The sequence below is a fragment of the Chryseobacterium sp. C3 genome (genome assembly GCF_014218905.1).
Lineage (GTDB): Bacteria > Bacteroidota > Bacteroidia > Flavobacteriales > Weeksellaceae > Chryseobacterium > Chryseobacterium mucoviscidosis.
The window spans coordinates 230687-288357 of sequence record NZ_JACLCU010000006.1; the positions used below are offsets into that span (position 1 = coordinate 230687).

Genomic DNA, 57671 nt, shown 5'->3' on the forward strand with positions numbered 1-57671 from the left:
TGACAGAGGACGGTTTTAAGCCTTTTGAAGACTATATAAGAGTTGGGGTGAAAAGCGGAGGATGCTCTGGTTTAGAATATGTTCTTAAGTTTGACAACGAAAAAACAGATACCGACCAGATTTTTGAAGACAATGATATCAAAATTATTGTAGATAAAAAATCAATCCTCTATTTAGCAGGAACCATTCTTGAGTATTCGGGAGGTTTAAACGGAAAAGGATTTGTTTTTAACAATCCGAATGCATCCAGAACTTGCGGATGCGGTGAGAGTTTTTCTTTGTAAAAAAAGACATTGGATGCAGATTTCAGATTTAGAAAAAAAATCAGATCTGAAATCTGTCTTCTAAAATCTTAAAAAAAAATAATGAATAAATATACTGAAGACGATCTAAGAGTCGATCTGGAAAATAAAAAATACGAATTCGGCTGGGAAACAAAAATCGATTACGAAGATTTCCCAACGGGTTTAAATGAAGACATTGTCCGTGCAATTTCCGCTAAAAAGGAAGAGCCGGAATGGATGACGGAATGGCGTCTGGAATCGTTCAGAATCTGGCAGAAAATGACTGAACCGGACTGGGCAAATATTAAATATGAAAAGTCGGATTTTCAGGCAATTAAATATTATGCCGCGCCAAAAGTAAAACCTGAGCTGGAAAGTCTGGACGAAGTAGATCCTGAATTGCTAAAAACTTTCGAAAAATTAGGAATCAATATCGAAGAACAGAAAAGACTTTCAGGAGTTGCGGTAGACATCGTAATGGATTCCGTTTCTGTAAAAACAACGTTTCAGGATACGTTAATGGAAAAAGGAATTATTTTCTGCTCCATTTCCGAAGCAATAAAAAACCATCCTGATTTAGTAAGAAAATATCTTGGAAAAGTAGTTCCGAGAGGAGATAATTTCTATGCAGCTTTAAATTCCGCAGTATTTTCTGACGGAAGTTTCTGCTACATTCCGAAAGGCGTAAGATGTCCGATGGAATTGTCTACGTATTTCAGAATCAATCAGGCAGGAACAGGTCAGTTTGAAAGAACACTTGTGATTGCAGATGAAGGAAGTTATGTTTCTTATCTGGAAGGTTGTACAGCACCGTCAAGAGATGAAAACCAGCTTCACGCAGCGGTTGTTGAGCTGATTGCAATGGATGATGCTGAAATTAAATATTCCACTGTACAAAATTGGTATCCCGGAAATGAAGAAGGAAAAGGAGGGGTTTTCAATTTTGTAACGAAAAGAGGACTTTGCGAAAGAAATGCAAAAATCTCATGGACTCAGGTTGAAACCGGTTCTGCGGTAACGTGGAAATATCCTTCATGTATATTAAAAGGTGACGGATCCATCGGTGAGTTCTACTCTATCGCGGTAACGAACAATCACCAATATGCAGATACAGGAACCAAAATGATCCACATTGGCAAGAATACCAAATCTACCATTATTTCCAAAGGTATTTCCGCAGGAAAATCCAATAATTCATACAGAGGTCTGGTAAAAGTAATGCCTTCTGCAAAAGGAGCTAGAAATTTCTCTCAGTGCGATTCTTTACTGATGGGAAATGAATGTGGAGCTCATACTTTCCCGTATATTGAGATTAAAGATCCGACTGCACAACTGGAGCACGAAGCAACGACTTCAAAAATCGGGGAAGACCAGATTTTTTACTGTAACCAGAGAGGAATTGATACAGAAAGAGCTATTGCCTTGATTGTAAATGGTTTCAGCAAAGAAGTTTTAAATAAATTACCAATGGAATTTGCTATTGAAGCCCAGAAATTACTGGAGATTTCTCTGGAAGGTTCTGTGGGATAATTATTTTATCGCAAAGCTAAACTAAGCTTTTTTAGTCGCTTACTATTTATTCTCAAGATAAACAAAGGCGCTAACGCTTAGGAAAGTAATACAAAGTTTTTTAAATTGAGCTCCTACAATTAACTTGTGTATCTTTGCGAAAATTATACAAATGACAGAAAATGAAATTTCAAAAATTGTTTTTGAAAGTGGATTAAAAATTCACAGAAAATTAGGAATAGGCTTGTATGAAAGCATTTATGAAGAATGTTTATTTTATGAATTGAAAAAAGCCGGGATTAATGTGGAAAAGCAAAAATCTCTCAATATTCAATACGAAGAACTATTTTTAGAAAATGCTTTCAGAATGGATTTACTAGTTGAAAACAAAGTGGTTTTAGAGATAAAATCTGTTGAAAATTTAACCAATTTTCACGCTGCACAAATAAAAAATTATGTAAGACTTGGAAATTATAAGTTAGGAATGCTTATCAATTTCAATTCTCAACTTTTTAAAAACGGAGTTATGAGAATTGCAAATGGTCTTGATTAATTTCAGATATAAATGTAATTAAAGAAATAGTATTTCATTGATAAGCGTTAGCGCCTTTGTTTTTCTTATAAAAGCAAAGGGAGATTAAAAATCTTAGTCTAGCCTTGCGATAAATTTAAACGTATGTTAGAGATAAAAAACTTGCACGCCAAAATTGAAGACGGCGACAAAGAAATTTTAAAAGGAATTAATCTTGAAATAAAGCCGGGTGAAGTTCACGCCATTATGGGACCGAACGGAGCCGGAAAATCTACGCTTTCTTCTGTTATCGCAGGAAAAGAAGATTATGAAGTGACTGATGGAGAAATTATTTTCGGAGGTGAAAACATCATCGAAGATGCTCCTGAAGAAAGAGCCCACAAAGGAATTTTCCTTTCTTTCCAGTATCCGGTAGAAATTCCGGGCGTTTCTGTAACCAACTTCATCAAAGCAGCGATGAACGAAAACAGAAAAGCTAACGGGTTGGGAGAAATGCCGGCAAAAGAGATGTTGGCAATGATTCGTGAGAAATCTGAAAAATTAGGCATCAAAAAAGATTTCCTTTCAAGATCTTTAAACGAAGGGTTTTCCGGAGGTGAGAAGAAAAGAAACGAAATTTTCCAGATGATGATGCTGGATCCTAAACTGGCTATTTTGGATGAAACCGATTCCGGATTGGACATTGATGCGTTAAGAATTGTTGCAGACGGTGTAAATGCTTTCAAAAACGAAGGAAATGCAGTTCTTCTGATTACCCACTATCAGAGATTGCTGAACTATATTCAGCCTGATTTTGTTCACGTTTTAGCCAACGGAAAAATCATCAAAACCGGTGATAAATCTCTTGCGTTGGAGCTTGAAGAAAAAGGGTACGACTGGCTTTTAAATTAATTAAAAGATTAAAAAATTCAGAGATTTTATCTGATCTCTTAGTTTAACAATTTCAGCCAAACAAAAAAAGAAAAAATGGTGCAAACCACAGATATACCAGTAATGGCATTAAAAGAACAGATCATACAAAACCATAATGAATTTTTGGAGAGCCTTCGTCACAGATTTCTGGATGAAGATCGTAAAGCAGCTCTTCAGAGGTTCGAAAAAGCTGGTTTTCCTACAAAAAAGGACGAAGAATACAAATATACCAACCTAAAGGAAATTACCGAGAAAAACTACAACTTTTTCCCGAAAGAAAGTCATAACATCACCAAAGAGCAGTTGGATCAGCTTCATTTAGGTGAAGAGAATTTCGACTGGATTACTTTCGTGAACGGTAAACTTCATAAAGAATTATCTAAAGTTTCCATTGAAAATGTTGAGTTTCTTTCATTCAATTATGCATTGAATGATGAGAAACACAGAGATGTTTTCGAGAAATATTTCAATACGATTGCTGAAGATCAATCTGCTTTCACGAATTTAAATCAGGCATACTGCAAATACGGTTTCTTTCTTAAAGTTCCGAAAAATGTAGTGATTGAAAAACCGATTCATGTTTTTTACATTTCTCAGAATCAGGAAGAAAACACTTTCTACAATACGAGAAACCTTTTAATTGTAGAAGAGGGCGCTAAAGTGGAAATTATTGAAAGCCATCATAATTTTGACAGCACGTATGTGTTAACAAATTCTGTTACGGAAATTTTCACCTATCCGAACGCAAAAGCGGACTGGCATAAATTACAGAACGATAACGATACCTCTTATTTAATCGACAATACTTTTGCAAAACAGGAAAAAGACAGCTTAACGACTGTAAATACGTTCTCTTTCGGAGGTAAACTGGTAAGAAATAATCTGGATTTCATTCAAAACGGATCGAATATCAATTCATTTATGAACGGAATTACCATTATCGGGAAAGATCAGTTGGTGGATCATCACACGGCGGTTCACCACAATCAACCGAATTGCGAAAGTTACCAGAATTATAAAGGTATTTTCGACGGAAAATCTCACGGGGTTTTCAACGGGAAGGTTTTCGTAGATAAAATTGCCCAGAAAACGAATGCTTATCAGCAAAATAACAACGTTTTACTCAGCGAAGGAGCAACGATTGATACCAAACCTCAGCTTGAAATTTTTGCAGATGATGTAAAATGTTCTCACGGCTGTACAGTAGGACAATTGAATGAAGATGCATTATTTTATCTGAGAGCAAGAGGGATTTCTAAAAAGGAAGCTCAGGCGTTATTGTTATACGCTTTTGCGAACGATGCCATGCAGAACATTGACATCGAGCCATTAAAAGAAAAGATTTCAAAGCTTCTGGCAGAGAAGCTTCAGGTTGATATAGAGTTTTAACAATATATAATTGATCAATACGAAGGCTGTTTCACTTTTGGAACAGCTTTTATTTTTTTTACTCTTAAAAATTTACATCACATAAGTTATTTTTTTCAATGGATTGATAAATTCATAGAATATCTGCATCAGGAATGGATTATTTCAGTGAATCTCATTTTGTTTTTTAAATATTCAGGTAAATTCTTTTAAGAAAATCATTAATTAAAAAATTTTCTACATTTACGGCAAACACATATAAAATGCTGATTAAAGTCTATGGAAGTGCCATTCACGGAGTGTCTGCACAAACCATTACGATAGAAGTAAATGTAGATACAGGCCATTTTCCCGTACAAGGTTTAGAACAACTTGTTCTAAGAATTCTTTTGTAAGAGGTTTTCTTTGTAGGATTTCGTATCTAACATGAAATTTTAGAATGTGCAAATTTACAGACTCTCTGTCGTCATTATCAAAAAAACCGTCTCAAAAAAGAGACGGCTTAAACGTTAAAAACCTAAATCTTCGAAAGGCATTGCCGTACTTATGTACAATGGTTCGCCATTATCAAATAGTTTTTTTATAGAAAGATAATATCTATTGAATTCATATGGGATTCTTTCAGAAGGAAATCTCATTTGCAATACATAATATTCGCCTAAAATCTCGTGTACTTCATCATAAAAATGATCATCGGTATATTCCTTATCGGTAAATAGACTTCGGTGTACTTTTTCTTTATATTCCTCCAATCTATTGTAATATTCTTTAGGTACTTTGTGCTCTTTTTCTAAAAGTGTTCTTAATGTTTTTTCATAAGCCTCAATAATATTTCCATAAGAACCAGCCTCTAAAAAAAACTCTTTTTTACCTAAATCTTCTCCAAAAATAGATTTGAATATTTCGGTTTCTAAATGTCTTTGATCTTTTAACTTTGGTTTTAAAAATAACGTTCTACGATTTTTTCTTGCTACTTCCATCCCATCTGTTTTATAGTTTTTTATTGAGACTAAAACTATATAATCTATTTCTTTTTCCATAATTATATTATTTTTTAAAAATGAATACAATATCAGTTACTAATTCTATATCTCCTAATTCTTCTATTGCATCAAATTGATCGTCAGCATTATACAACTCTACTTTCCCATAGCCCTTGCTTTTTGCCCATTTTCCTGTAAAAGTTTTAAGGGCGGCTTGTTCTAAGAGTTCTTTTGTAAGAGGTTTACCTTGTAGCATTTCATACCCAACATGAAATTTTAGAGTGTGTAAATTTACGGATTCTCCGCCAGGATACTCTACATAACTGCTGTTTTTTTGCCACTGTCCAAAAATACCATCCAATTCTTTTCCAGCGTCTTTTGTTAAGTTAGCAAAGCCATCATTAATAATAGTTTCACCCAGGCTAAGATCAGTTAATCCTGTTATTTTATTGTTTTGTAGCGTCTGATTTAGACCGTAAGGTATGAAAATATCTCCATAAAAATATTTTTTATCTTCTATAAGCGGGAAAACATTAGGATCTGCAAATTTTACCCTACACCTAAACTTGTCTTTCAGTAACGGTTCACTTTCATCGAAAACTTTTTTTGTATCATATCGAAAATCATGAAGCTCATAATAATATTCTTTTTTTCCCTTTCTGAGTAATTTACCTACGTAAGTTTCCCCCGTTTGAGAATGTAGAAACCTTATCTCTTTGGAAGATTGCTTTGCAAAAAAGAAGTTTTCCATTGCAATTTGCCCTTCGTTTTTATATACTACTAACGCTTCATCCATAAATTCTTTTGCAGCGGTTCTTTCTCCTGAAAAAATCTCTGCTCCTTTAAAGAAAACAGTCACACTTTTTTGTGAATCTATTACTCTTTCTATATAAAACAGTAGCTTTCTTCCTCCTTGTCCCAATAAATAAGCAGGCAAAACGTGAGGTAAAATACCAAGAGCACCAATAGTAAGGGGTTTATAGGTTTTTTGCGTTCCTTTGATAATTTTTACACCATCTATTGTTGCTTCATAAGGTTCAAAAGCAATTTTTTTAGCTTTAATAGCGGTGTTCAGCTCTTCTGTTAATCCTTTTACATTAATGAAATCGGTAACCAAACGTGCCCACATCGCATAATGTATATATTTGGTAACGACCGGATGATTTTTTCCAAACTCCGGAATCATAGTAGCCCCAAAGGCAGCATCTATAGTTACACCCGCGGTGGCATATGCGACACCAATTGTACTTCCTGCCTCTATCGCAGCCATTATTTCTCCAACCCCTATCAAACAAAAAGCGAGTTGAACAGTAACTTCTGCGGCGAGTATAGCGGTTTCCCAAGTTTCTTCATTATATAAAAGATATACAAAGCAGGCAGGGAGTAAATAAATTTCTCCTTTTTTAAGATTATATTTTTCAATATTTTCAACAGGTGTAATGCTTATAATATCCAAAGGATTACAGGATACCTGCTTTTGCAGATCTTCAGCACTCATATCAGACAAAAAAGGAGCTGCAAGAGTAGCTTTTCCTATTTTTACAAATAGATTAAGGTCTGTGATAAACTTCAGTTTGTTATGTACCGTATCAAATTCCTCAATATTATGATTTCCAAAAGTTCTGTTGTCAAACAAAATCTGTCTCCCAAATTCAAGAGCATCAGCGTATTTTTTGCCCATTTCTCCTTTTTTAATGTAAGTCATATAAACACTGGTGATAATGGTACAAACCTGTGAGAACGCTTTAAATTTTAGATTATTAAGTAAATGAAAAAGTTTTCCTTCCTGTTCCAGACATATGATAATATCGAAAAGAGCCTGTTTATCCGAGCAGGTTTTAAACAGTGCAGCAACAATATCCCCGTCATTAAGACCTCCCGATATGCTAAATCTTGGAAAAGAAGATTCGTCTTTTTCACAATACATTTCAATATATTTTTTTCTCTGATCAGGATTTAAACTGAAAAAAGGAGTATCGATAAACCATTTGAACATGCTTCCTCCTGCAGTAAGGTTTTCTTCTACAAAAGAATTCATATCCTCAATACTTTTAATTCCACCGTCTTTCAGAATTCCCATTTTCTTTTTATAATTCTTCAACTGAGTAATTAATTGTTTTAAATCTTGAGAAGAAAAGTCTCTGCTGTTGTTGATGTGAATGCCAAAATAATTGTAGGGATCTGCTTTAGACATAATCCATTCATTATAAGCGTATTTTTCTTCAGCCCGCATTTTGGCAATAGTTCTGTTGACCTCCTGTAAAAGTTTTATAATTCCCTTTTCTTTTAAATTTACCCTGTATTTCAAAACCTGACTCGGTACCGTAAATCTAGATTCCTGTTTAGAGTTTTGTTCGCTGGTGACAAATTTATAATCTTCGATAGCATCATTAAAAGCAGATAAAATCTCTTCATACGTAAACAGAAATGCTTCTTTTTTGTCGGCTATAATATTAGTGATGACATATTCTTTAAACGTCATTTTACGATCATATCCTTCAAATTTATAAACATTTTGTGATGTTAATGCTTCCAGATAATATTGTGACCTATTGGTAATAGCCATATACAGCTCATTTTTGCTTCCTAACAGATAGAATATCAGTAAATCTGTATTACTCTGGTTCTTTAGAAATACAGGATCATTATATTCTTCAACCAGTTTATTGATATCCCCATAGGGTAAAAATGTATGGAAGTAAGTAGTCCCATTTTTTTCATCAAAATGACCATATTTGTTTTTAGGTGAAATTCCCAAAGCACTTATTCTGTCAATTTTGGGTATTTTAACCGAAGTGCCCTGATGAACTCCTAATGCTTTTATTGATTTCATCTTTTTAAGTTTAATTGTTGAAAATAGAAATGGTGGAAGTGCTCCCACCATTTCGTTAACCTTTTTTAATCTAAAGTACTTTCCGTTTTATCCGAATGACTTAATTGTACGTCCCTGTGATCAAAACTTGTTTCTGTTTCAAGTTCTGAAGGATTTTCACAATTATCCGTGTCGGTTTCAGGGAAGATCGGTAACGGCTGGTTAACCGGTAATCCCGTAGACTTGTCCTGAAGAATGGTAAGCGTAGTAGGGACTCTTGTAATCCAGTATTTACCTTGTGGTTTTCCTGTAGGCTCTCTCATTTCATCTACAATACTCATATACATCGGATCACCAATTACTGGTACTTCACCGCCATTCCAGATTTTTCCTGTCGTCATAAAGAACTGTACTGCGTCTTCAAAACCCGGTTTTACGGTCACCACTACTCTCGCCATACCTGCCTGTAAGAAACTTCTAAACAAAGGATCTACGGATTCGCTCACATACATTTCCTGCCACATTTTGCGGTTCGCCCAATAGTATGGGTAGAAAGTATAATCCATGATCTCCCATTCAAATGCCTGTTCCATAAACTTCGCAAGAGCAGTATATTTATCCAGATTCTCATTAAGGAAAACCTGGAAATTTTCCATTTTGTCTCCATCGGTAAAGTTTTGTCCTAACACATTCAGGTAATCCTGTAACAGATAAGCAATACAATTGTGCTTCAGCACATCATGCTCCATATATCGGTAGAAAGTCCCTTGCTTTTCTTTTGCAGCAGCTTCCTTTTCTTTCTGCTCGGCATCCAATCTTGCCTGTTCTTCCTGAAATTTCTTGTAAGCTTCTTCGTATGCTTTGATAATAGCATTAAAGTTTTCGGTTTGCCATTGTAGCATAAATGCATCAGAAAGTTTGCAGTAAAGAGTAACATTAAGAGTAACATCTTCAATATTTCTACCTCTGTACAAGAAATTGAAAGTTCCGGAAAGGTTTAACCCATTTTCCCAAACAGTATCCTGATTGATTCTGCCTCCAAAATTTAAATTTCTCTCTCCTCCTTTACCGTTGCTGCAATAAAACTCACTGTTATGCCATCTGGAATTTCGATCCATGTAATATTGGATCTTCATATCTTTGGCGGCATAATTTTGTGTGATATTGATTGATGTTCCTACTGCACCAAATGAGCCGGTTGAATTAGGTCGGCCGACAATTTCCTGGTACACTTCCACATTTTCTTTTGGAAGTTCGGTCAAAGTTACACCATAAATATCTACCCAATGCTGAAGTAATTCTCTGGTTGCTGCTTTTGGACTTGCCATGTTCCAAGGTTCCGGAGCTTTTCTCGGGTCGACAGGAGCTGTAAGAACCTGGCCTTTAGATACTGCTAAAGCCAATCTGTGAAGTTTTGCCGGTTCGGGAACCATAAATTCAAACATGGTACGCTTGCCATAGTTGTAAATCTGGTTTTTCATCTTTTTATCGATCCAACGATATACTCCTGTAATATGTTGTGGAGGAATATTGGTAGTAAGAGATTTTCCTCGGTTATCAAATTCATGGACATTGGTTTCCGTGTATTCTTTGATAATTTTCTGTACCCTTTCCTCATTAATTTTGGTCAGAACTCTTTCCATTGCTCTTTCCGTAATCTCCTGAGATTTCGCAACAGCTTGTCTCGTACTGTCATGTTGAGCCGTATTGTTTGCATAATCTGCACCAATATCCAGTTTATACCCAGGATTGTAACTGAAATGTGCATAAGCAGTAATACTTTGTTGCTTATCCAATTCTTTCGCTACTTCTGTCTGCATATCTGTTCTGGAAGTTTTGGAAGTATCAGAAACTTTCTCTGTTTCTACCGATTTAGATGTAGTATCCGTTATTTCAGAATAATCTCTGGCAACAGAAGATTTATGTCTCAGTTCGCTTGCCATCACATTCTCAATATTGGAGACTTCTCCAGGAACATAAGCATGAACGCTTTGTACTACTTTCAGATAGTCGGCAATTCCCAATCTTTTGATTCCGAAGTTCTTTCTTTTTGAGGGTTCAGCAGATTCTTCTTCTCTTGGATTAGCTTTTACCAGTTTTAAAGTTAGCATTCCGGTATGAATCTCTCCATTGGCAATTTTCTGGACATCACCATAAGCTTCTCTCCCGTTCGCGAAGGTAATTTCAACTCTGAAATTGTATATACTGCTAAACTTATTAACCAAACTTGCAGGTAAGGTAATCTTGTTATCCACCACTGAAATATTGCCGTAATTTTCTTCAATATGCCCCAGATTTGTATCTGCGATAATTTTAGCATTCGCAACTTCCCAGGATATATCTTCCACCTCAAATGAAAAACTTAAGAAACCACGGCTAGACATCAATGACAGTCCATAGGTATTGGCAATAAGAGAATATGCCATTGGAGTTCTTGCTGTGTTCTGGATCACCGGAATAGATGCCCCTCCAAGGTTGACATACTGTTGTTGCGGCAAAGATGTGTTTTCAAGAGCCGTCTGAGTGGAAACTGAAATCTCCTGCTGTACATTCGATATAGCTTCATTAAAGCTTTGTAAACCACTGTCAATTTGCAAAACTCTTTCCCCGATACGCATTTCTCTGCCAGAAATGATTTCTGCTTTTCCTTCAATGTTTTCTCTTGAGGCATTTTCTGTATCAGCATCTGAAAACAACTCAATAAATAAATCAAATGATTCAGGAGACAATTTAGACTGAAGCTCTGAAATATCAATTTCATTTTTATAAGAGAATTCAAAGGCAGGCACTTCCAATTCTTTTAGACGCTCATGAAGCTTTTGTAATTCTTCTTCAGGAGCTTTTGTTTCTTCAAGCTGAACTATTTCTTCAGACAGTTTTGCGTATTCTTCCAATTGCGGCTGATATTTTTTTTGATATTCAGCATAGGTAACCTGTTCCGTTTTGTACTTGGAAGTATAATAGGATTTCTGAAGTTTTTCTAATTCAGAATTTAAATTCTGTAATGCTCCTTTTCTGTGAAGAGCTTTCTGGGCTACCAAAGCGGACTCTGCTTCATTAGTCAATCTCTGACTGGTAATTTTATTTACTATTACTGTAGATGCGGTTCTTGAGGCTACAGAAGATCCTCCTGAAACTGATTCATCTTCTACAAATAATTCTTTTGGAAGTACGATCTTACCGTTTAGCGCGTTTTCAAGAGGTTTTTCTCCATTAGCTTTTAATACATCCGCATCAATAGTCATGTTTTGAGCAAATCCTAAATGGATTGCTTTTAAAATATGGGTAATTGCCTCTTTTACATAGAAATCTTTCTGGGAAACCACCTGATAGATTAAGTTGTTCCAAAGAAGATCAAAAATCTTAAGACCTTCTCCGTTCAACTCTTTATTGGAATCGATTAATGTCGCATAATAGCTTTTGGTATATGCTAAATCCTGATCATTTACTTTTTCTTTTTTAGAAATCTTCCTTCCTATAATCAATAACTGACTAAAGATTCCTGTTTCAAGTTCTTTCTCTGTTTTGAATGAAGTATTTGCAAAATTCCCTGATTTCACAGCATTCTCCATTGCATTGATCTTAGCTGTAGAAGCAGCTCTACCAGATACAGCAGTATCGAAAATACCCGCAATTCCTTTTGGTCTGTGGATGAAGCCAAGATTTCTTCTTTTGGTTTCTGTAAGCTGTGGGTTTCTTAAACTCACGAATCTGAAAAGCGTCTGAGACGCATTGCTGTTTGTTGACATTTTTTGTAAATTTGTTTTGGTTTTATAAAGGTTAAGATTTGAAGCCTCTTTTTAGTAGAGTTACTTCAGGTTTTAGCCTTATTTTTTTAGGTGGTCTTCAGGCTAAATTATATCCACCTTGAGTTTTAAAGTCTAATTTCATTTCTGTGTTGTTTCTATAATGCAAATATCCATCAGGGAAGCGACAAAACTTGACGTATTAAATTCATTTTCAGATGTTTTTGTTATTTTTTTACAGTTTTCTGATAATCAGTAAGAAAGATTTACAGAATGTTTTTTGGAAAGGTTGAGAAAGAATTTTTAAACTTTAAAGTAAGCTCTACTTGCTATATTTAGAGCATATAAGCTATCTATCTTCTGATTTTTTTATAGCTATTTATATTGATTATTAAAACTTTATTAGAAAACCTAAACAGTAAATCATTAATTTAATTGCTGGAAATCAGCCTTGGTTTTTTTTCATTCTTAAAAATTTTAATTACAAAAAATATTTTTTTCAGCTGATTGATCTATTGAAAGAAAAGTCTAATCAAAAACTGAACATTAAGGGAATTATATTTTTACTTTTAAATATTCAGGTAAATTCTTTTAAGAAAATCATTATTTAAAAATTTTTCTACATTTACGGCAAACACATAAAAAATGCTGATTAAAGTCTATGGAAGTGCCATTCATGGAGTGGCGGCACAAACCATTACGATAGAAGTAAATATAGATACAGGCGGAGTCGGCTACCATCTGGTCGGACTTCCGGATAACGCCATCAAAGAAAGCAGTTATAGAATTTCTGCCGCTCTAAAAAACGTCGGCTTTAAGATTCCCGGAAAGAAAATTACGATCAATATGGCTCCTGCAGATCTCAGAAAGGAAGGCGCTGCTTATGACCTGAGTATTGCCATCGGAATTCTTGCCGCTTCAGATCAGATTGTTGCCGAAAATATTCAGGAGTATGTGATTATGGGGGAACTTTCCCTTGACGGAACTTTACAGCCCATAAAAGGGGTTCTTCCCATTGCGATTCAGGCACGCGAAGAAGGTTTTAAAGGAATTATTCTGCCCAAACAGAACACCCGCGAAGCAGCAATTGTAAACAGTCTTGATGTTTTTGCCGCCGAAAATATTAAAGAAGTTATTGATTTTTTTAATGAAGGTAAACCACTCCCAAAAATCGAAGTGGATACCCGGAAAGAATTTCAGGAAAAGATTAACGATTTTCCATTTGATTTTTCTGAAGTGAAAGGACAGGAAGCAGCCAAAAGAGCCATGGAAGTTGCTGCAGCGGGAGGACACAACATCATCCTGATCGGACCTCCCGGAAGCGGAAAAACAATGCTTGCCAAAAGAGTTCCGAGTATTTTACCGCCTTTAACTTTAAAAGAAGCGCTGGAAACAACCAAGATTCATTCCGTAGCCGGAAAGATGGGTACGGAAACGTCACTCATGACGGTGCGTCCTTTTCGATCTCCCCATCACACGATATCAGATGTTATTGTATAGAATGTGGTACATTCGTATATTTGCATAAAAACAACTGTATGTTAGCTATTTATGCAAGATTATCAAGAGAAGATAAAGAATCAAAATCTATTGAAAATCAAATAAAATCAGGAAAGGAATTTGCTACTTCTTTAAATTTAGATTATAAAGTTTATAAAGATGATGGGATTTCAGGTACATCAAATATTGAAGATAGACCAGGTTTTGAAAAACTGATTGAAGATACAGTTAATGGATTTATAACTCATGTATTTGTTACCAATCAGGATAGATTAGAAAGAAGCCCAGAAGTATGGTTTGCAATTTCCAAAATTTTCAAAAAACAAAATGTTAAGCTTTTTTTTGAAGGAGGTAAACAATTTGATTTCGATGATGTTGATGCTATGTTTATGGGAAGCCTATCTTCTTTGATGAACAGACGATATGTTGAAATTATTACTAAAAAAAGTAAAGCAGTTATTGAAAGGAATGTAAAAGAAGGAAAAATACATGGTATGATTCCTTATGGCTTTGATAAAGACAAACATGGATATTTAATTATTGATAAAGAGGAAGCTGAAATTGTAAAAAGAATCTATGCTATGTCATTAGAAGGAAAGGGAACAGACAAAATAGCTGAAATACTTAACTATGAAGGAATTCCTACTACTTATCGCAAATTGGAAAAAGGAGGAGTTTACAAAATTAGAGATAGATATAACCCCAATATTGTAACAGAAAAGAAAAAAAGTGATGCCAAATGGAGAGGTAGAACCATTCAAGGAATCATTAAAAATACAATTTATAAGGGGCAGAGACTTTGGAGGGGAAATTACTATTCTGCACCATTAATCTTTGATGAGGTATATTGGCAAAAGGTTAATAGTAACTTACAAAATAACAGAAACAATACAGGGAAGAAAGTTGAGCATAAATACTTGTTAAAAGGTATAATTAAGTGTAATTGTGGTAGAAACATGTATGGAAGAAGTAGAATGAACAAGAGAGACCATACGTATATCTGTTCATCTCGAAGATATAAAGGTGAAAACTGTGGAAACAGAGCTATCAACATTGATAAGATTGAAAATCTAATTTGGGAGCATTTTTTCATAAGAAAAGAACTTTTAAATATGTTAAATCAAGCCCCGGATGAAAGAGATAAGCTACTTGAATCTCTTATAAAGGACAAAGAGATAATAGAAAATAAGATTAATGAAAGTCAAAGAGAAAAAACCAATTTAATCAGAAACGTAGCTAAGGGGAACCTTAAAGATGAAGATGTAAAAGATGAGGTTGAAAGAATTGAGAATGATATAAATAGACTAAACTTAGAAAAAATTCAGCATGATTCGAGGATAGCAGATGTCCAAAATTTTGAGAGTTTAATCGTTGAAACAAGAACAGATTTTGAAAAGTATTCAATAGATGTAGATTTTGATACAAAACGAACATTAATTCATAAATATATTGATAAGATTATCATTGCCTACAATAAGCAGTCAAGCACATCTAATCGAACGTACCATATTCAAATTGAATTTAAAAATAATATCATTAAGGAAAATTACATTTTCAATGTTAATAAAGGACTAATTATTTCACTAAGAGATAGGGAGTTTAAACTTTTATCTGATGAAGGAATTGTTTCTATAATGAACGCTGAAACACTTAACAATACTTCTTTTGTATATGGTAATTCTTATTTCCCAATGCCCTTTTTAGATAATGAAAATACTATTACCTCATTGAAAAATGTAATTTTTCCATACGGAAATGTTAAGAATTGGGATTTAAAAAAGGTTGTTGATTTTTATAAGAAAAATACTGCATGGCTATCAAACGATTCTGGAATTAATATTAATACAGAAGATAAGAAACATCAAAGTTATAAATGGCTGTCTGAAAATTATAAAGAATTTAAAGATAAGCCAATAGAAAACTGGATTACATTTCTGTATGATACCTTTAAATATTCAAAAAACTAAATTCAAATAATTTATAAAAGTAATGTTCATTCCTGAAATGAGATTTCCATATTCTGGATAAATCCAAATTTCCAAACATATATTATAAGAATAACTTTAAATAAGTTTTAATGTGACACGTTTTGTCGTTCCCTATATATAAATTTGGCTAAAATTAATTGATGAGGAAAAAGAATATAATTAAATGTCTGGATTTATGGGAATATCAAAAAAATCTTTAAGTTCAATTTTTAAAGCTGTACAAAGTATAATAGCTGTCTTAAAAGTTATGTTGGTTCTGCCATTTTCAATTCTGGAAATAGCTGTTTTCTCCAAATCACACAGGGAAGCCAAATCGGTCAAGGAATATCCTTTGGATTCCCTGATATTTTTGAGTCTTTCTCCCAGATTCTTTTGATATGATATAAATTTATTAGAGTCTATTGACATTGATGTCAATATCATCTTTTATATTTGCTTGAAGGGTAAATATTAATGTTTATACTAGCTTGTAATTTTCACAATCCATTGAAATTTTGTAAACTTGCAGACCCTTCATTCACACAAAAAATAGCCTTTATGATGAAAAAACTACAGGTTTTGCCTTTATTGTGTATCAGTATATGTGGATTGGGGCAAATTCCAAATTTCCCTACTTCCCAAGCCCCTACTCCAAGTAGTCTAGGGAACTTTTCAAATCCAAATTATGGAAGTCCAGCAAGGTCTGTTGTTCCCTCTGTTCCTCATGGTGGGTTGTACAATTCCAGAAGCTCACAAATTCAGCAACAGAATGCAAAAATGATGGAAGAAGACTTTAGGAAAGTGGCTCAGGAGCAGGAGCTCAGAAATAAACAGGAGAACTATTACAGACAACAAGCCTTAGAAGATTCTTATTATAATCTGCCTTCATTTTCAGGAAAAGCAGGTACACAATCCTATTATGATGCTTACAATCAATTAGCCTCACTCAATACTGACAATTACTCTATAAGTGAAGCCAATTTTATTGTGGAGAATGCTTTTTACGGGAATAAACAAAATTATAATCAGTTTAAATCTGGAATTCAGAAAACAGCAAAACAGCTCTTGCAGAAAATGAAAGAGAGAAAGCAGGATACTGAAAGCAATACAGATAAAAACCTGATGATTTTTGAATACCTATCTAAAGGAATGAAGCTGGGAGGAGTTCTGCACAAAGCTATTAAGTATGATTTTGAGGATTATATGGGAGCAAAGGATTGGAGCAAAATGTTTGTTTCCAAACTTCTTAGAACAGGCTCTGGGCAATGCCACTCCATGCCTTTGTATTATTTGATGCTGGCAGAGGAAATGAATGCAGAAGCTCATTTAGCCTTTGCTCCAAACCATACTTATGTCAAGTTTAAGGATGAAGAGGGAGAATGGCAGAATGCAGAGCTTACCAATGGAATATTTACTACAAGTTCTATTATTCTGGAATCAGGCTATATAAAATCAGAAGCCTTGCAGAATGATATTTATATGAAAGAGCAGAACAAAAAAGAGTTATTAGCCCAGTTCTATGCAGATTTAGCCAATGGTTATGCTCATAAATACGGAATGGATGAGTTTGTAGGAAAGACTTTAGACAAGGCACTGGAATACTCACCAAAAAATATATATGCAAACCTGCTGAAATCAACTTTTCAACAAGCTAAACTGGAATATGTAGCAGGGCAATTAGGTATTAAAAACCTTGAAAATCCTGAGGAACTACAAAATATCAGATTTTATCCGAGAGCATTGGCTTTATTACAGGAAACTAAAGCCCAGTTCAATAATATTGATAATTTGGGTTATGTCCCAATGCCTGAGGGTGCTTATGAAGAATGGTTAGGTAACATGAAAGGTGAAGCCAGTAGGCAGAAAAGTGAAGCTCTTGCTGAAAGAATGAGACAGATTAATGCTGAAAAGCAAAAGCAGAAACAACAGGAAGCTTTGAGGAAAACTCAGGAACAAAAGAAAAAAGAATCTCAGCAGTCTAACGAGAAAGCCCAGTATTTCCCAATAGACCCGAAACATTTATAACAATAATGAAAAAATATTTATCTCATAAAACTATATCTATCATATCCTTAGTGTTGCTATGGCTAAGTTCAGGGACGGTTAAAGCCCAGAATAACCAGTTTTACAATGATGCTTATCAGACTATTGATAATATGCTGAATGATAAGCAAAAATATAGCTTTAAAGATGCTGTATTTAGTGTAGAGAATGCTTATTTTCAAGGAAAGTTAGACACAATACAACTCAATAACGAAATCAGGTTTTTAACAAAATTTGCTAAAGCTATTATAGCTAACAGGGATTTAAATTACAAACAATCTGATAAAGATAAAGTAAGCAAATATGCAGCAATATACTCTATTATGTGCCAGACTTTGCCTATTGCTGTAAAAGACACCGTAATACAGTATAAGCCTTTTAATTACGATTTTAAGGATGTGTTTGGGCATAATGATATTACCAACTTATTTGTATCTAAATTATTGGCTACGAAGAAAGGGAATTGTAATTCTATGCCTTACCTCTACAAAATACTAGCAGAGGAATTAGGAGAAACAGCCAATTTAGCCTTAGCCCCTAACCATGTGTACATCAAACATCAAATTAAATCTGATGGATGGTATAACACTGAGCTTACCAGTGGGATGTTTCCTCAGGATTCATGGCTCATGGCTTCGGGGTATATCCATTTGGATGCTATTAAAAACGGTGTGTTTATGAAAGCCTTGAATGATAAGGAAAGTTTAGCATTGTGCTTATTTGATTTAGCGCAGGCTTATAACAGGAATTTCCCGGGCAATGATGGTGAGTTTGTTTTAAAAACAGTAAACAGAGCAATAGAAATTTATCCCAATTTTGCTAAAGCTCTTATCCTGAGAGCTGAAACTCATAAACAGCAGTTTGAAAAATTGATGGATAAACAAAATTTGAGTTCTACTAATCCTGAAAACATTAAAAAAGCCCAACAAGACCCAAAGGCTAAAGAACTCATGGAGCTTATGACAAAGGAATACGGGCATATTTATGACATTGGTTTCAGACAGATGCCAGAGGAAATGTATTTGAATTGGTTGGTTTCTCTGAGAACCGAGAGAGATAAATATGAGAATAAAAAATTAATGAATAACTTTACAAAATAACAAATGACTATGAAAAGAATTGTATTGACTGGTTTTGTTCTTCTCACTGGAATTACACAAGCTCAGGTCAAGAAACCCCAAGGTAAGCCAAAAGCTGAAAAGAAATGGGTAAATCCTGTAAAACTTACTAAAGAAGAGAGAAACAGACCTTATATGGATGAGGTTTTGAAAACCAGAGATTCCATTACTCCTGAAGAAGCTGAAAGAAGAAGAAAAAATATTGCTATTGGAAATCCTTTTAAAGACCGTGGTTATTATCCTAAGATTGCTACATTAAGTAAAGGAAAATACTTAGAATTTCACGATATGGATGCTGTAGTTAATATTGGTTCTGTAAAATACAACAGGAAAACCAAAGAAATTACAGAGTTCAGGGAAATAGATTTGAGTGACCCTGATGCACAACCTTATCTGGATACAGCAGGTAGATGGTTTTCACCAGACCCTTTAAGTGAAGAGTATTCGAGCTGGTCTCCTTATAACATGGTTATGAATAACCCAATAAAAAATATTGACCCTGATGGAAGAGGTGTTCTTGATAACTTCCAGTTACTTCAAAATGGACAGGTTAAGTTAATAGAAAAGACAAATGATAAAACTGATACATTATTTGCATCAGATAGTAAGGGTAATGTAGATAAAAGTAAAAGTGTTACTGTTCAAAAAGGAATAGTTGGGCAGTTACAGTATCTCCGAGATGGTAATACATCAGACATTTATCCAGCTTATCATCAGGCTATAAAAGAGCATACTTCATCTACTGAGAGTGATATGACAAGTCTATTTGATTTTTCAGCTAAGAATTCTAAAGTTGAATTTTCATTGACTGACTTTAATATAGGTGATAAAAGATTTATATCTCTCCAAACATACAATTCAGATGAAAAGTCACCAGGCATGAGCCAAATTGGTGTGGCAGAAGGAAGTGAAAGAAGGCTAATACATAATCATCCTAGCAAGGATACTTATGACAGTAGTTTTACAGAAATAAACTCAATGGGTTATAAATCACAAAATGGAAGAACAAAAATTTCTGGAGACTATTACAATGTAAGAGGAAATGGTACTGGTAAGGCAATCAATTACAAATATCAAACTTATTTCCCTAACTCAGGGAATCTTTACAACATTACTCCTCAAGGGATTAAACTAATCAGAAAAATTAATAATAGTAAAGATTTACAATAATGAGAATTACAATAATTTTAGCTTTTATTTATTTCTTGTTTACATCATGTGAAAAGAAAAAAAACAATACAGATTTAAATGATAATTTGTATAATATTTTAATAAATTATCAGAAAAAAAATCCATTTAAAGAAGCTCCTGAAAATTCAATTTATGTTTATGAGGTTTATTTTTATCAGGACAGCACTCTATCTGTTACTCTTAGTCCTATTGGAGTAAATCGTGAGGAGAAAAATCTCTATGGTATCTATAAGGATGAAACTTTAAAAGCTACCTACATTATAGATAATAGCAGAATTGGAAAAAACTTTGTAAAAAAATATTTTCAAAAAGACTTGGAAAAATTTACTCAAAAAGATTTTGTAATTAACGATGCTATGTATCCAGAATATATTTATAAAATCAAGGGTAAAAATCTAATATTTAAAGACTCTATAAGAGGTAATATTCATAAGTAAAATTGTATTATAATATATAATCACAGATAGTAGTCAATAAGAGATAATTAAATCTTCCTTTTTAGTTAAATAAAATACTGATAATTAATTGTTTAATATATTAAAAACGGAACATTTGGCTTTACGAATATAAGACCGTAAAAATTCCCTCTAAAATTGGAGGGAATTTCTCTTGTCTAAAACCTCGTAAGGTCTATGCCTTGTCTTTCGATTTATAAAGAATTTTGCTCGGTAACACTGATTTTATAGTTTGGAATAGTCTGAATCTCTTTAAAATATTTGTCATATCTACGATTTAAAGGAACCATTTTTACAAAGTCTTTCATTTCACCATTAGCCAACTCAGCAAAATGTTTTTCCAGAGTATTTCCCAGAGATTCACCAATTAATTCTTTTAGGTGAGGATTGATAAAGTAATTGATTGTGAACTGTCCTATTTCATTACAGTTTAATCCAATCTTACAAAAAGGTGTTATAAATTCCTCACATCTGAAGCAGTTTCCTAAGTTTGGAGTTTCAGTATGATTGCATTCAATTCTGGTTCTTAAATCATTAGTCTCTAAAAAGCCTTGAATTTCAATCAAAAGCCTCTTTAAGCTATCGTAACACCCCTTTGTTGTTTTATTCGATTTTTGGGTCTCTAAAGTGGCAAATTTGGCAAGCTTTGAATTGTGGTAGTTCTCTTCAAAAAAATGAGCAAACAATTCTGGATTCAAATCAGGTATTTCTTTCTTCGTTTCCAGAAAAACAAAAACTACAAGTTTCTCGATATATTTACCCGTTGAAAATCTACATTGTGCAAGTGCTGTTTTGTTTTCCAGAATTTGAGCACGGGTTGGATAAACTTTGTTAGTGGTTACATTTCCCTTTTTATCAATCCCGTTCCAAGCCAGATAATCTAATACAACCTTTTGAAAAGGTACAGAATTGAGGTAATTGTAACGAAGAATAGTCACCGTATCACTTCTGTTCTCATCAATTGGAAATAACCAACTATGGAGCTTGTAATAAAATCTATTCTCTATCATGGCTGTTATTTGTGTTTTTCTGGCTATTGGTAACTAATGCACCAATGATTCCAGCACCAACAATAAGAATAACTACAATTAAAACGGTATTATCATTACTGTTGTTGCTTGGTCTTTGATAGCCAGTATCTTTTTTAACGTAGCTTCCATCGGGTTGCTGGGTATAATAATCATCAACATTAACCCTTTCCCCTTTAAACGAAGGTGATTTATCCTCTGGGGAACTGAACGGGTCAACATCACTATTTTGATTGCTGGGCTGTACATTGCCAGATTGATTGTAGTTTCTGTTTTCAGAAGGTTGTGCAGGTTGGTAAACATCTTCAAACTTTGGTGTTTCCAGATTCTCTACCTTTTCCAAAGACTTTTCTAACTTTTGCCCGATTTTACTGGGTTTATTGTTTTTCAAAATCTCATCAGCAACCCTCACGCTTTCACTCTGGGTTTCTTTCATTCCAATTACAGGGTCTATACCAGAAGGATTGGAATTGTAGTAATCCTGTTGTGTCTGGGCTTTAACAAGGGCTGTAAAAAACAGTAAAGATAATAATAACTTTTTCATATTCAGTGATTTAATTGTTATTCCTTATCCAAAAACACTTGTGTAGTAGTGTTGTTTATCCATTGAATTCGAGTGGAACTTATTTTTTTGAACTTATACATTCCACCAGAATTTCCAGCTATGATTGTAAATTCATAGTACAAATCTGAAATATCTTCATTTACTTTTGCTAGCTGTCCCGTGCTGGCTGTTTGTTGCAATACACTTTTCCAGCTCGTATATGGAGTTACCAAAATGAAGTCATCTGAGGAAAATTTGAAGTATGCAGAATTACTCCCAGAGATTTTCCAGCTCCCCTGAATCCACGAAGGAGGGTGGAAATATACCGTTTGTACAGGGGTGTTTTGCTGTGGTGTTGAATCATCATCGTTGTTAGAACAGCTTACGATAGAAACAGCCATCAAGACTGCAATAAATAATTGTTTCATAAATTGAATTTTATTGTTCATAATTTTTAAGTTATAAACAACAAAAAAGTGAGGTACTTTACCATGTATAGTAATACGGGCTCAGCAAAAGCCTAGACACATATACAGGAAAGTCCTCACCATAAATTATGGCAAGGAGCTAAACTGTCTGCATTTTGTGTCTATATTTGAATTTGCTGATTCGTATTACAAAAGCAAAAGTTTTTCTCTTTTTCGTTGAATTTGAATTACAAAGATATTAATTCAAACTGAATGTTTAAAATCTATTTTTTGTAAAATAACCTTTTGTGTTGTTTCAGTATGATAGAACCCCTTTTTATGAGAATTCTTTAATCTGGAACTCAGCAAAGGCAATTCCTGAGAATTTGGCCACCCCTACTTAGGGGCAGTCACTAATTTTTGTATTTGTTTTTTTGCATTGAAAAATTGTTGAATGTCTTCTATTTCGCTTGCATACTCTTCCATTAAAATTATGGGTAAGTATTTGTTTATGGTAGTTGGTGAGACCTTGGTTTCTTCCAGAATATCTTTTATTTTAAATCTTCTACATTCACTCAATAAATCAGAAAAAGCATGGCTAACAATCTGTTTTGTTCGTTCCCCTCTACATTTATTCAGGTAGATTACAGACAGTCTTTGCCTTTCTCCTTTCTGGAACTTTTTTTGCGGGTCAAATAGAAATCTCCTAACTGCATTGTTATAAGGTATAAATTCATTTCTTTTACTCAGAACAGTACTGCAAATAGTTTGTATTTCATTATCCTGCATCGGAACTGTACAGCATGAGCTATTTATTTTACTAATAAATTTAATAAGCCTCTTATCTGTTAATTCTGGATTTAAAGCAATGATTTTAATAGCAATATTTGACAGAATATAATTTCTTTTTCCTTCCTTGATAGTTTTAGGAATAACAACACTTGAATAGTATAGTTTATCATCTTTTAAATCACAGACTCCATTTTCATCGTAAACCCTTTCCTTTTCTGATATCTTTTCCTGCAAATTATCATATCTGATTGGAATATTTTCTCCATTCCATTCATAACTATTAATTTTTATATCTTTAGTAATGGAATGGTGATTTTCCTCAACATCTCCATTATCAATACTGGAATAACAAGTACAATCAAATGTATGTGCATCGGGGTTATAATAAATATCTGGGTCATAAGATATGATATTTGCCCTAACAATATCACTTGCTTTATAATCAAAAGGAATATTCAATTGACCTGCAATATCTGTAAATACTTCTTTGAAGTTGCTTTTATCAACTCCTGAGACCTTTATCAAACAACCGTAGCCAGAACCACTCACACTTTTCCAATAGGCTGTAAAATAGTTTTTATTAAATTGAAAATCTAAGCTATTATCAATATCATAGTAAATATATCCTGTTGACTGAATGGCATTTTTAATCTTTCGTTCCCCATCGGTGGTAAAATTCCACAAAATAATAGGCAACTCCTTTTTTATTGAATCAAACTCTGGAGTACCTTTTTTTAAGGTTCTGAGTTCTTTAATTTTTTTTACTTCAGCTCTGGAACTATCTTTAATATAGTCAACTACTTGCTGAATTTTTTCAATGGTTTGTGTAGATTTTTTAGCAAAAAGATTTGTGAAAGTATTGAACATTGTTTTATTGGTATTAAACAACGAACCATAGAAAGGTTGAAGTTTGAACATTGCATGTCCCGAATCTGGATTTACTCCGTGTAGCACCGTGCCCGAAGATCGGTTGCTGTTACTTTAGTTAAACTAAAGCACTTCTATGGATTCGTGTTGGTTAAAAATTATTTATCTGAAAGTTTTGTTTACGGAATGTTGTTTTAGCATCCTTTGAATTTCTTTTCTAAATCATTTACTGAGACTGTACTCCCTTTTATCCACTCATCAAGTTCCTGTTTTGAATACAGTACTTTACCTTTTGTGGGGTTATAAAACGGGATTTTACCCTCTGAATTCATTTTATAGAGGGTAGAAACTTTGTAGCCCAAATATTTTGCAGCTTCCTGAATAGTTAGAAAAGTTTTTCTAATAGATTGAGAGTAATAGAGAGAACGTGAATTGTAATAGTCCATTTGTTGCATGTGCTCCATTTTGTTTTATCTTTTTATTGTTATTAATGGTGCAAAACAAAACAAAATTTAAATCCTTAAAAATGCCTATGTACTAAATAGGCAGAAAATAGGTATTAAATATTTAGTTCTATTACATGTTTTGGAGGCTTTTCCTCCCTGAAAAGAGTTTTTTGTATGGTATTGGCTGTAAAATCTTTTGCACTTCCGTTGTGCATATATTGAAAGTTTTCAATCAGCCAGTTTTGAACCGTAGTTTTTGAATTGGAAATAATAATTGACTTGTTATAGAGTGTTTTTAAAAAATAAATTAGACAGGCTGCTGTCTGATGAAATAAGATTTTGTTTCCAGAATGACTACTTTCGGAATACATCAAGTTTTTTAATACAGAATGTACATTTTCAGCAAAATAAGGCTTCAAAGAGGAAAATATTTTTTCTCTGAACTCTTCTTTAAAGCTGATTTTCAACTCCTGCAAAACTTCTTTTGTAAAATTTTCCTCTATCTTAAATGCAGTAGAAACAATATTTTCTGAATTAGATTCAGTTTTCTGAATTTCGTTTATATATGAGTAATAATTAAGGGTATTTTCATTTTTCAGGTTTTCCAGCCTTTTAAGCAAAGATTGGTTGGCTAATGTAAGTTTTTGTTTCAATACGGAATCAGAATCCTGTAAATTGAGGCTTCCAATATTCTGAAACTTAACCGTTCCTAACACTGAATAATAAAGGTATTTTATAAAAATTTCCTTTTCTATTTTTCTCAAATAATCCTCATATCTGGAAATCTTAAATTCAATACTATGTACAGGATACTTACTATTTAAGATTCTTTCAGAATAAAGTACCACTGGCAAAGAGAAAATTTCATCTTTGGCATTCCTGAAATTTAATTTTAGAAACAATAAAATGTTAATAACAGAAAATGTTATTTCTTTTTCCAGATTTTCCAGTGCTAAATTTACAGAATCATTATTAAAATGGGGAACTTTTGGAGTAAATGGAAAACTTAGTTTCCAGTTAAAATAACTCTTTAACCCCCATTTTGAAAGGTTTAAAAGTATTTCAAAAAGCCTTTGTTTCTTTGATTTCAGGAATAGACTATACAATTCCTGCTTAAGTCTTTCTGAAATATTATCCGTTTTGAAATTTTCAAAAAAATATATAAACTCTTTTTCAGTTCTTAATTTCGTTACTTCAAATGAAGCATTAAATATTCTATGTATATCACTTAGCATTTTACGAAATTACAGAATTCCCTTTATAATTTTTTGTGTTTATGAAGTTTGGGGGATTTATATATCTATTGGATATAGTGACTGTTTTCTTTAGGTCATTATTGTACATTATTTTAGTTATTTTTATTTAAAATTTGTTTTACCTTTTGAACGGTTCCTAAGCTAACATTACATAGCTTGGCAGTATCTCTCAAAGATTGCCCTTTCTTTAGATACTTTACAACCTCTTTATACTTATCTAAAACCTGTTCATCACTTTCAACAGAGCCTTTAACCCTGCCTTTATAAACACCTTTAGCTATGGCAAGTTTTATGCCCTCTTGTTGCCTTTCCAGTAAGGTTTCTCGTTCCATCTGGGCTATGTTTGCCATCACTGAAATGATTAGTCTAAAAGCTGAATTTATTTTACCATTAACTAAGCTTTCAATTCCAAGATTATCTACTTTCAAAACAATTTTCTTTTCATTCAGAAGTTCCAAGGTGCTCAGAATGTCAAATAGATTTCTTCCTAATCGGTCAATTGAATGTACAGTTATATAATCTATTAAGCCAGCTTCAATGTCTTCAAGCATCTTTTTTCCCTCTGGTCTTTGGCTGAATGGTGTAGCCCCACTAATGATGTCAATGTAAAGTTTTTCATTAGGGTGGCTTTTCTGTAATTGTCTTGCTGTGTTCTGGTTTCCAGTAGAAACTCTAATATATCTTGCTTTCATTTGATTATGGTATAAAGCACCCTGATGACAGGGTGCAGGGTTGTTATTAATTTCTGAAATAATGGCCATTTGAACATGAATAGTCAAACATGAAATTATATGCTGTTTTCTGCCAGTCTATGAAGATGTATGAGGGCAGATTTTCGGGAATGCTGCCATCTTGTTCTAACATTTCTTGTGCAAAGTCTTCATCTGAATTAAATTCACCAGAATAAGAATCCGAAACCTTATCTAAAAGCTCCTCTGTATCTTTACAATAACTACCAATGCAATCTACGTAGGCTTCAATGATTTCAAATTCTAAGCCTGAATCGTTTATTTTCTCTGCAATTTCGTAAATGTCCTCTGAAATGTGACATTCACTTATTAACCCTTGATTGATAAAGAATTTTGGGAACTCATAATCCTGAAACATAAATTCTGGGTCTTCTTCATCGTTGTGAAGTTCTTTCATAGCCTCGTAAAGCTCATTGTAATCTGAATAGTCAGAGAGATTTAACCACTCTCCAAAGATGCTTCCTTCGTTGTACTTTTTGTAGGTTCCCACATAGAGACTACAATTGTCAAGACAATTTTGTAAATTTGCCATGTTGATAAGTTTAATTTAGTAGTTGAACATTTATTAACATTGCCTTGTTGTGGTTCCAACACTTCAAGGCTTTTTTATTGATTCAAATGTACAACATTTTTTCAAGTGTACCAAATTTAGAATAGGTATTTTTAGTACATTTTTAAACTTTTATATCATCTTTTAAACAAATCTTTTTTGTATCACGTTTAGACTTTAATCTAAATTCAGCACATGGATTAAAATAAAAACTCCAAAAAAATATAATTTTTTTTTAACCTATGATTTTTTAAATTTTTAGAATTAACCGAAGTAGGGGGGTACAAAAAAACAAAATAAACAGGGGGGGACTGTTATGTATATGGTTATTCTTTTTATATATAAATTATAAAATTAAGTTAACCTATGAATAATTTGATTATATTTAAAAAAATAAACTATGAATTCAAAAAAAATATTTAATCCATTTGAAGATGAAAAGTTTAATCAATCTTCACTCTGCCTGCAAAATAAAATTGATAAACTACTAGAAAAATATCCACATATAGCAGAATATGAAATTGATTTAAATTTATGTTATTTACTCACGATGAACCCTATTAGTATTAAATTTACCGAAAATATACCAGGTGAAATAAAAGAATTAATAGGAAAGGCTTACGAAGAATGTTTTTCTTCATATACCAGAATAAGTTAAATAAATTCTTTTATTAATTTTCTTTTACTTTAAAAAACTGTCTCCATTCCTCTGGTAAAATTTCATTCTTATAATAACTATGTGCTAAGTATCGTATGCATGATAGACCAGTTTTGTCAGTTCTGTATTGAAATGGTGATATAACTTTACTGTACCTGTCTTTTTTAAATTCTTCGAAATCTTGAGGTAGTTTGTAAATAGAATCAACAAAATATTCTTCATGAAGGTGCTTTTCAAATAACAATTGTTCTACATCAAACTCATTAAAATTGATTGATGCTATTTGTAAATTTAAGTCTTCAGCTAAAAATTTATGAAATACTTGAAAAGATTCTTCGGAATTAAAAATTACCAATAGTTCTAAAATAACTGCAAGTAAAATAGAAGAACTATCAGTATACCCTTCAGGTTTTTTGTTTAAAGCAAAAAATTCAACAACCTTTTCCATATTATTGTATAGTTCTGGAAGTCTATTATACTTTCGTTTTTCATCAATAATATTTTCTAAGGACCTAAAAATAACATCTGTTATAAAGTTAACATCTTTTTGTCTTATTGCTTTTTCATCAGCAAAAAATAAAAAAAGCTGAATAATAGGTATAGAATGATTATCTAAAATAGGTCTATAAAAGCCACTGTTATTTTGTATTAATTCAATAATTAAATCTTTTTGTTTATTTAAGATAAATCTGTGATTTTTCTCTTTTGAAAATATGATACGAAGTCTTGAAAAATATATGATGTCATCTAAATAATCAAAGCATCTCAACGGATAGCCAACAGTTTCAAAAAAAGCACCTTTTTCAGAAAAAAGTCCATCAGGTAATTTTGCAATAGAAAAAGTTTTCCGAAAATAACAATTAAAAATTTCAAATTGTAGCTTTAATAATTTTTTAAATTCTTTAATTATGGATGGTTTATTTTCGAGATTATTCTTTAATATCCAAGACCACGTTTCTAATACTAAAAATTTTGAACATTCCTTTGCTGGAATAATGTTATTGTTTTCTTTACTATAATGAAAAACTAAAGTTTGTAAAATTCCTAAAGTAGCAAATAGCTTTGCCAAGGCTCTACCTTTAACTCTATCTATTTTATCAAATTGGATTACTATAAGTTTTTTAAATTCTTTATAATCGTAATCTGGAGTATCAAGAAATGCTAAAGTTTTTTTTAATAGCCTATTACTTTCATCATCGGATAATAGATATTCATTGAAAAGATATTTACTAAATAATTCTGTCAAATGATAAATATCCCATCTTTCAAATTCACCTTCTTTAAACTCTCTTTCTATTAAACCTTCAAAAGTAGGTTTAATATTAGGCTTTAAAGTACCATTATGTACTAAAACTATTTTAGTTGGTAATTCGTTAAACCCAGGAATTGATGTGTCATTAAAAGCAGTATCTTTTGCTTCAATAATAGACTCTCTTATTCCATCTCTCTTAAAATAATTTTTATCTGTTATATCTTTATCATCATAACCTTTCAATTCGAAATACCAACGATATTTTTGACCTGTTCTATCTTTACCAATAGCTACTATATCCTTACCATATTGAGATTGTCCCTTTGCTTCTTTAGCTGTTTGAACAACCCTAAACTTTAGCGATTGTAAAAGCAATGGAAATATATAATCTAGTTCTGAATCTTCTTTTAAAGAAGATAAATAATCTTGTACAATTAAAGTATTACTGCTCATGTGAAATCGAATCTGTTATTAATTTAAAATCTTCATCTTTCCAATCTGTATGAATTGCAATTCCATGTTCAATATCAAACCTATTTGGAAAAATTAAGTGATTGCGTGGCATAGCAAAGCTATGACCAATAGAGTGTAATTTACTAATATCTCTATTATCCCCTGTTTTCCAACCACCACCTTTTGCAAGCCTAATAGATTTGACTGTACTTAGAAAGTTACTTTTGTCATTAGTAGCATCTTGCATCATCTTGCTCATCTTTTTGTTAAATATTTTATGAAATAATTCAATATGTTTTCTTTGTGTAAAATAAGGGTCAAGTTCATTAATACCAGATTTCACTCTTACATGTTTATTATAGAATGTATTCATATATATGCTAACTCTTTCTAAAACTTTTTTGTGATTTTCATTTTTATCATTTAAATTTTCCTTTAATACCTCTGTAACATGACCTCCGTAATTTTCAGAATATTCTTCAAGTTTGCAAATAAATGCTTCTTTAATTGTACTTGAAGAAGAATTTAAAAGGGGCATTAGACAAGGTAAAGTATTTTTAGGTTCGTTGTAATTCTCCGTAATGGAAACAATTAATTTATATTGTTCTAAAGGTGCAAGTTTTAAAATGTCATAATCAAAATGATAAGAGTAATGAGAATTTAATTCATTAAAAAAACTAATTCCTAAATGCCTGTTCCGAGCTTTATTAGATGTTATGAATTTAATAAACATCTTATCTAATTCATTTCGGTTATAATCATCAAGATGATGAATAAATTCACTTGCAATATTTGAAAATGGTTTAGAATCAGAAAGAGTATTTAGGACTTTTTCTAAATAATTAACATCTTTGAGATACCAGAAAGTTTGAGCAATTAAACGGAGATACTTTTTGTTACTGTAAAAATCTTTTTTTATAATGGCACATATAATGTTAATCCTTTCATCATTATACTGTTTAAGAAAAGAAATCCTATCCAACACTAAATATACTGCATCTTCATCATTAATAATTTTAAGAAGATTATTAAAAATACAATCAACAAATCTTTTTTTATTTTTTAAATTTTCACAGTTAAGAATGCTAAAAAGAATGAAAATTAACGGTCTTTTATAAGTTTGGTTCTTTTCATAATATTCATCAAAATAATTTAAAAACTTCTCAGCCTCTGCTTCAGAAATATCATCTAATCTTGCCAAACCACTAAAAATACCATCTAATCTTTTCTCCTTTTGAATGTAATTTTCAATTAGATTTGTTGATTCAGTATTTTTTGAACTATAAAGCCCCTCTATTATACAAGATATTATATTTAAATCTATATTTTCAATCTCTATTGCAATTTTAATTAAATCCTGACCTTTTTGATGATTAGATTTTACAATAGTGCATAAAGTATTCAGTAGTGCATTATAATTGATATTTAAAATCCCAGCTTCACTTTCTTTATTTATATGATTGACTATATTAAGAACAGATTGAATTAATATATTGTTTTCTAAATCCAGATAAGGAAGCTGGGCATTATAAGCATTTAAAAAAACATAATTGTTGTGACTATTTTGAATTAAATAATCTGATATATTGATAAACAAAACATTGTGTAATTTATTAGAAATATAAATTGCATATTCCCAGAGAAAAGGAAGTATTTTTAAAAATCCACCTCCCTTAAAGTTCTTACTTATTTCTGATAAAAAATTAAATGTTGACAAAAAATCTGAGCTAAAGTCAAACTTCAAATTTTCCTTACATACATCAAAAAATGCTTTACTAAAGGCATAATGATTAAGAATTTTGACTTTATTGTCTTCAAGTGTAAGTATCTCATTGGCAATTAAGATTCCTTCAGGAGTAAATTCATCCGATTTAAATGAATATTTTTTATTCTGAAAGCACATATTTACAAATTCTTTCAGCTTTGTAAATAACTCAGGATTATTTTCTAACTCTAAATTTATTATTTCAATTTTATCCATCAAATACACTTTTTAGCAATTTAATAAATATTAATTGGAAATATATGAGTAATTGTAGTTTTGAGTTTACGGGTTCCAGTATTGCCAAAATGTTTTTAATGCTTAACTTGTTGAATTGCAAAATAAAATGTAATATTAGAATTTATTTCACATAAAAGTGTTTATAAACATAGATAGATGATTTCATATTTAATTGGTAGCGTAGTAATAGCTACAACAGTTGGGTTAATTAACAATGCTGTTAAAGAAAAAAAGAAAAAGAAATTACAAGCTCAGAGAGAAAAGGAAGAAAGAGATAAACTATGTAAAGAATTTAGAGTTTTCCTTATTAAAGTAAAGGTTGCAAATCAAGATTTTCAAAATTTAACCAATAATGAAAATGGTTATTTTTCCTACTACAAGCTAACTCAATGGAAAGGCAAGTATGATACCTTATTGAGAAACAATATAGTTCGTAAATCCTATAAAAATATTGGATTGTCATTTTCTGAAGAAAAAGAGATTGAATTTTTTGTTGGATTAATCAATAATGCTGAGAGTCATCGTGAAAATTTTAATGATGAATTTTTAGAATACGAACTTAAAGAAACTCAATCTTTATTAAGTAACATAGATGGAGGAAAGTCATTAGATAATCAACAGAGAGAAGCCATACTTCGTGATGAGGACAACAGTTTAGTTATTGCTGGGGCTGGTTGTGGTAAAACCACAACAATAATGGGTAAAGTTAATTATCTCAATAAGAGATTAAAGATTTCACCTGAAGAAATTCTCTTAATTTCTTTCACAAAAAAAAGTGCAGAAGACCTTGCAAATAAAGTAAATATAAAAGGTATTGATGCCAAAACCTTTCATAAATTGGGATTAGATATCATAAAAGATGTTGAAAAAGCTAAAACATCACTATATGACCAAGAGCCTTTATATTTTTTAAAAGATACATTTAAAAAGCTATCAACCAATGAGAAATACCTTAATGTTTTGACTAAATATTTTACTGATTTCATCAAGATAAGTAAGGATGATTTTGAGTTTAATAATCAGGCAGAACATATACAACATCTCAAAGACCAAAATTTTAGACCCTACAAAAAAATTGAAATAAATGTAAAAGATAAGGTAACGGTATTAAGAGAAATTGTAAAAAGTCAAGAAGAATGTAAAATTGCCAATTTCTTGTTGTTTAATGGACTTGACTACAGATATGAAGAGCCTTATGAAATAGCTACAAGAGATTTAAATTATAGGCAATATCAACCTGATTTTAGTTTATACCAAGAAGGTAAGAGAATTTATTTAGAGCACTATGCATTAGATAAAAATGGAAATGTTCCTCCTTTTTTTGCTAATGAAAATATCAGTTTAGCAGATGCTAAAATAAAATATCATGAAGGTATTCAATGGAAAAGAAAAGTACATGAAGAAAATGGCACAATCTGTATAGAAACTTTTAGTTATCAATTTAAAGATGGTAGTTTTGAAGAGAATCTAATAAAAACTATTAAATCTCAAGGCTTTTTGATTAAACCCTTAACAGAACGAGAAAAGTGGGAACTGATTCAGGAAAATGCTTCTGATGAGGTTGAATCGTTAATTGCTTTGTTTAATACTTTTCTCAGCCTTTATAAGTCAACTAATATCACATACGAAGAACTTCAAAATAAAATTAAGGTAAAGTCAGGTTTTGATAGACAGAGGTGTATTTATTTTGTTGCTTTATTTTATCCACTTTACCAAGCTTACGAAGCTATGCTGAAGAGGAAACAACAGATTGATTTCAGTGATATGATAAATCAGGCTGTACATTATATTGAAACTAAAAAATATGTACACCAATACAAATATCTTATTATCGATGAGTTTCAGGATATTTCCACTGGGAGGTATAAACTAATTAATGCTTTTAAAAAGCAAAGAGAAAATGTTAAATTATTTGCTGTTGGTGATGACTGGCAGTCAATTTATCGTTTTACAGGTAGTGATATTAGCTTATTTAACAATTTTGAAGAGTATTTTGGGTTTACCAATACATCAAAAATAGAGACAACTTACAGATTTGGATTACCAATGATAGAAATTTCTGGAAGATTTGTTATGAAAAATCCTGCTCAAATCGAAAAGCATCTTAAAAATAAATCAAATGTTCAATCTGACTTAGAGATATTCTATACTTTTTCTGATGAGAATGATGATTCCAAAGCCTTAGAAGAGGCTATTATCAAAGTTATTAAAACCCAAATTTTGAATTTAAATGCAGAACCAAGCGAAGAAGAAATAAAACAGATTTTATCACGAAAATATTATCTATTAGGTAGATATAATCATGATTTTAACCGAATCAAACCAGAACAAAATAATTTTAAAATTATACGAGAAAATACTATTGAATACAAATATAGTGACCGATTAAAAATTGAATTAGAATTTTTCACAGCTCACAGGTCAAAAGGATTAGAAGCTGAATATGTGTTTGTATTAAATTGTAATTCTGGAAGACTGGGGTTTCCATCTGAAATGTATGATGACCCAGTACTATTACTTCTTTTGGGAGAATCTGAATCCTACCCAAATAGTGAAGAAAGAAGGCTTTTTTATGTGGCACTTACGAGAGCAAAGCTAAAGACATCACTAATTGCAAATAAAAGATTTGCCTCAAAATTCATACAGGAATTGGAGAGAGCTCAAAACAGTCAATTAAAAAATGTTATGAAATGTCCAAGATGTGAATCAGGAGACTTAGAGCTTAAATCAGGGGAAAAAAACAATCGAAAGTGGGCTTTTTATGGCTGCTCGAACTTTGCAGTTTATGACTGTCAATATAGAAAATGGCTTAATGATGCTGAAATAGAATTATTACATAAAACTAATATACATGAATTTACAGGAAACTAAAAGAAACGTTCAAAAAGCAATAAGCTGTTTATTAGAGAACGATTTGCACTTATTACAACAAAACTTATCCGAGAGAAGTATTGCTCATAAATTAGCTTATTACCTGACTGACTTATTTGAAAATTATCATGTAGATTGTGAATATAATGGTGATTTAACTTGTGATGGTTTAAGAAAAATCCTTCAAATTCCTCAAGAAGTAATGGAAGAACTTGCTGTCAGAAGTATTAGGCAAAATGATACTTATAATATTTTTCCTGACATTATTGTACATGAAAGAAGAACAAATGAGCGAAATCACCTAATAATTGAGATGAAGAAAAAGAATACGAATCACAAAGAAAAAGAATATGATTTTATAAAGTTAAAAGAGTTTACTAAGCAATATCGTTACAACTTAGGAATTTATTTAGAGTTTCAAACAGGAGAGAACTCTCAAATTAATGAAGTTCGATATTTTCAAAAGGGGGAAGAAAAGATAGAAACACTACTTGAAGATTTTCAACTCTAATAATTATTTATAAAATTTAGATTAACCATTAAGCATCTATAATGTGAATTTGACAGAAAAATTTAAAAGGATAAAGCCAAGAGAAAATTCTGGTTCTGTGGCTTCAAATAGATTTGATTTTCAAAAAAATTGGGCTATCTGTAAGTTAATAGAACTAACAAATTCAAATGTTGATTTTTTATTGGCTTTTGAGTATCATGAAGACATCATTGTACTTGATTCTGTAAATAATCCTACCCAAATTGATTTTTATCAAATTAAAACAAAAGACAAAGGGAGCTATTCTTTAAAAAATATATTAACGAGAAAAAAGTTAAAAAATGGTGATGGTGGCTCAATACTAGGGAAACTGTATCAGAATAAACTACATTTTGAGGTTGAGACAAATAGTTTAAACATCGTTTCTAACACTAAGTTTAATATTAAATCCATCCAAGAAAATAAGTTAATAATATGTTGTAACGAACTTCATGAGGATGAAAAGGTCGAAATAGAAAATTGCCTTAAATCTGAACTATCAATAGAGTGGCTACAGGATTTTTTTAATATTATTTTCCTCCATACATCTGAACTAACAATAGAGCATCACAATGAAATAACCAAAGATAAGCTCAATAGATTAATTGAAACCCGTTATAATGCTCATGTTAAATATAACCCATCTTTAGCGTATAGAACCATTTTCGATGAAGTTAATAGAAGAAATAATTTAGAAAGAGAAATCCAAAGCTTTGATGAATTAATTAATTTTAAATCTATTTCTAAGGCAGACTTTGAAGCTATGCTTAAAATAGTTGTATCTGAACCAGATAAACTTGATTTACTAAAAAATAAATTATTTAACTTATTAGATGCTGAAAAAATTAATCTGTCACTAAGAAAAAAATATTTGGAAGCATGGAAGGATGTACAAATACAATATCTGAGCCTTAGCAACGATTTTTTTAATCAGTGTGTTGAGGTTATAAAAAAAGTAATTGAAGAAAATATAGAACAATTGGATGGTAACTTATTGGAATCTTTGGACAAGCTTTATAAGGCATTACTTAATCAGAAGATTATCCAAAAGCAACAGATATATTCGGAATACTTTCTAAAAATGGTTATTTTAAAAGAAATTTATCATGAAGAGTAACTTTCACAAATTAATAAGAAACTTAAGAACTAGTAAATATGAAAAGGTTAATTTTCGAGGAGATTCAGATATTGTCCTACAGAGAAAAAAAAGCAATAAAAATACAATTCAGCCCAAAAAAGACAATAATCAAGGGAGCTAATCAAGTTGGGAAATCAAGTTTGTTAAAAAGCATATACTATACCTTAGGTGCAACTCCAACAGTTTTAAATCGAAATTGGCTAAAAGCTGAACCAATTACATATCTAAAATTTAAAGTTGATGGACAAAGCTTCAACGTTTTGAGGTATGATAAGTCCCGTTATGCTGTTGTTAATGAATTAGATGAGGTAATACCTCATACATTTAAATCATTATCAATTTTCCTAAATGAGATTTTTAATTTTAATCTTTTGCTTTCTAACCGAAAAGGAGAAGGAGAAAATCCCCCAAGTCCATATCTTTTTTTGCCATTTTATATTGACCAAGATAAAAGCTGGAATGACAGCTGGAATACTTTCTCTGGTCTTGGGCAATATAGCAGTTGGAAAAAGCCTGTAACAGAGTACCATGCAGGAATAAAAGGTAATAAATTTTATCAAACAAAAACGGATTTGGATAGTACTAGAATTGAGTTAAGTGAAACCAAGAATGAAATTAATACCTTAAATAAAATCCTTGGAGGAATAAGAGAAAAATTAAATAATGAAAGTTTTAACGTTACTGCTGAGGATTTTAGTACAGAGGTATCAGAGTTATTGACAGAGTGTGAAACATTAAAAACAGAACAAAACAAATTAAAACTAAAGCTTACAGACTTATATAATCATAAATCAATTTTAGATTCAAGGATAGCAATTATTGAAAATGCAATCCACGAAGCAAAAGCTGACTATAAATATGCTCTTAACTATATTGATGAAGTTGTAGATTGTCCGATGTGTGGAGCTCATTATGAAAATAATTTTAATGAAAGATTTTCTATTGCAGAAGATGAAGAGAAGTTGCAGGAGCTATTAACGGAATTAAGAATTGAAGTTTTGAAGGTAAATGATGAAATTGCAAAACATGATAAGTCATTTGTAGAAACTAAAATTGATTTTGAAAAAATAGAACAGCTACTAAATTCTAAAAAGGAAGAAGTTAAGCTTATTGATTTAATTGAAAATGAGGGAAAGAGGAAGGTAAACGAAATTTTTAAAAATGAAAAAAACTTAATTTATCAGAAAATTGGAAATGCAAGAACACGTTTTGAATTGCTTGAAAAAGAACTTAAAGAGATTAATAAAGAGAATGAGAACAGAAAAAAAAGAATAATGTTGTTATATAGAACGAAGCTAAGGGATTTCTTAGAAGAGCTTAATGTAAATCCTGATAAAATTTCTGAAACCTTTTTTAATAGAATTGATAATAAGATTAATGAGCAAGGTAGCAATCTGCCAAGAGCCCTATTAGCTTATTACTTTGCTTTCCTACATGTAATGAATCTTTACTCCACATCAACATTTTGTCCTATTGTTATTGATTCACCTAAGCAACAAGAGCAAGATGAAGAAAATACAAAAGCAATTATGAACTTTATTAATAATAATCAACCAGATAATTCACAAGTTATTTTAGGATTAGTTGATGATATTGATACAGATGTATTAGAAGGATATACCATAGTGTTAGAAGATGACAAATATTCTCTTTTAAAAGAAAGTTATTTTGAGGAAGTTAATGATGAGTTATTTCCAATAATTGAGAAAGTTATTTTACATGAATAATAATTCGGGGGCTGTTTCAGAGCCCTCTTTTACATAGTAGCTTTTATTGTTCTGAAGAGTACTTTTAGTTATTTCTTATCGTAATTTTTTTTGCCCCCTCATTTAAGAAAGTAACAGATGTTGCATTAGTTGGTGGTGGTGGTTATCCGCAACCGGGTGAAATTTCACTGGCTCATAACGGTGTTTTATTTCTGGATGAAATGCCGGAATTTAAAAGAACGGTTCTTGAAGTGATGAGACAACCTTTGGAAGATCGTGAAGTTACTATTTCAAGAGCCCGATTTACGGTAAATTATCCTGCCAGTTTTATGCTTGTTGCTTCAATGAATCCGAGTCCGAGCGGATTTTTTCCGGATGATCCCAATAATACTTCTTCCACCTACGAAATGCAGCGGTATATGAGTAAGCTTTCCGGGCCGCTTCTTGACAGAATTGACATTCATATTGAAGTACAAAAAGTAGAATTTGAACAGTTGGCTGAACGCAGAAAAGGTGAAAAAAGCGAGGACATCCGAAAGCGGGTTCTTATTGCCCGCGAAACGCAGAGAGAACGTTATAAAGATTTAAAAATCAGCTACAATGCTCAAATAGGACCGAAAGAAATTGAAAAGTTCTGTGAACTGGATACCGTATCTTTCAACCTCATCAAAATGGCAATGGAAAAGCTTAATCTTTCCGCGCGAGCTTACGACAGGATTTTAAAAGTATCGAGAACCATTGCCGATCTTGAGGAATCTGAGAATATTCTTTCTCATCATGTTTCGGAAGCCATCCAATACAGGAGTTTAGACCGTGAATTCTGGAATGCCTGATCATAGAATATCTCTTTGTTTTAATTATAATTTTTTGTGGTTTCGGGGCAGCTTCGCTGCCCCGAAACTTTTATTGAAATAATTTTTAATACGACAAGTTTTGTCGTTATAAACATTCATGTTTGCAAAAAAGATCAGAATAAAACTCAAAATAGTAATGAAAACTGCTGTAGAAATTTCCGAAACAAACTCCAAAGAAAATCATTTCAAATCCATCGTTCTTCTTTCAAAAGATTTTGCGCCGCATGAAAGTTCGGTAGAAGAAATAGACACTGCCATTCTCAAAAATGATTTCGGAATCTTAATCATTAAAAACAGTAAGGATCAGACGGCAGAATTTTCATGGCAGAAAAATATTATTTCTTCCAATACGGAAAGTGGCTATTTTAAGGAAATAATGAATGATCTGGGAGTAACCGTTCATCATAATGAAGATTCTATTGCCATAATTAATGGTGGGGTTAAACAGTTTCTGACGATTCATTTTATGATTTAATTGTAAAAAATTAAGCTAAATAAAAAAGTCCGCCAAAATAATGAGCGGACTTTTTCATTTATGATAAGACCTTTTAAATGGATAACGGAACGTTTTAAATTCCTTTTTTTCCATCCAAAATCATCTGAATCATTTTCAGCTTTCTGTTTTCTCGTGTTTCTGGCTTTTTTGCTTCTTCAATCCAGCGGATATATTCCTTTCTGTGGGTATAGCTCATCTTGTCGAATAATACTTTCGCATCAGGATTTTCATTAAAAAGCAATACAATATCTTCCGCAATCTCCACTACTCTTTCTTCTTTGTCTTCAAGCAGATAAACAGAAACCTCATCACCGAAAGTTTTACCAAGTTTGTTTCTTATTTCCTGAGTTAAGCCTAAAATGTGACAGTCGGATTTCATTTTAGCGAGGCTTCCGCGATATTCCACCTTATCGTCAAAAGCAGCTTTTATTTTTACCTGATCTTTTTTACCAAATATCTCTTCCGTGGAAAAAGGAAATTCTACAAAAGCCGCATTCATTTCGCCGTTTTGCTTAATAACTGCTTTAAATTGTACAGAATCTGTTTTCATACATTTACATTTAGCACAATAACCACCACAGATTAAAATTATCCAGTTTTCCGTCTTTAAAATAGAACATAAAGGAATCTTCTATCTCCTTTCCTACCGGAATGCTGAAACGCTGAATATTCTTCTGATCGGTATTTTCGATTTTCAGTTTGGGAAATAGCTTTTGGAAATCTTCAACAGTGGTTTCCTGTGTAAGAATAATATGATGCGACTTGATCTCAAAACGGTTATTTCCGGATTTCGCACTGCTGAAAATAACCTTATGATTATTTGAAATAAATTCAGCATTGTTGGTATAGGAAGTGGTTATTTTACCATCAAAGTTTACAAGATCTTTTCCGTATGTTTTTTCCATCCACGTTTTATCAAGCCATTCAAAAGGGCTTCCGCAGTCCCATGGTTCCGTTTTAACAGAATCATTTTTTGGATGGAGTTTTTGGAATTGTTCCTGAGGTAAAACAATATCATTTCCATTCACCTGAACGTTTTCAATTTTCAGGAAATCATCTGTAAATACTTTAGGCAATTCTTTTTCTGATTGTTTTTCTTTAGGTAAACTGTCTTGTTTGATAATCGTTTGTAAAGAATCTTTTTCCTGTAAAGATTTTAAATTTTCCTTCTCTTTTTTCTGACAGCTCCATAATGCTAAAAACATCAGTAACCCTGTTAAGATTTTATCTTTCATCATTTAATAATATTTTTTGATCGGGTTAAAATAGTAAAATTTAAGCATAAAAAAACCGCGAAAGTAAACTTTCGCGGCTCCCATATCTGTTAAAAGATTATTTTTTCTTTCCTTTTGCAGGAGTTGCTTTTGGCATTTTTGTTTTGGTGTCTGCAGGAGTGTTCTCGTCTTTTACCAATTGTAATTCGTCGATAAGTCTTCTTGCACCCGCATATTTGTCGATCGTCCAAAGAACGAAACGAACGTCTACGTTAATGGTTTTCTGCCATTCCTGTTCGAAAACGATATCACCGCTTAATGCTTCACTGTTTCCGTCGAATGCAATACCTATTAAGTTTCCGTCTGCATCGATTACCGGAGAACCGGAGTTCCCTCCTGTAATATCATTGTTGGAAAGGAAGTTAACCGGCATATAACCTTTAGCATCTGCATACTGACCGAAATCTTTCAGGTTGTAAAGATCGATCACTCTCTGTGGAAGATCAAACTCTTCGTCCCCTTTCTTGTATTTTCCTACAAGACCTGTCATATCAGTATAATAGTTATCGGTAATCCCGAAGTAGTTTCTGTCTGATCGGATTGGCAATTTGTCTACCGTTCCGTACGTTAATCTCATGGTAGAGTTTGCATCCGGATAGAATTTTTTCTCAGGCATTGCCTTCATTAATCCTGCTAAGAACAATCTGTTGTTTTTAGCAAAATTATCATCAATTTTCACAAATCTTTCAGCGGAAGCTTTTTGATCTGCCATAATTCCGTTTGCAATTTTCCAAAGCGGATCTGCATCCAGTTTCAACGGATCAGGATTCAGCATAAAGTTTGTTGCAGAAGTTTTGTTTGCGAAGATGGAAGAATACGCTACATTCGAAAGATTTTTAGCATCCAGTCCCATAATGGTTTCAGAAGCTACATCTTTGTTTACTCTTGTCTGGTAAAGGTTTACCATAGAGTTCATCATTTCTCCTTCAAGCTTGATATTGATGTTTTCATAAGCAGATTTCAATGCTGCCTCTACTTTCGGCTTCATTGCCAGTCTTCCTGCCATATCCTGTTTTGCATATGCCTGAAGAACGCTTCCTACCTGTAATGCAAGTGTGAAATATTTAGAATTTCTGGAAAGCTGCGTCATGTACATTCTCTCCACGTTTCTGTCTGAAGTCTGCTTGTAATAAAGTCCGATATCTTCTAAAACCGTTTCGTACTCAACCACGTTTTCAGGCTGTACTGCCCAGGTTTTAAATCTTTCTTCGATTTTTTGCTTGTCTGTGATGGTTCCGTTTTTAATAACGGCATCAATAGTACCTTGTCTGTTTTTCCAGTAGTTCGCTACAGAAGCATATTGAGAAGCATAGTTCAGCTGAGTTCCTTTGTCTTTATCCATGTATTTTTTCATTACATCCATGGCTAATTTAGAAGCTTCAACCCAAGCCGGATAATCTTTGTTTACCATCTGCTGAATTCCGTAAGAAGTCAGGTAACGGTTGGTTCTTCCCGGATATCCTAAGATCATTGAGAAATCTCCGGGCTTTACTCCTTTCAGAGAAACCGGCAAGAAATGTTTTGGTTTTAAAGGAACGTTGCTTGGAGAAAATTCTGCTGGATTTCCCGCCGCATCAGCATACACTCTGAAAACAGTAAAGTCTGCGGTGTGTCTTGGCCACTCCCAGTTATCGGTATCACCTCCAAATTTTCCCAGTGCAGAAGGCGGAGCTCCTACCAATCTGATATCTTTATAATCCTGATAAACAAAATAGTAGAATTCGTTTCCGTTGAAGAAGTCTCTTACAACTACGGTATATTTTCCGTTTTCAGAGTTTTCAGACTGGATCGCTTTTGTTTCAGCGTCGATCACAGCTTTTCTCTCTGCAGCGGACATATTGTTGTTTAGTTTAGCGTTGATTCTTTGGGTAGCATCATCCATTCTTACCAAAAATCTTACGTAAAGATCTTTTGCATTGAACTCATCTTTCTGCTTCATTGCCCAGAATCCGTTCTTCAGATAATCTTTCTCCGGTGTAGAAGCGGCAGCTACAGCACCATATCCACAGTGGTGATTGGTAAAAATAAGACCCTGATTGGAAACAATTTCTCCTGTACAGAATCCTCCAAAGCTTACGATTGCATCTTTTAAGCTTGAATTATTAACAGAATAAATCTCTTCCGGTGTAAGATGCAATCCTTCTTTTTGCATATCTACCCCATTCAGTCTTTTCACGAGCATTAACAGCCACATTCCTTCATCTGCCCTCATCTGGACAAAACTTAAAAGGAAAGTGAATAGTAGTAATATTCTTTTCATTTTATAAAATAATTTTTGTGTCGCTAATTTACTAATTTTTTTACTGTCTGATGTCTGAGATGGTATGAAAATGGATTCCGATGAGTTATGAAAAAGAGATTCATTGCAATTTTAACATTTTTATGCCTGAGTTTTATTTTAAACTGTTCTTCTGTAGCCGTAAAAAATCCACAGATCCAGAGAGAATGGATGCTGGTTTCTTTTGCAGATTACTCCAAAGAAGAATTAATAAAGAACAATGCTAAAATTGATCTTACTTCTCCTATCGAAAACGGAAAAATCAAAACTTCAGCCTTTATAGGATGCAATAAACTGTCTTTTACATCTGAATTTAAAAAAGAGAATCAATTACACATTTCAGAAATTATTTCAACAGAAATGGCGTGCCCGAATATGAAACTGGAAAATGATTTTTCTCTGAATATCAAAACAATGAATCATTACAAAGTGGAAGGACATTTCCTGACTTTAAAAAATGATCAGGGAAACACTATGAAATTTATTGCAGCAGACTGGGATTGATTTCTTTGTTCTTACTTAATTTCTTCGTCTTCATTTTATCTTGCTAAAAATTTTTATCATTTTGCTTTACCCGCTTTTTTCGCTTAGCTGACTTAAAATTACCACAAAAATGTCCATTTTCCACCACCATAAAAAATTCTGACCGGTTTTGACTGCTTTTGACCGGTTTGAAAACCCATTTCTTCGGATCATGTTCGGGTCTTCTTCGGATCGGCTTCGGAAAAATGGGATTTTTTCCGAAGGAATACCGAACAACAGTCGAAGGATTTCGGGAGAATTTTGATTACTGTATTTCTTTAATTGTACGCTTCGGCTCCGCTCAGCGTACTTCAGTGCGACTTCATTGTAAACAGATTATTATAAACGAAATGTGTCACCGTACGCTGAGCGAAGCCGAAGCGCACATCATCGTAAATAATTATTCCTAAAGTTGTTTAAGGACGTAATATTTTTTAACACGCTCTATCTATTTAAGGCGCAAAGATTTTATCTCCGGTAAAATTTTAATGCAGATATTTTTAAAGTAACCGTACGCTTCGGCTCCGCTCAGCGTACTTTAGTGTGACTTCATTTTAAACAGATTATTATAAACCAAACCGCCACTGTACGCTGAGCGGAGCTGAAGCGTATATCTACCCCAAAAAATTCGTTTTGGATTTTTTCCTGAAAAATGGTATCTTGTAAATCTCACAAATACAGACAGAATTTAATGCTAGAAAAGAAAGAACATAATTACGAAAAGGCAGTTTTGGTAGGGGTTGTTACACAGCATCAGGATGAGGATAAACTTCAGGAATATATGGATGAGCTGGAGTTTTTAGCCTTTACAGCCGGAGCAACGGTAGATAAACGTTTTACACAGAAACTCACACAGCCCGATTCCAAAACCTTCATCGGAAGTGGTAAAGCTCAGGAAATTAAAGAATACGTAAAAGAAAACAACATAGGAACCGTCATTTTTGACGACGAATTATCTCCTTCACAGCTTAAAAACCTGGAAAGAGAAATGGAAGTCAAAATCTTAGACCGAACCAACCTTATCCTTGATATTTTTGCGCAGAGAGCAACAACCTCTTACGCAAGAACTCAGGTGGAGTTAGCTCAATATCAATATCTTTTACCCCGATTAACGAGAATGTGGACCCACCTTGAACGTCAGAAAGGGGGAATTGGGATGAGAGGTCCCGGTGAAACGGAAATTGAAACCGACAGACGTATCATCCGTGACAGAATTTCATTGTTAAAAGACAAGCTGAAAACCATCGATAAACAGATGGCAACCCAGAGAAACAACCGTGGAAAAGTAGTTCGTGCTGCTTTGGTAGGATACACCAACGTCGGGAAATCTACTTTGATGAATGCATTGTCCAAATCTGAAGTTTTCGCTGAAAATAAACTGTTTGCGACATTGGATACGACAGTAAGAAAAGTAGTGATCGGAAATTTACCATTCCTTTTAACGGATACGGTTGGATTCATCAGAAAACTACCTACCCAATTGGTTGAATCGTTTAAATCTACCTTGGATGAGGTTCGTGAAGCGGATCTGCTGATTCACGTAGTGGATATTTCTCATGAAAGTTTCGAAGATCATATTGATTCTGTGAATCAGATTTTAATGGAGATCAATGCCCATCAGAAACCGATGATTATGGTTTTCAATAAGATTGATGATTTCAGCTATGAGAAAAAAGACGAGGACGATTTAACGCCTTCCACAAAAAAGAATATTTCTCTGGAAGAATGGAAAAAAACATGGATGGCAAAATCCAAATATCCGACGGTTTTCATCTCTGCCATTACGAAAGAAAATTTCCCTGAAATGAAAAAGCTGATCTATGATGAAGTAATGAAAATCCATATTTCCAGATTCCCGTACAACGATTTCCTTTTCGAATATTTCGATAACGATGAGGAAGAAAGTGCAGAAAAAGATCATGAAGACCAATAATTCATGAACAGACTGTTTTCCAACAATACATTCTATTACTTTTTTCTGATCGTGGTAGGAATTAATTTTTTGGGAAGCATCGGAGGAATCAGCAAAGAAACGGATATTCTGATATTAAAGATTTTAGGAATGATAACAGTCGCAGTTTGCCTGTTGGCACTGTTATCATTCTTTACAGATCTTAAATTTAATCATCTTTTCTTTAAAATTTATCTCTACGGTAAAGGTCTGCTTTCTCCTTTTTGTTTATTGATTTATTTTCTTTACGAAAAAATAACCAACGACCGATATGTTTCGGGAACCTATTTTATGCCCGCTTTGTTCCGGCTGGTTTTAGGATTTGTCATGCTCGTTTTATACAACAAATACAAAATAGAAAAGAACCGATGAAATATTACTTTTTTTTCCTGTTTCTTCTGATTTCGCTTAGTGGTTTTGCTCAGAAATCAAAAATAGATTTCAAAGCGATAGAGAAAGATCTTCAAAGCGAAAAGTCTCAATACAACTACAACAAGCTGATTTTTAAATACAAAGCCTATCCGAAATCTTTAGATACGCTTGAAGCACAGCATCTTTACTACGGAAGAAATTTCAGGGAAGATCTGTTTTTTACAACAGATGAAGCATTTAAAAGTTTAGCCGATGCTTTCAAGAGCAATAATTTTCAGGACTGCATCAAACAGGGAAAAGCTTTGTATGATAAAGATCCTACCAATCTGGATATTCTGCTGATTCTTCTGAAAGCCTATGACAGCATTAAAGACAGTGAGAATTTTCTGTATCATCTCAGTCAGTTCCGCGCTTTAACCGACGGAATGAAGTCTTCCGGAGACGGAAAAACAGAAAAGACACCGTATCTCGTGAATTCAGTAGGCGACGAATACATTCTGCTGAACATCCTGAATCTCGGAAAAGAATATACAAGAGGATCAAAATCCGCAAAAGACGGAATTCTTGATATCTGGGAAAAAGACGGTAATAAAGTTTACATCAAAGTATTATATATCGATTATTAATCACAAAAAATTTTAAACACCAAATTAGTGGAATTATACTATTCATTTTCAGCCTTAATTGTTTTAGCATCCATATTTTCATACCTTAATTACAGATTTCTGAAACTTCCGAGTACCATCGGAATTATGGTGATCGCCATTGTGGTTTCCATATTTTTAGTTTCCTTCGGAGAAACGGTTTTGCCGATAACTTTCGGACATCTTCACAATTTAATGACGGGGATCGACTTTACAGAAGTTCTGATGGGAGCCATGCTAAATTTTCTTCTGTTTGCGGGAGGAATTCATATTAATATCGACGATCTCAAAGAGCAGTTTGTTCCTGTCGTGATTTTTTCAACGGCAGGAGTCGTGATTTCTACTTTTGTGGTGGGTTTCGGCATGTATTATCTGTTGCCGCTTGTCGGGATTTCCCTCCCTTTTATCTATTGTCTGCTTTTTGGCGCACTCATCTCTCCTACCGATCCTGTTGCTGTTCTCAGTATCTTAAAACAGGCAAATGTTTCAAAATCTCTGGAAACCAAAGTTGCCGGAGAATCGCTTTTTAATGATGGAATGGCGGTTGTAGTTTTCACGGTTGTTCTTCAGCTTGCGATCGGAAAAGAAGTAACACTGAATATGGAAAGCATAGGTTTGTTATTGCTGAAAGAAGCAGGTGGCGGACTTTTACTCGGTGTTGTCTTGGGCTGGATTACTTCCCGACTGATGCGTGAAGTGGACGATTATATTATTTCCGTACTGGTGACGCTTTCTGTAGTCATGGGAGGCTATCTTATTGCGAGACAGATGCATATTTCGGGACCTTTAACCATGGTTGCCGCCGGATTGTTCATGGGGAATTTTAATGTAAAATTCAAAATGAAATCTGTGACACAGGATTATCTGATCAAATTCTGGGAACTTATCGACGAAATCCTGAATGCAGTCCTATTCCTTTTTATCGGCTTTGAATTACTGATGATCAAAGACTTAAGTCATTATATGATTCCAGGATTAGTAGCGATTGCCGTAGTTTTACTGGCAAGGTTTATTTCAATTTGGGGACCCACTAAATTCATGTCTTTCAGAACAAGATTTAGTCCGCAAACGGTAAAAGTTTTGGTTTGGGGAGGAATTCGCGGCGGGGTTTCGATTGCTCTGGCTCTTTCCATTCCGAAAAATGAAAACAGCACGATTGTTTTGAGCATTACTTACTGTGTGGTTGTATTTTCGATTATTGTTCAGGGACTTACGATTGCCAAAGTTGCCAATCCGAAGAAGATTGCAAAAGAAGAAGAGGAACAGGAAGGTGGTGCTTTACCTAATGTTGACTAAATCGCTAATTATCAAATGAGTATAATTTTAAAAGAAATAAAAGAAGCTTTAAATGAGCTTTCAATTCCGGAAAAAGCAGATTCTTCTGCTAAATTTTTCAAAAACGGAAAAGGAGAATATGGAGAAGGCGATTTGTTTTTAGGAGTAAAAGTTCCGGATCAGCGTTCTGTTGCAAAAGAATTCTATGCCAGAATTTCGATGGAAGAACTCAGCAAATTACTGTCTTCCCAATATCATGAACACAGATTGACAGCTTTATTCATGTTAATTTCTAAATTTGAAAAAACAAAGGATAAAGCGGTAAAAGATGAAATTATTGAGTTTTATCTGAATCATTTACAGCACATAAACAACTGGGATCTGGTCGATTCAAGCTGTTATAAAATTATGGGACGCTATGCTTTTGAAAATCAGAAAGATGAATTACTGAAAACGCTTTCGGATTCTGAAGAAATGTGGCATAAAAGAATCGCTGTTGTGGGAACGATGCATTATGTAAAAAAAGGATCATTTGATCTTACCAAAGAATTCGTTACCAAAAATATGAAACACACCCACGATCTGATGCACAAAGCCAACGGCTGGCTGCTTCGTGAAATGGGAGAAAAAAACGAAGCGGAATTAATTAATTTCCTGAATAAACATTACAAAGAAATGCCGAGAACCAGTCTTCGGTACGCTATTGAAAAACTGGATGAGGCTCTGAGGCAGGATTATCTGAAAGGCAGAATTTAAATATCTGATCTGCCTAAAATTTTACTTAAATTTGAAAATTATTTAAAAACTCAAATATGAAAAACATTATGAAACAGTTGCTCTTACTATTGCCACTGTTGCTTCTTACAAGCTGTTTTGATATTTTAGACAAAATCAACGTAAAAGCAGACGGCAGCGGAGAATATTCGCTTATTCTGAACGCCAGTAAAAGCAAGACACGATTGGCTTCCATCTCGAAAATGGAAACAATTAATGGTAAAAAAGTTCCGAAAAGACCTGAAATTGAAGCTAAAATTAATGAAGCGGCAAGAATTTTCAAAGCAACTCCCGGAATTTCGAATGTGAAGACTTCAATGGATTTTGATAACTACATTATCAAATTAAGCTGTAATTTCAAAAAAATCGAAAACATCAATGCCGGACTCCAACAACTGAAAGCAAAAAACATCGTTGGAAAAATGGTTCCGGTAAAGCTTTACAGTCAGAGTCCGGAGAAAAAAACATTCACGAGAAATAAAGTGAGTAGTTTTAAAAACGATTACGACAGGATGAGCAAAGCAGATAAGGAAATCTTTAACAATGCGAAATATACTTCCGTAATGCAGTTTGAAAATACCATAAAATCCCAGACCAATAATGCTTACCTGCTTTCTCCGAACAAAAAAGCAGTAAAACTGGAAGCCAATATTCTGGATTTTATCCTTCAGAAAAAACAATTACAAAATACCATTCTCTTTCAATAATTTCAATCAATAATCATGAAATCTATTTTACAAAAAACACAAATTTTATTTCTACTTTTTGCTTTCGGTTCCATCTTTTCACAACAGAAAATGAAGCTTCCGAAAGACGTTCTTTTTTACATGGAAATTAACGGAAAGCAGCTTAACCAGAAAATCAACTGGCAGAAACTGAATCCTTTTCTGCTTGAAGTAGCCAAAGAAGATAAAGAAAAACAGGCTTCGTGGAACGATTATTCCAAAACCGGAATAAAGTATGATGCCACACAATATCATTATGCCGTTTTTAATGATTCTGTAAAAACCTATACGGCTCATTTTCTTTTGGATAACAAAGAAAAGTTTCAGGAATTCATTAATTCATCCAAGAAAAAAGGACTGGAAATTTCGAAACGAAACAATTATTCTTACGTTAATCTAGATGATGAAATGTTCGTTGCATGGAATGATAAGCAGGCAGTTTTGAAGCTCATCGGTTATGAAAAACCCTCTGCTGAATGGAATGATGAAATGATAGCAGACAGTGCAGCTGTAACAATTGACAGTGCAGCAGCGGCTGTTATGGACAGCGCAGCCGTTGCGGTTGACAGCGCATATGTAGAAAAAGCATTCGATTACAAGGAAGAGATTAAATATCTGAAAGATGATATTCAATATCTAAAGGAAGACATTAAAGAATATCAGGCTGAAATTGCCAAGAAAGAAAAAGATATTAAATATCTGGAAAAGCATCACAAATATCCTGAAGAAGAAAAAGATTCCAGCGACAAAAATTATTCTGAAAAGGAAAGCGAATACACACTTCCGCATATGGAGGAAGAAATGGATGAGGAGACGGAAGAAGACAGCATTTACCAGAAACAGATGGATTCTCTGAAGATCGAAAAGTTTAAGATCACCAAAAAACTGGCGGAAAAGGATTTTGATGATTATTTTAATTCTACACTGGAACTTGATGTTTCGAAAGACATCTTATCTTTCCGGGACGGTACTTCTGATGTTTTTGTATATACGGATTACGGAAGAATTGTAAACAACGGAGCATACGGTAAAATTATGAGCCACTACCCTTTCGGAAATCTTATGGGGAAAGCATACAATTCCAATTCTTCTTATAATCTGTATTTTGATAACGATAAAGTAAGAATGGTGAATAGTTATCAGCACAAAAATGAAGCGGTTCAGAATAGCCTCAATTCAGTTTACAAAGGGAAAAAGAATAAAAAACTGACGGCTCTCATCAAAGATAAAAGCATCGGATATTACGCTATTAATGTAGACGGAAATAAATATTTTGATGTGATGTACAGCCTGTTGAAAGATTCCGGAGAAGGCGATTATCAGAAAGAAATGGAACTTGTAATGGAAACCATGAAGATTGTTCTGGATGAAAAGGCCATTACCAAGATCGCACCCGGAAACGGAATTTTCGTCCTTAACGAACTGAAATCCAAAACCGTAGAATACACCGATTATGAATACGATGATGATTATAATGAAAAGGAAGTGAAGAAAACTAAAGAAATCGCTGTTCCAAATTTCACGTTTGCTTTTGCTACGGAAAATGAAGGGTACTGGAACCGTATTTTCGATATGATGACCACAAATAAAGTGACGGCTAAGAAATTCTCTAAAAACGGAGATTTCTATGCTTTCAGCGAAGGAAAAAATGACGGATATTTCGATAAGTTATTCTTTACGGTAAAAGACGGAATTGTCTACGTAACGACCTCAACGGATAATATTTCATCTAAAAACCAGTCGGAAATCTCTGAAAAATGGGCAAAAGATTCGGCGAAATATCCTTTGTCGGGAAGATTTGACATTCAGAAACTAATGGTCGGACTTGAGAAAGAGTTTAAAACTCCGTCGGAAAGAAAAACACTGGATCTTCTGAAGAAAAATATGGGCGAATTGTATTTTAAAACAGAAGCCAAAGGAGAAAAGATAGAAACGGAAATTAATTACAACATTAAAAATGCTTCGGAAAACAGCTTAATGTATTTCTTTGATGTAATTGATGAGGTGTATAAAATGAAAGAATCTGATAAAAAGCAGGTTATTTTATAATGAAAAAGAAACTTTTTGCCTTAGCTTTTTTGCTTCTTGCCGGAACTGTTTATTTCGTGTTTTATTATCAAAAAGATACGAAGATTTTTTCTCCGAAGGAAGCCGATGCTATTATTCTGGTTGATACAAAAAAGCTGACAAGAGAATATGTTTACAGTCTTGCAGGACATCCTTCTTTATGGTTTGAAAGCAAAGGAAAAAACAAAATATCTTTTAAAAAATCGGGAGTGAAAATTCCCGATTTTTTGCAGGTTTTCCATCTGAAAAGTTCAAAGGTTTCGAACTGGTACAGTGTTTTTGAACTGAAAGACAGCAAAACTTTTTTATCGTTTCTCAAACAACAGAAGTTTACGGATCTGGGAAATCAGATGTTCAGGAAAGGTCAGGTTGTTATTAAAATTTTTGAGAAAAACCTTATTATCGGAAGTTCCAGTGATGATTTTGAGCGAATTAACAATCAGTTACTTCACAGTTCTCAGGCAAATCTTTTTGATGCAGACGCGCTCGTTACCAATGGATTAGGAAGTATTATTTTGAACACAAAAAAAGGCAGCCACAATCTTTCTGTCGAATTAAGACACGATGAAATTGAAATCAGAAATCAGTCTGATTCTTACGATCCCTCTCCTGCTATTTCAAAACTATTGAAGACCGATTCTTTTTTAGAGACAGAACTTGATGCTGAAAATATTAAAAACTTCTCCTCTATTTTTGATAAAACGTTTGCAGATTCTTCATCCATTAATCAGATCAAAGCTTCTTTACATCTGGAAGAGGTGAATGACACGATCATTACTTACAGCTACGATGACAATTTTAATGAAGTTGAAAAGAAAACGTTCCAGAAGATCATTCAACCGAATTATATCATTGATTTTCAAAGCTTAAACCCTGAAAAGACAAAGCTTTATTTTCAGAATAAAAAATGGATCAATGCACAGAAGCAGTTCACGGCAATTCCTTTTCAGCCTAACCTCATCACTCAGCAAAGCAAAGGTTTTGAGATAAAATCTACAAGAAAACCAATTCAGCAGTCTTTCAATCTGAATGAAAATTATATTTTTGTAAAAAATAATCCGTTATTGCTGTCTTTTTTAAAAACATTATCATCTAAGGAAAAGAAGATGATTTCCGATATTGATTATATTTTTTATGGAAACAGGAATCAGGATTATTATCTGAAAGTACAGTTTAAAAAAGATGACCTTCCTTTGATTTTAAGGTGGTAAAAAATTTAAAATTCGATGGATGCTTCGCATATTGCCTTACTGAAAACGTTCACGCATTATTTCCTGCATTTCGTTTTTCCCGTATTTATTGCTTTAATCTTTTACAGCAAAAACTGGAAGAAAGTCTATCTTATTTTATTGGCAACGATGCTTGTAGACGCAGATCATCTTTTCGCGAATCCTATATTTGATCCTAACCGCGGAAGCATCGGTTTTCATTTTTTACATTCTTACTACGCTATTGCGGTGTATTTTTTGATGCTTTTTTTTAAAGGAAATATAAGGATTATAGCCATTGGACTGCTGTTTCATATGTTGACGGATTTTCAGGATTTTTATTTCTGGAATCATTAAAATATCATTAATATTTTCTTTTGATATTTCAAAAGTCATCGATTTTTTGTATTTTAGAAACAGTTATGAAATTGAAAGACTTTTTACATTATACGTATATTTTTCCCATTCTTGCAGTTGGTTATTATTTTTCCGGACTGATGGGAACGGGCGTTCTGTCTGATGTAATTGCCGGAATTTTATTAACAGGCAGTGTTTTATCCGCAGTGCATCACGCGGAAGTGGTCGCACATAAAGTAGGCGAACCTTTCGGAACTATTATCCTTGCGCTGTGTATTACAATCATTGAAGTGGCGCTGATTATTTCGCTGATGGTTGCGGGAGGAGATCAGGCAATCACGCTTGCAAGAGATACGGTTTTCGCTGCGGTGATGCTTATTCTTAATGGAATTTTAGGAATCTGTATTTTGGTGGGCGGTGTGAAATATTACGAACAGTTTTTCGCAAGAACTTCCGCCACAACTTATCTGGTTAGTATTGTTTCCATCCTGATTTTGACTTTGGTTCTTCCGAATTTCACGTCCAGCGTAAACGGACCTTTTTACAATCAGGCACAGTTGATTTTTGTTTCAATTGCCTGTTTGGTGATTTATGGTGTATTTCTGATGGTACAAACGATTCGTCACAGAAATTATTTCATCGTTCCTGAGGAGCAATCTGAAGAAAATTATATTCCTTCGGTTTCAAAAACGGCAATCAGTTTTACTTTTCTGGTGATTTGTCTGGCGATTGTTGTGATGATGGCAAAAGGACTTTCTGCCACAATTGAAAATATGGTGCAGAGTTTAGGCGCTCCAAAATCTCTGGTCGGAGTCATTATCGCGGCGGTTGTTCTGCTTCCGGAAGGTGTTGCGGCGATCCGGGCGGCTCGAAGCAATCAGATCCAATCCAGTTTAAATTTAGCTTTAGGATCAGCTTTGGCAAGTATAGGACTGACAATTCCTGCGGTTTCTGTCGTATGTATTTTATACGATATTCCGCTGGTTTTAGGTCTGGATAAGAAAGATATTATTCTGCTTTCTCTTTCTGTTTTTATCGTGATGCTTTCTTTAAGCCGCGGAAAAACGAATATTCTCTACGGAACTGTTTTATTGGTAAACCTTGCAGCCTACATTTTCACGGTAATTGTACCTTAATCTGAAACATTAAACGCAGAACATTAAACCATTAAAGTCTTCTCGCCAAATCCATTTTAAAAGCCATTAATTTGGCAATGTTTTCGGATTTATAAATTGCCAGATCTGCATTTTCGCCCACAAAATTTTCTTCAACCGTTGTTTTCCAAAGATTCAGCCAACGATCGAAATGATGCTGTTCCATCGCCTGAATTTCATTGACCGGAAAATGAACGCCCATCGGATTTCCTTTGTACGACATCTGTCCGAAAAGAATGGATTCCCAAAATGAATACATCTTCGGCAAATGACTGTCCCAGTTTACTTTAGCAATATCATTAAAGAAAAAGCCAATCACCTCATCTTTAACGACTTTGGCATAAAACGAATTCACCAGATGTTCAATATCTTCTCTTGATTCTAATTTTTTCATACACCAAAGTTAGTATAAAATTGTGTGGGAATGTTTTGTGGTTGGGTTGATACATTTCAGGAATTTCTTCTGCAATTTTTACTTCATTCCTTAGAATAGAGCGTACTTTATCGCCGTCTTTTAGCTCTGTATAAAGCTTAATAAAAATAAAGAAGCCGCCTCACAGCTTGAGACGACTTTTTTATTTTTATTGAAAATTACTTTTTACTTGCCAGATATTTTGTTATCCAGCTATAATCAGTACCCATAATAAAACCTAAGTGATACTGCTGTAACCATTTGATATTGTTCCTAACACTCTTTTTTGTGTTGTCTTCATTATTAGCACCTGTTCCATATTCAATTGCATAATCCCTTTTGGGATCATGGTTATCTATAAAGCCAATAATGTCTATTTCATCTGCATTTAATGTTTTTCCGCCATCATAAGTCAAAAAGGATACACTAACACCATCTTCGGGTACATTGTACAAATCTATTTCACAGAGTGGAAACTTAAGACTAATATGGTATTCATTATATTTTTCTACACTATAAGTGACGGGCCAAGTAAATTCTGCCATTACTTCTTTTACCATTTTTACCGTCATATAACTTTCGGCGATAAAATATTCGTCTGTAATCATTGTATTATTTTTTTATTTTTCTAGATTCAATAAATCTTTAGTTCTAAGAATTAAAAATACAAGCAATAATAAGGTATTAAAAATATATAAGTAATTCTCATAGCTGTTATATTTCTGGTTGTAGTAAAACAGTTCAGAAATATTATATACTAAGTTTAAATAAATCAAAAAATAAAAAAGAATGCTTAAATAAATATATTTTTTTAAACTACTTCTAAAAAATAGAAAATAAAGAAGTAAAAAACTATTTAAAGGTAATGCTAAAATCCCCCAAGAAGAGTTAATATCATTCCAATGAAATATATTTATACCAAAAATTAGCAAAAGTGTCCAAAAGTCAATCTCTTGTTCTACATGCTGATTTTTTCTTTGAACCAAGAAAAAAATAATATAAATAATGGCCAGGATTATTGTATGGATTTTAATCCATCTTTTTACCACCTCATAACATTCTGTAAATCCATCGCCACAATATAATCCGTAATCTATAATGTCACTTGAATAAAAGTAAATATATCCGAAATAAGCAGTAAAGCCTGCTGATAAGATCAATAAAATAAATAAAAACTGTTTTTTTCTCATTTGTTTTTAGAAAATAGCAAAGCAATATTATCTACTTATGTTTTATTTTTGAGGGATCCTGTAATTTCGGCTTGAATTGAGCATTAGTTTCTCAATGGTATAGTTTTCAGAAAGTAGATGATTTATAGAAAGTGGTCAATTAACACTAGAAGTTGGATAGTCAATCCTACTTATTTTTCCGATTAAGGCATAAAATATTCTACTTCTGTTGCGTAATTATATTCATTATTTTTTTTCTCTTCTGCTGTTGGTTGTTTATTTCCTAAATTTTAGTATTTTTTCTTTTGTCTTATTCGTTACTAAATAAAGCGTAGCATCTCGATCATTATCATCAATCTCTAAATTAAAAATAATTATCTTTAGCTCTTTTTTTTCTACAAAACTTCTAAAGCTTTTTGGCATAACAAATTTTGAACAATAGAAAGTTTTTTTTGCTTTATCTCGCCATCCCAATTCAAACTCAACGGGTAATTTTCTACGGAATTTTTCATATATACCTATCCCTTGTTCGAATGTTCCGTCTAAAGAAGTAAAACTGAACCCAACCTCACGTTTATTAGGTTTATTAAAATCAAAATAAATATCATATTCCCTTTCATTATTAGCCCATGCTTCATAAGGGATTCCATGATGCTGCCAGTAGCTGTAAGTATTACCCCATGTTTTAAAATCTTTTGTTTTTAAGCCAGCCTCTACAGTTTCATCTTTATAGCCATTCAAGTGTCCTTTTGCTACTTCTAAATTTACATATTCATCTGCCTTTTCATCCAAAGCTTGAAACCAAACCCGTATCCAGCCTCCAGGTGCCATACCTACCACCAAATGCCCTAAATTGTCTTCGTCATCAAGATTATATTCATTAAATAAATCCCTTATTTTTTCTTGTGGGAGTAGTACTTTTCCTTTAAATCCTTTACCATCTACAACACTGTAATAGTCTATATACACTTCTCTTGGTACATCTTTCCATTTCTCCCCAACTACTGCACCATAGCTCTGTCCCCAACCAGGAGCAATGCTTGTATTACTTCCGTTTCCGGCATTCCCAAAATCTACATTCCCCGCTACAGGATAATACTTGGGGGCGGAAATTCCCGCCTCCCAACTGTATTTTTTTTTGTTACAAGACTGTAAAAGGCTAAGACTTATCATAAGTATCCAAATTAGGAATGTAGTATTCCCTTTTATAAGGCGGATCTGTATATTCTTTTTCATAGGTAAAGTCGTGGCTATTACACATAAGCAAAATTATAATAATCTAATGCATCTGCTAAAGGAGCATTGAAATTTGCAGATAAATGTACAAAATTCTCCATAAGATAGTTGTTCATTTCAGATGAAATATGATAACGTCCCTTTTCATCAATAAGATTGGAATAGGTAACAACTTTTCCCTCTTTGTTTACCCAGCCATCCTCTGCTACTTTTTTTAGCAATTCATAATATGTTTTCAGATCTTTTTCTTTCCCATCTCCTGTGGGATAAATATATTCTTTAGGGTGCTTTGTTTTACTTTCAGGCAGTGTAAACGGTACATCAGCATAAGTGGAGGCAATATATTTCATTACATTCATATAGACCATGGATAGTTTGTTATTCAATGGACGTTTAGAAAGAAGCTTGTGATGGTATCCTTGTAGCTTATAATGCCATTCTCCGTCAGTTTTATACCAATCATTTCCCATGAAATCTTTCTCCAACAAGAGATATTTTGATTTATTGATATGAGACTCTAAATCTTCATCCATACTTCCGCTTAATGTGTAAGCCCTGACATGATGCATTACTTCCCAGTACAGTATGGTCTGATCATCTGGGCAAAGCTTTTGAGAAATATACCAGTTACGCAATAATTCTTTCTGCTGTTCCAACTTTTGTTTTTCAGAAATACTTGCACCCACTCCTAAATCAAAAAAATGTAAGGTACAAAGCTCTTTTTGTATTTGCCAGTATGCCCCACCGACATCTGAATGTGCTCCCAAAACACCAATTTCTTTTGCATGGGTAGTATTCAAAATAGGTCCTATGGGTGTAATGGGAAAGTTATCTCGCCACTCGGTTTCAGCCTTTAGCTGTAAAATTTTTTTAATATTAGGATTGGACAGATCTGGGTTTACTTTCTTTATTCTGCTTATACCCTCTACAGCTGCACCTATTACAGGCTTTAGCTTTATAGGACTCAATGCTACTGCCAATACTTTTGTAATAGGATTTCTCGTAGCGTCTATAATTCCTTTTCTTTCGAGCATCTGAGAAATTACCGTGTCAAATAATCCCAAAAACTCGACATTCACATTGTATTTTGGATAATTAATTCCCTTTTTTTGAAGGATATTGCCCAAATGTCCCCCTATAAAAATATCTCTCTCAGGTGCATTGAAGCGTTGTACCACTCGGGTATTATCCTTTTCTACTTTATACGCATCTTTTTTGTATTGTTGGATACTTGG

The 57671-nt window shown here is 33.1% G+C and carries 50 protein-coding genes and 2 pseudogenes (2 of these 52 running past the window's edge); 30 read left to right on the forward strand and 22 right to left on the reverse strand.

All coding sequences use genetic code 11. The features are described 5' to 3' along the window. The 6 genes from H6W53_RS15130 to H6W53_RS21645 form a co-directional block, all read left to right on the forward strand. Positions 1-284 carry the 3' portion of a HesB/IscA family protein gene (locus H6W53_RS15130; RefSeq protein ID WP_076393920.1) on the forward strand. Its footprint begins 46 nt before the window's first position, so 284 of the gene's 330 nt are visible here — the last part of the coding sequence; the start codon falls outside the window, past its left edge; the stop codon is at positions 282-284. Between the two features lie 81 nt (positions 285-365). Then, positions 366-1814, forward strand: a complete 1449-nt coding sequence (gene sufB / locus H6W53_RS15135; RefSeq protein ID WP_185207964.1) for a Fe-S cluster assembly protein SufB — start codon at positions 366-368, stop codon at positions 1812-1814. 151 nt (positions 1815-1965) lie between these two features. Beyond that, positions 1966-2346, forward strand: coding sequence for a GxxExxY protein (locus H6W53_RS15140; RefSeq protein ID WP_076393924.1), 381 nt, complete (start codon positions 1966-1968; stop codon positions 2344-2346). A 123-nt stretch (positions 2347-2469) separates the two neighbouring features. After that, on the forward strand, positions 2470-3216 hold the full coding sequence (gene sufC / locus H6W53_RS15145) for a Fe-S cluster assembly ATPase SufC (protein WP_087711759.1): 747 nt from the start codon (positions 2470-2472) through the stop codon (positions 3214-3216). Positions 3217-3318: 102 nt separating this feature from the next. Continuing rightward, entirely contained in the window at positions 3319-4626 is a 1308-nt protein-coding gene (gene sufD, locus H6W53_RS15150) for a Fe-S cluster assembly protein SufD (protein ID WP_185208087.1), read from the forward strand. A 242-nt stretch (positions 4627-4868) separates the two neighbouring features. Further along, positions 4869-5000, forward strand: coding sequence for a hypothetical protein (locus H6W53_RS21645; RefSeq protein ID WP_262889554.1), 132 nt, complete (start codon positions 4869-4871; stop codon positions 4998-5000). Between the two features lie 114 nt (positions 5001-5114). On the opposite strand, the gene H6W53_RS15155 is transcribed toward H6W53_RS21645, so the two are convergent. The 3 genes from H6W53_RS15155 to H6W53_RS15165 form a co-directional block, all read right to left on the reverse strand. Next, complete coding sequence (locus H6W53_RS15155) at positions 5115-5645, reverse strand: hypothetical protein (protein ID WP_108409918.1); 531 nt, start codon at positions 5643-5645, stop codon at positions 5115-5117. A 7-nt stretch (positions 5646-5652) separates the two neighbouring features. Then, complete coding sequence (locus H6W53_RS21545) at positions 5653-8421, reverse strand: hypothetical protein (protein WP_228457806.1); 2769 nt, start codon at positions 8419-8421, stop codon at positions 5653-5655. 65 nt (positions 8422-8486) lie between these two features. Next, positions 8487-12149, reverse strand: coding sequence for a hypothetical protein (locus tag H6W53_RS15165; protein ID WP_185207966.1), 3663 nt, complete (start codon positions 12147-12149; stop codon positions 8487-8489). 642 nt (positions 12150-12791) lie between these two features. Here H6W53_RS15165 and H6W53_RS15170 point away from each other — a divergent pair. Beyond that, positions 12792-13637: pseudogene (locus tag H6W53_RS15170) on the forward strand (YifB family Mg chelatase-like AAA ATPase); the annotation flags it as partial. Positions 13638-13684: 47 nt separating this feature from the next. Beyond that, positions 13685-15613, forward strand: coding sequence for a recombinase family protein (locus tag H6W53_RS15175; protein WP_185207970.1), 1929 nt, complete (start codon positions 13685-13687; stop codon positions 15611-15613). 180 nt (positions 15614-15793) lie between these two features. On the opposite strand, the gene H6W53_RS15180 is transcribed toward H6W53_RS15175, so the two are convergent. Continuing rightward, positions 15794-16057 carry a helix-turn-helix domain-containing protein gene (locus H6W53_RS15180; RefSeq protein WP_228457807.1) on the reverse strand — a complete coding sequence of 88 codons (264 nt, stop codon included), beginning with the start codon at positions 16055-16057 and terminating at the stop codon, positions 15794-15796. Between the two features lie 114 nt (positions 16058-16171). On the opposite strand from H6W53_RS15180, the gene H6W53_RS15185 reads away from it, so the two are divergent. Genes H6W53_RS15185 through H6W53_RS15200 form a run of 4 tightly spaced genes read left to right on the forward strand, consistent with a single transcriptional unit; the run spans position 16172 to position 20402 of the window. Beyond that, entirely contained in the window at positions 16172-17638 is a 1467-nt protein-coding gene (locus H6W53_RS15185) for a hypothetical protein (protein WP_185207973.1), read from the forward strand. Positions 17639-17643: 5 nt separating this feature from the next. Next, entirely contained in the window at positions 17644-18756 is a 1113-nt protein-coding gene (locus H6W53_RS15190; RefSeq protein WP_185207975.1) for a hypothetical protein, read from the forward strand. 9 nt (positions 18757-18765) lie between these two features. Next, complete coding sequence (locus H6W53_RS15195; RefSeq protein WP_185207978.1) at positions 18766-19944, forward strand: RHS repeat-associated core domain-containing protein; 1179 nt, start codon at positions 18766-18768, stop codon at positions 19942-19944. Further along, positions 19944-20402 carry a hypothetical protein gene (locus H6W53_RS15200; RefSeq protein ID WP_185207980.1) on the forward strand — a complete coding sequence of 153 codons (459 nt, stop codon included), beginning with the start codon at positions 19944-19946 and terminating at the stop codon, positions 20400-20402. The genes H6W53_RS15195 and H6W53_RS15200 overlap by 1 nt, the downstream gene beginning before the upstream one ends. A 212-nt stretch (positions 20403-20614) precedes the next feature. On the opposite strand, the gene H6W53_RS15205 is transcribed toward H6W53_RS15200, so the two are convergent. The 8 genes from H6W53_RS15205 to H6W53_RS15240 form a co-directional block, all read right to left on the reverse strand. Next, entirely contained in the window at positions 20615-21430 is an 816-nt protein-coding gene (locus H6W53_RS15205; protein ID WP_185207982.1) for a hypothetical protein, read from the reverse strand. Then, the gene (locus H6W53_RS15210; protein WP_185207984.1) at positions 21417-21992 is read right to left on the reverse strand and encodes a hypothetical protein; all 576 of its coding nucleotides are present in this window, start codon (positions 21990-21992) and stop codon (positions 21417-21419) included. Before H6W53_RS15210 ends, H6W53_RS15205 begins: the two co-directional genes overlap by 14 nt. A 17-nt stretch (positions 21993-22009) precedes the next feature. Beyond that, positions 22010-22441 (reverse strand): hypothetical protein, encoded by a 432-nt coding sequence (locus tag H6W53_RS15215; protein WP_185207986.1) that lies wholly within the window; start codon positions 22439-22441, stop codon positions 22010-22012. Positions 22442-22795: 354 nt separating this feature from the next. Further along, positions 22796-24058 carry a hypothetical protein gene (locus H6W53_RS15220; protein ID WP_185207988.1) on the reverse strand — a complete coding sequence of 421 codons (1263 nt, stop codon included), beginning with the start codon at positions 24056-24058 and terminating at the stop codon, positions 22796-22798. Positions 24059-24252: 194 nt separating this feature from the next. Then, positions 24253-24513 carry a helix-turn-helix domain-containing protein gene (locus H6W53_RS15225; RefSeq protein WP_185207991.1) on the reverse strand — a complete coding sequence of 87 codons (261 nt, stop codon included), beginning with the start codon at positions 24511-24513 and terminating at the stop codon, positions 24253-24255. Between the two features lie 104 nt (positions 24514-24617). Beyond that, a complete protein-coding gene (locus H6W53_RS15230) occupies positions 24618-25739 on the reverse strand; it encodes a hypothetical protein (RefSeq protein WP_185207993.1) in 1122 nt (373 codons plus the stop codon). A gap of 113 nt (positions 25740-25852) precedes the next feature. Next, on the reverse strand, positions 25853-26452 hold the full coding sequence (locus H6W53_RS15235) for a recombinase family protein (RefSeq protein ID WP_185207995.1): 600 nt from the start codon (positions 26450-26452) through the stop codon (positions 25853-25855). 46 nt (positions 26453-26498) lie between these two features. Next, the gene (locus H6W53_RS15240; RefSeq protein WP_185207997.1) at positions 26499-27041 is read right to left on the reverse strand and encodes an antirestriction protein ArdA; all 543 of its coding nucleotides are present in this window, start codon (positions 27039-27041) and stop codon (positions 26499-26501) included. Positions 27042-27459: 418 nt separating this feature from the next. Here H6W53_RS15240 and H6W53_RS15245 point away from each other — a divergent pair, with 418 nt between their 5' ends. Further along, positions 27460-27717 (forward strand): hypothetical protein, encoded by a 258-nt coding sequence (locus tag H6W53_RS15245; protein WP_185208000.1) that lies wholly within the window; start codon positions 27460-27462, stop codon positions 27715-27717. 13 nt (positions 27718-27730) lie between these two features. On the opposite strand, the gene H6W53_RS15250 is transcribed toward H6W53_RS15245, so the two are convergent. Both H6W53_RS15250 and H6W53_RS15255 read right to left on the reverse strand, forming a co-directional pair. After that, on the reverse strand, positions 27731-29422 hold the full coding sequence (locus H6W53_RS15250) for a hypothetical protein (RefSeq protein ID WP_185208002.1): 1692 nt from the start codon (positions 29420-29422) through the stop codon (positions 27731-27733). Continuing rightward, on the reverse strand, positions 29412-31403 hold the full coding sequence (locus H6W53_RS15255) for a hypothetical protein (protein ID WP_185208004.1): 1992 nt from the start codon (positions 31401-31403) through the stop codon (positions 29412-29414). The genes H6W53_RS15250 and H6W53_RS15255 overlap by 11 nt, the downstream gene beginning before the upstream one ends. 177 nt (positions 31404-31580) lie before the next feature. On the opposite strand from H6W53_RS15255, the gene H6W53_RS15260 reads away from it, so the two are divergent. The 6 genes and pseudogenes from H6W53_RS15260 to H6W53_RS15285 all read left to right on the forward strand — a co-directional run bounded on the left by H6W53_RS15260 (position 31581) and on the right by H6W53_RS15285 (position 38997). Continuing rightward, the gene (locus tag H6W53_RS15260) at positions 31581-34295 is read left to right on the forward strand and encodes a UvrD-helicase domain-containing protein (protein ID WP_185208006.1); all 2715 of its coding nucleotides are present in this window, start codon (positions 31581-31583) and stop codon (positions 34293-34295) included. After that, positions 34276-34806, forward strand: a complete 531-nt coding sequence (locus tag H6W53_RS15265) for a hypothetical protein (RefSeq protein ID WP_185208009.1) — start codon at positions 34276-34278, stop codon at positions 34804-34806. The genes H6W53_RS15260 and H6W53_RS15265 overlap by 20 nt, the downstream gene beginning before the upstream one ends. Before the next feature lie 43 nt (positions 34807-34849). After that, on the forward strand, positions 34850-35941 hold the full coding sequence (locus tag H6W53_RS15270) for a dsDNA nuclease domain-containing protein (protein WP_185208011.1): 1092 nt from the start codon (positions 34850-34852) through the stop codon (positions 35939-35941). Between the two features lie 38 nt (positions 35942-35979). Then, on the forward strand, positions 35980-37689 hold the full coding sequence (locus H6W53_RS15275) for a hypothetical protein (RefSeq protein WP_185208013.1): 1710 nt from the start codon (positions 35980-35982) through the stop codon (positions 37687-37689). Between the two features lie 110 nt (positions 37690-37799). Then, positions 37800-38501: pseudogene (locus H6W53_RS15280) on the forward strand (YifB family Mg chelatase-like AAA ATPase); the annotation flags it as partial. A 157-nt stretch (positions 38502-38658) separates the two neighbouring features. Then, complete coding sequence (locus H6W53_RS15285) at positions 38659-38997, forward strand: hypothetical protein (RefSeq protein ID WP_185208016.1); 339 nt, start codon at positions 38659-38661, stop codon at positions 38995-38997. Between the two features lie 94 nt (positions 38998-39091). On the opposite strand, the gene H6W53_RS15290 is transcribed toward H6W53_RS15285, so the two are convergent. The 3 genes from H6W53_RS15290 to H6W53_RS15300 form a co-directional block, all read right to left on the reverse strand. Further along, entirely contained in the window at positions 39092-39568 is a 477-nt protein-coding gene (locus H6W53_RS15290; protein ID WP_185208018.1) for a YdeI/OmpD-associated family protein, read from the reverse strand. A gap of 10 nt (positions 39569-39578) precedes the next feature. Further along, positions 39579-40256, reverse strand: a complete 678-nt coding sequence (locus H6W53_RS15295) for a hypothetical protein (RefSeq protein ID WP_185208021.1) — start codon at positions 40254-40256, stop codon at positions 39579-39581. Positions 40257-40350: 94 nt separating this feature from the next. Then, on the reverse strand, positions 40351-42552 hold the full coding sequence (locus H6W53_RS15300) for a S46 family peptidase (RefSeq protein ID WP_185208023.1): 2202 nt from the start codon (positions 42550-42552) through the stop codon (positions 40351-40353). A gap of 87 nt (positions 42553-42639) precedes the next feature. Between H6W53_RS15300 and H6W53_RS15305 the strand changes: the two genes are divergently transcribed. The 11 genes from H6W53_RS15305 (at position 42640) to H6W53_RS15355 (ending at position 53601) form a co-directional block, all read left to right on the forward strand. Continuing rightward, positions 42640-43074, forward strand: coding sequence for an META domain-containing protein (locus H6W53_RS15305; RefSeq protein WP_185208025.1), 435 nt, complete (start codon positions 42640-42642; stop codon positions 43072-43074). 709 nt (positions 43075-43783) lie between these two features. Next, complete coding sequence (hflX, locus tag H6W53_RS15310) at positions 43784-45025, forward strand: GTPase HflX (RefSeq protein WP_116099813.1); 1242 nt, start codon at positions 43784-43786, stop codon at positions 45023-45025. A gap of 3 nt (positions 45026-45028) precedes the next feature. Further along, positions 45029-45415, forward strand: a complete 387-nt coding sequence (locus H6W53_RS15315) for a hypothetical protein (protein WP_123906965.1) — start codon at positions 45029-45031, stop codon at positions 45413-45415. Continuing rightward, positions 45412-46041, forward strand: a complete 630-nt coding sequence (locus tag H6W53_RS15320; RefSeq protein WP_185208026.1) for a DUF4919 domain-containing protein — start codon at positions 45412-45414, stop codon at positions 46039-46041. The genes H6W53_RS15315 and H6W53_RS15320 overlap by 4 nt, the downstream gene beginning before the upstream one ends. 27 nt (positions 46042-46068) lie before the next feature. Next, positions 46069-47355: a cation:proton antiporter gene (locus H6W53_RS15325; protein WP_185208027.1), complete on the forward strand. Its 1287-nt coding sequence runs from the start codon at positions 46069-46071 to the stop codon at positions 47353-47355. Positions 47356-47370: 15 nt separating this feature from the next. Then, a complete protein-coding gene (locus tag H6W53_RS15330; RefSeq protein ID WP_185208028.1) occupies positions 47371-48090 on the forward strand; it encodes a DNA alkylation repair protein in 720 nt (239 codons plus the stop codon). A gap of 56 nt (positions 48091-48146) precedes the next feature. After that, complete coding sequence (locus tag H6W53_RS15335) at positions 48147-48815, forward strand: hypothetical protein (RefSeq protein WP_185208029.1); 669 nt, start codon at positions 48147-48149, stop codon at positions 48813-48815. Between the two features lie 15 nt (positions 48816-48830). Next, complete coding sequence (locus H6W53_RS15340; RefSeq protein ID WP_185208030.1) at positions 48831-50882, forward strand: hypothetical protein; 2052 nt, start codon at positions 48831-48833, stop codon at positions 50880-50882. Beyond that, entirely contained in the window at positions 50882-52111 is a 1230-nt protein-coding gene (locus tag H6W53_RS15345) for a hypothetical protein (RefSeq protein ID WP_185208031.1), read from the forward strand. The genes H6W53_RS15340 and H6W53_RS15345 overlap by 1 nt, the downstream gene beginning before the upstream one ends. A gap of 15 nt (positions 52112-52126) precedes the next feature. Continuing rightward, a complete protein-coding gene (locus tag H6W53_RS15350; RefSeq protein WP_185208032.1) occupies positions 52127-52465 on the forward strand; it encodes a DUF6122 family protein in 339 nt (112 codons plus the stop codon). Positions 52466-52530: 65 nt separating this feature from the next. Further along, a complete protein-coding gene (locus tag H6W53_RS15355; protein WP_076393978.1) occupies positions 52531-53601 on the forward strand; it encodes a calcium:proton antiporter in 1071 nt (356 codons plus the stop codon). 31 nt (positions 53602-53632) lie between these two features. On the opposite strand, the gene H6W53_RS15360 is transcribed toward H6W53_RS15355, so the two are convergent. The 5 genes from H6W53_RS15360 to H6W53_RS15380 all read right to left on the reverse strand — a co-directional run. After that, the gene (locus tag H6W53_RS15360; protein ID WP_185208034.1) at positions 53633-54013 is read right to left on the reverse strand and encodes a group III truncated hemoglobin; all 381 of its coding nucleotides are present in this window, start codon (positions 54011-54013) and stop codon (positions 53633-53635) included. 197 nt (positions 54014-54210) lie between these two features. After that, positions 54211-54639 carry a hypothetical protein gene (locus H6W53_RS15365; protein ID WP_185208036.1) on the reverse strand — a complete coding sequence of 143 codons (429 nt, stop codon included), beginning with the start codon at positions 54637-54639 and terminating at the stop codon, positions 54211-54213. Positions 54640-54651: 12 nt separating this feature from the next. Then, on the reverse strand, positions 54652-55221 hold the full coding sequence (locus tag H6W53_RS15370; RefSeq protein WP_185208039.1) for a hypothetical protein: 570 nt from the start codon (positions 55219-55221) through the stop codon (positions 54652-54654). 255 nt (positions 55222-55476) lie between these two features. Further along, entirely contained in the window at positions 55477-56436 is a 960-nt protein-coding gene (locus tag H6W53_RS15375) for a DUF2931 family protein (protein WP_185208041.1), read from the reverse strand. 17 nt (positions 56437-56453) lie between these two features. Further along, positions 56454-57671: the 3' portion of a phospholipase effector Tle1 domain-containing protein gene (locus H6W53_RS15380; protein ID WP_185208043.1), read on the reverse strand. The gene runs 729 nt beyond the window's last position; 1218 of the gene's 1947 nt are visible here — the last part of the coding sequence; the start codon falls outside the window, past its right edge — the gene reads right to left on this strand; it ends in the stop codon at positions 56454-56456.

What these genes read in the sequence shown, in the direction of transcription:
- H6W53_RS15235 (WP_185207995.1), bottom strand. Translation starts at nt 26,452, where the DNA reads ATGAAAGCAAGATATATTAGAGTTTCTACTGGAAACCAGAACACAGCA.
- H6W53_RS15255 (WP_185208004.1), bottom strand. Translation starts at nt 31,403, where the DNA reads ATGGATAAAATTGAAATAATAAATTTAGAGTTAGAAAATAATCCTGAG.
- H6W53_RS15365 (WP_185208036.1), bottom strand. Translation starts at nt 54,639, where the DNA reads ATGATTACAGACGAATATTTTATCGCCGAAAGTTATATGACGGTAAAA.
- H6W53_RS15195 (WP_185207978.1), top strand. Translation starts at nt 18,766, where the DNA reads ATGAAAAGAATTGTATTGACTGGTTTTGTTCTTCTCACTGGAATTACA.
- H6W53_RS15260 (WP_185208006.1), top strand. Translation starts at nt 31,581, where the DNA reads ATGATTTCATATTTAATTGGTAGCGTAGTAATAGCTACAACAGTTGGG.
- H6W53_RS15290 (WP_185208018.1), bottom strand. Translation starts at nt 39,568, where the DNA reads ATGAAAACAGATTCTGTACAATTTAAAGCAGTTATTAAGCAAAACGGC.
- sufB (WP_185207964.1), top strand. Translation starts at nt 366, where the DNA reads ATGAATAAATATACTGAAGACGATCTAAGAGTCGATCTGGAAAATAAA.
- H6W53_RS15265 (WP_185208009.1), top strand. Translation starts at nt 34,276, where the DNA reads ATGAATTTACAGGAAACTAAAAGAAACGTTCAAAAAGCAATAAGCTGT.
- hflX (WP_116099813.1), top strand. Translation starts at nt 43,784, where the DNA reads ATGCTAGAAAAGAAAGAACATAATTACGAAAAGGCAGTTTTGGTAGGG.
- H6W53_RS15210 (WP_185207984.1), bottom strand. Translation starts at nt 21,992, where the DNA reads ATGAAAAAGTTATTATTATCTTTACTGTTTTTTACAGCCCTTGTTAAA.
- H6W53_RS15245 (WP_185208000.1), top strand. Translation starts at nt 27,460, where the DNA reads ATGAATTCAAAAAAAATATTTAATCCATTTGAAGATGAAAAGTTTAAT.
- H6W53_RS15320 (WP_185208026.1), top strand. Translation starts at nt 45,412, where the DNA reads ATGAAATATTACTTTTTTTTCCTGTTTCTTCTGATTTCGCTTAGTGGT.
- H6W53_RS15165 (WP_185207966.1), bottom strand. Translation starts at nt 12,149, where the DNA reads ATGTCAACAAACAGCAATGCGTCTCAGACGCTTTTCAGATTCGTGAGT.
- H6W53_RS15375 (WP_185208041.1), bottom strand. Translation starts at nt 56,436, where the DNA reads ATGAAAAAGAATATACAGATCCGCCTTATAAAAGGGAATACTACATTC.
- H6W53_RS15285 (WP_185208016.1), top strand. Translation starts at nt 38,659, where the DNA reads ATGAAAACTGCTGTAGAAATTTCCGAAACAAACTCCAAAGAAAATCAT.
- H6W53_RS15205 (WP_185207982.1), bottom strand. Translation starts at nt 21,430, where the DNA reads ATGATAGAGAATAGATTTTATTACAAGCTCCATAGTTGGTTATTTCCA.
- H6W53_RS15350 (WP_185208032.1), top strand. Translation starts at nt 52,127, where the DNA reads ATGGATGCTTCGCATATTGCCTTACTGAAAACGTTCACGCATTATTTC.
- H6W53_RS21545 (WP_228457806.1), bottom strand. Translation starts at nt 8,421, where the DNA reads ATGAAATCAATAAAAGCATTAGGAGTTCATCAGGGCACTTCGGTTAAA.
- H6W53_RS15355 (WP_076393978.1), top strand. Translation starts at nt 52,531, where the DNA reads ATGAAATTGAAAGACTTTTTACATTATACGTATATTTTTCCCATTCTT.
- H6W53_RS15345 (WP_185208031.1), top strand. Translation starts at nt 50,882, where the DNA reads ATGAAAAAGAAACTTTTTGCCTTAGCTTTTTTGCTTCTTGCCGGAACT.
- H6W53_RS15155 (WP_108409918.1), bottom strand. Translation starts at nt 5,645, where the DNA reads ATGGAAAAAGAAATAGATTATATAGTTTTAGTCTCAATAAAAAACTAT.
- H6W53_RS21645 (WP_262889554.1), top strand. Translation starts at nt 4,869, where the DNA reads ATGCTGATTAAAGTCTATGGAAGTGCCATTCACGGAGTGTCTGCACAA.
- H6W53_RS15140 (WP_076393924.1), top strand. Translation starts at nt 1,966, where the DNA reads ATGACAGAAAATGAAATTTCAAAAATTGTTTTTGAAAGTGGATTAAAA.
- H6W53_RS15220 (WP_185207988.1), bottom strand. Translation starts at nt 24,058, where the DNA reads ATGTTCAATACTTTCACAAATCTTTTTGCTAAAAAATCTACACAAACC.
- H6W53_RS15370 (WP_185208039.1), bottom strand. Translation starts at nt 55,221, where the DNA reads ATGAGAAAAAAACAGTTTTTATTTATTTTATTGATCTTATCAGCAGGC.
- H6W53_RS15315 (WP_123906965.1), top strand. Translation starts at nt 45,029, where the DNA reads ATGAACAGACTGTTTTCCAACAATACATTCTATTACTTTTTTCTGATC.
- H6W53_RS15340 (WP_185208030.1), top strand. Translation starts at nt 48,831, where the DNA reads ATGAAATCTATTTTACAAAAAACACAAATTTTATTTCTACTTTTTGCT.
- H6W53_RS15335 (WP_185208029.1), top strand. Translation starts at nt 48,147, where the DNA reads ATGAAAAACATTATGAAACAGTTGCTCTTACTATTGCCACTGTTGCTT.
- H6W53_RS15180 (WP_228457807.1), bottom strand. Translation starts at nt 16,057, where the DNA reads ATGATATTGACATCAATGTCAATAGACTCTAATAAATTTATATCATAT.
- H6W53_RS15225 (WP_185207991.1), bottom strand. Translation starts at nt 24,513, where the DNA reads ATGCAACAAATGGACTATTACAATTCACGTTCTCTCTATTACTCTCAA.
- H6W53_RS15250 (WP_185208002.1), bottom strand. Translation starts at nt 29,422, where the DNA reads ATGAGCAGTAATACTTTAATTGTACAAGATTATTTATCTTCTTTAAAA.
- H6W53_RS15200 (WP_185207980.1), top strand. Translation starts at nt 19,944, where the DNA reads ATGAGAATTACAATAATTTTAGCTTTTATTTATTTCTTGTTTACATCA.
- H6W53_RS15360 (WP_185208034.1), bottom strand. Translation starts at nt 54,013, where the DNA reads ATGAAAAAATTAGAATCAAGAGAAGATATTGAACATCTGGTGAATTCG.
- H6W53_RS15175 (WP_185207970.1), top strand. Translation starts at nt 13,685, where the DNA reads ATGTTAGCTATTTATGCAAGATTATCAAGAGAAGATAAAGAATCAAAA.
- H6W53_RS15300 (WP_185208023.1), bottom strand. Translation starts at nt 42,552, where the DNA reads ATGAAAAGAATATTACTACTATTCACTTTCCTTTTAAGTTTTGTCCAG.
- sufC (WP_087711759.1), top strand. Translation starts at nt 2,470, where the DNA reads ATGTTAGAGATAAAAAACTTGCACGCCAAAATTGAAGACGGCGACAAA.
- H6W53_RS15330 (WP_185208028.1), top strand. Translation starts at nt 47,371, where the DNA reads ATGAGTATAATTTTAAAAGAAATAAAAGAAGCTTTAAATGAGCTTTCA.
- H6W53_RS15295 (WP_185208021.1), bottom strand. Translation starts at nt 40,256, where the DNA reads ATGATGAAAGATAAAATCTTAACAGGGTTACTGATGTTTTTAGCATTA.
- sufD (WP_185208087.1), top strand. Translation starts at nt 3,319, where the DNA reads ATGGCATTAAAAGAACAGATCATACAAAACCATAATGAATTTTTGGAG.
- H6W53_RS15240 (WP_185207997.1), bottom strand. Translation starts at nt 27,041, where the DNA reads ATGGCAAATTTACAAAATTGTCTTGACAATTGTAGTCTCTATGTGGGA.
- H6W53_RS15215 (WP_185207986.1), bottom strand. Translation starts at nt 22,441, where the DNA reads ATGAACAATAAAATTCAATTTATGAAACAATTATTTATTGCAGTCTTG.
- H6W53_RS15185 (WP_185207973.1), top strand. Translation starts at nt 16,172, where the DNA reads ATGATGAAAAAACTACAGGTTTTGCCTTTATTGTGTATCAGTATATGT.
- H6W53_RS15305 (WP_185208025.1), top strand. Translation starts at nt 42,640, where the DNA reads ATGAAAAAGAGATTCATTGCAATTTTAACATTTTTATGCCTGAGTTTT.
- H6W53_RS15190 (WP_185207975.1), top strand. Translation starts at nt 17,644, where the DNA reads ATGAAAAAATATTTATCTCATAAAACTATATCTATCATATCCTTAGTG.
- H6W53_RS15230 (WP_185207993.1), bottom strand. Translation starts at nt 25,739, where the DNA reads ATGCTAAGTGATATACATAGAATATTTAATGCTTCATTTGAAGTAACG.
- H6W53_RS15275 (WP_185208013.1), top strand. Translation starts at nt 35,980, where the DNA reads ATGAAAAGGTTAATTTTCGAGGAGATTCAGATATTGTCCTACAGAGAA.